This is a genomic window from Micromonospora sp. NPDC003197 (assembly GCF_053590565.1).
In genome coordinates this window covers 57672-114245 of the sequence record NZ_JBSFTE010000006.1, presented here as the reverse complement: position 1 = coordinate 114245, position 56574 = coordinate 57672, and the positions used below count along the sequence as shown (strand labels likewise).

Annotated in this window: 51 protein-coding genes and 1 pseudogene (2 of these 52 running past the window's edge); 12 read left to right on the top strand and 40 right to left on the bottom strand. The window is 71.0% G+C overall.

Going from position 1 to position 56574, the window contains the following annotated elements; translation table 11 throughout:
- On the top strand, nt 1–242 hold the 3' end of the coding sequence (locus tag ACWDV4_RS08900; RefSeq protein WP_449976026.1) for a cytochrome P450. It extends 964 nt beyond the left edge of the window; 242 of the gene's 1206 nt are visible here — the last part of the coding sequence; the start codon falls outside the window, past its left edge; the stop codon is at nt 240–242.
- Nucleotides 243–314: 72 nt separating this feature from the next.
- Here ACWDV4_RS08900 and ACWDV4_RS08895 read toward each other — a convergent pair whose 3' ends face one another.
- Nucleotides 315–1505 carry a MalY/PatB family protein gene (locus ACWDV4_RS08895; protein ID WP_449976025.1) on the bottom strand — a complete coding sequence of 397 codons (1191 nt, stop codon included), beginning with the start codon at nt 1503–1505 and terminating at the stop codon, nt 315–317.
- Between the two features lie 105 nt (nt 1506–1610).
- Between ACWDV4_RS08895 and ACWDV4_RS08890 the strand changes: the two genes are divergently transcribed.
- From ACWDV4_RS08890 to ACWDV4_RS08880, 3 genes are read left to right on the top strand one after another with little or no spacing between them, the layout of a single operon-like run.
- Nucleotides 1611–2543, top strand: a complete 933-nt coding sequence (locus ACWDV4_RS08890) for a class I SAM-dependent methyltransferase (RefSeq protein ID WP_449976024.1) — start codon at nt 1611–1613, stop codon at nt 2541–2543.
- A 15-nt stretch (nt 2544–2558) separates the two neighbouring features.
- A complete protein-coding gene (locus ACWDV4_RS08885) occupies nt 2559–3257 on the top strand; it encodes a TIGR03086 family metal-binding protein (protein ID WP_449976023.1) in 699 nt (232 codons plus the stop codon).
- Nucleotides 3254–4741 (top strand): M28 family peptidase, encoded by a 1488-nt coding sequence (locus tag ACWDV4_RS08880; RefSeq protein WP_449976022.1) that lies wholly within the window; start codon nt 3254–3256, stop codon nt 4739–4741. Before ACWDV4_RS08885 ends, ACWDV4_RS08880 begins: the two co-directional genes overlap by 4 nt.
- A gap of 81 nt (nt 4742–4822) precedes the next feature.
- On the opposite strand, the gene ACWDV4_RS08875 is transcribed toward ACWDV4_RS08880, so the two are convergent.
- The 3 genes from ACWDV4_RS08875 to ACWDV4_RS08865 are packed head-to-tail and all read right to left on the bottom strand — an operon-like array spanning nt 4823 to nt 8883.
- On the bottom strand, nt 4823–6178 hold the full coding sequence (locus ACWDV4_RS08875) for a TldD/PmbA family protein (protein ID WP_449976021.1): 1356 nt from the start codon (nt 6176–6178) through the stop codon (nt 4823–4825).
- Nucleotides 6175–7629 (bottom strand): TldD/PmbA family protein, encoded by a 1455-nt coding sequence (locus tag ACWDV4_RS08870; protein ID WP_449976020.1) that lies wholly within the window; start codon nt 7627–7629, stop codon nt 6175–6177. The genes ACWDV4_RS08875 and ACWDV4_RS08870 overlap by 4 nt, the downstream gene beginning before the upstream one ends.
- A gap of 9 nt (nt 7630–7638) precedes the next feature.
- Nucleotides 7639–8883: an MFS transporter gene (locus tag ACWDV4_RS08865; RefSeq protein ID WP_449976019.1), complete on the bottom strand. Its 1245-nt coding sequence runs from the start codon at nt 8881–8883 to the stop codon at nt 7639–7641.
- 151 nt (nt 8884–9034) lie between these two features.
- Here ACWDV4_RS08865 and ACWDV4_RS08860 point away from each other — a divergent pair, with 151 nt between their 5' ends.
- A complete protein-coding gene (locus ACWDV4_RS08860; protein ID WP_449976018.1) occupies nt 9035–9490 on the top strand; it encodes a hypothetical protein in 456 nt (151 codons plus the stop codon).
- Nucleotides 9491–9543: 53 nt separating this feature from the next.
- On the opposite strand, the gene hisF is transcribed toward ACWDV4_RS08860, so the two are convergent.
- From hisF to hisD, 8 genes are all read right to left on the bottom strand, one after another.
- Nucleotides 9544–10329, bottom strand: a complete 786-nt coding sequence (hisF, locus tag ACWDV4_RS08855; RefSeq protein WP_449976016.1) for an imidazole glycerol phosphate synthase subunit HisF — start codon at nt 10327–10329, stop codon at nt 9544–9546.
- Between the two features lie 37 nt (nt 10330–10366).
- Nucleotides 10367–11092: a bifunctional 1-(5-phosphoribosyl)-5-((5-phosphoribosylamino)methylideneamino)imidazole-4-carboxamide isomerase/phosphoribosylanthranilate isomerase PriA gene (gene priA / locus ACWDV4_RS08850; protein ID WP_449976014.1), complete on the bottom strand. Its 726-nt coding sequence runs from the start codon at nt 11090–11092 to the stop codon at nt 10367–10369.
- Between the two features lie 92 nt (nt 11093–11184).
- The gene (locus ACWDV4_RS08845; protein WP_449976012.1) at nt 11185–11511 is read right to left on the bottom strand and encodes a hypothetical protein; all 327 of its coding nucleotides are present in this window, start codon (nt 11509–11511) and stop codon (nt 11185–11187) included.
- The gene (hisH, locus tag ACWDV4_RS08840) at nt 11508–12131 is read right to left on the bottom strand and encodes an imidazole glycerol phosphate synthase subunit HisH (protein WP_449976011.1); all 624 of its coding nucleotides are present in this window, start codon (nt 12129–12131) and stop codon (nt 11508–11510) included. The genes ACWDV4_RS08845 and hisH overlap by 4 nt, the downstream gene beginning before the upstream one ends.
- Nucleotides 12131–12304, bottom strand: a complete 174-nt coding sequence (locus tag ACWDV4_RS08835; protein WP_449976010.1) for a hypothetical protein — start codon at nt 12302–12304, stop codon at nt 12131–12133. The genes hisH and ACWDV4_RS08835 overlap by 1 nt, the downstream gene beginning before the upstream one ends.
- Before the next feature lie 55 nt (nt 12305–12359).
- Complete coding sequence (gene hisB / locus ACWDV4_RS08830) at nt 12360–12971, bottom strand: imidazoleglycerol-phosphate dehydratase HisB (protein WP_449976009.1); 612 nt, start codon at nt 12969–12971, stop codon at nt 12360–12362.
- The gene (locus ACWDV4_RS08825) at nt 12968–14053 is read right to left on the bottom strand and encodes a histidinol-phosphate transaminase (protein WP_449976007.1); all 1086 of its coding nucleotides are present in this window, start codon (nt 14051–14053) and stop codon (nt 12968–12970) included. Before ACWDV4_RS08825 ends, hisB begins: the two co-directional genes overlap by 4 nt.
- Nucleotides 14050–15384, bottom strand: a complete 1335-nt coding sequence (gene hisD / locus ACWDV4_RS08820) for a histidinol dehydrogenase (RefSeq protein ID WP_449976006.1) — start codon at nt 15382–15384, stop codon at nt 14050–14052. The genes ACWDV4_RS08825 and hisD overlap by 4 nt, the downstream gene beginning before the upstream one ends.
- 186 nt (nt 15385–15570) lie before the next feature.
- On the opposite strand from hisD, the gene ACWDV4_RS08815 reads away from it, so the two are divergent.
- Nucleotides 15571–16272, top strand: a complete 702-nt coding sequence (locus ACWDV4_RS08815; protein WP_449976004.1) for an LON peptidase substrate-binding domain-containing protein — start codon at nt 15571–15573, stop codon at nt 16270–16272.
- Here the strand turns inward: ACWDV4_RS08815 and ACWDV4_RS08810 are convergent.
- The 24 genes and pseudogenes from ACWDV4_RS08810 to mraZ all read right to left on the bottom strand — a co-directional run bounded on the left by ACWDV4_RS08810 (nt 16187) and on the right by mraZ (nt 42433).
- Nucleotides 16187–16981 (bottom strand): DUF2567 domain-containing protein, encoded by a 795-nt coding sequence (locus tag ACWDV4_RS08810; protein WP_449976274.1) that lies wholly within the window; start codon nt 16979–16981, stop codon nt 16187–16189. The two genes, ACWDV4_RS08815 and ACWDV4_RS08810, sit on opposite strands and share 86 nt — an antisense overlap.
- Before the next feature lie 208 nt (nt 16982–17189).
- The gene (locus tag ACWDV4_RS08805; RefSeq protein WP_449976003.1) at nt 17190–18857 is read right to left on the bottom strand and encodes an ATPase; all 1668 of its coding nucleotides are present in this window, start codon (nt 18855–18857) and stop codon (nt 17190–17192) included.
- Between the two features lie 107 nt (nt 18858–18964).
- Complete coding sequence (locus ACWDV4_RS08800; RefSeq protein ID WP_449976273.1) at nt 18965–19843, bottom strand: RluA family pseudouridine synthase; 879 nt, start codon at nt 19841–19843, stop codon at nt 18965–18967.
- Nucleotides 19844–19920: 77 nt separating this feature from the next.
- Entirely contained in the window at nt 19921–20547 is a 627-nt protein-coding gene (lspA, locus tag ACWDV4_RS08795) for a signal peptidase II (protein WP_449976002.1), read from the bottom strand.
- Between the two features lie 63 nt (nt 20548–20610).
- Nucleotides 20611–21030, bottom strand: coding sequence for a TraR/DksA family transcriptional regulator (locus ACWDV4_RS08790; RefSeq protein WP_449976000.1), 420 nt, complete (start codon nt 21028–21030; stop codon nt 20611–20613).
- Nucleotides 21031–21383: 353 nt separating this feature from the next.
- Nucleotides 21384–22869: pseudogene (locus ACWDV4_RS08785) on the bottom strand (potassium/proton antiporter).
- A 21-nt stretch (nt 22870–22890) separates the two neighbouring features.
- The gene (locus ACWDV4_RS08780; protein WP_449975998.1) at nt 22891–23217 is read right to left on the bottom strand and encodes a DUF167 domain-containing protein; all 327 of its coding nucleotides are present in this window, start codon (nt 23215–23217) and stop codon (nt 22891–22893) included.
- A 71-nt stretch (nt 23218–23288) separates the two neighbouring features.
- Nucleotides 23289–23894, bottom strand: coding sequence for a hypothetical protein (locus ACWDV4_RS08775; RefSeq protein ID WP_449975996.1), 606 nt, complete (start codon nt 23892–23894; stop codon nt 23289–23291).
- Nucleotides 23895–23938: 44 nt separating this feature from the next.
- On the bottom strand, nt 23939–24742 hold the full coding sequence (locus tag ACWDV4_RS08770; protein ID WP_184536915.1) for a DivIVA domain-containing protein: 804 nt from the start codon (nt 24740–24742) through the stop codon (nt 23939–23941).
- 42 nt (nt 24743–24784) lie between these two features.
- A complete protein-coding gene (locus ACWDV4_RS08765; protein ID WP_184536914.1) occupies nt 24785–25096 on the bottom strand; it encodes a YggT family protein in 312 nt (103 codons plus the stop codon).
- Nucleotides 25097–25125: 29 nt separating this feature from the next.
- On the bottom strand, nt 25126–25833 hold the full coding sequence (locus ACWDV4_RS08760) for a cell division protein SepF (protein ID WP_449975994.1): 708 nt from the start codon (nt 25831–25833) through the stop codon (nt 25126–25128).
- Between the two features lie 192 nt (nt 25834–26025).
- Nucleotides 26026–26772, bottom strand: a complete 747-nt coding sequence (locus tag ACWDV4_RS08755; protein ID WP_449975993.1) for a YggS family pyridoxal phosphate-dependent enzyme — start codon at nt 26770–26772, stop codon at nt 26026–26028.
- A gap of 9 nt (nt 26773–26781) precedes the next feature.
- Nucleotides 26782–27894, bottom strand: a complete 1113-nt coding sequence (ftsZ, locus tag ACWDV4_RS08750) for a cell division protein FtsZ (RefSeq protein ID WP_449975992.1) — start codon at nt 27892–27894, stop codon at nt 26782–26784.
- A 296-nt stretch (nt 27895–28190) separates the two neighbouring features.
- A complete protein-coding gene (locus tag ACWDV4_RS08745; RefSeq protein WP_449975991.1) occupies nt 28191–29048 on the bottom strand; it encodes a cell division protein FtsQ/DivIB in 858 nt (285 codons plus the stop codon).
- On the bottom strand, nt 29045–30475 hold the full coding sequence (gene murC, locus ACWDV4_RS08740) for a UDP-N-acetylmuramate--L-alanine ligase (RefSeq protein ID WP_449975990.1): 1431 nt from the start codon (nt 30473–30475) through the stop codon (nt 29045–29047). Before murC ends, ACWDV4_RS08745 begins: the two co-directional genes overlap by 4 nt.
- A 31-nt stretch (nt 30476–30506) precedes the next feature.
- A complete protein-coding gene (gene murG, locus ACWDV4_RS08735) occupies nt 30507–31613 on the bottom strand; it encodes an undecaprenyldiphospho-muramoylpentapeptide beta-N-acetylglucosaminyltransferase (RefSeq protein WP_449975989.1) in 1107 nt (368 codons plus the stop codon).
- A gap of 12 nt (nt 31614–31625) precedes the next feature.
- Nucleotides 31626–32918, bottom strand: coding sequence for an FtsW/RodA/SpoVE family cell cycle protein (locus ACWDV4_RS08730; RefSeq protein WP_449975987.1), 1293 nt, complete (start codon nt 32916–32918; stop codon nt 31626–31628).
- A 455-nt stretch (nt 32919–33373) separates the two neighbouring features.
- On the bottom strand, nt 33374–34498 hold the full coding sequence (gene mraY / locus ACWDV4_RS08725) for a phospho-N-acetylmuramoyl-pentapeptide-transferase (RefSeq protein WP_449975986.1): 1125 nt from the start codon (nt 34496–34498) through the stop codon (nt 33374–33376).
- A 108-nt stretch (nt 34499–34606) separates the two neighbouring features.
- The gene (locus ACWDV4_RS08720; RefSeq protein WP_449975985.1) at nt 34607–36013 is read right to left on the bottom strand and encodes a UDP-N-acetylmuramoyl-tripeptide--D-alanyl-D-alanine ligase; all 1407 of its coding nucleotides are present in this window, start codon (nt 36011–36013) and stop codon (nt 34607–34609) included.
- Nucleotides 36010–37536, bottom strand: coding sequence for a UDP-N-acetylmuramoyl-L-alanyl-D-glutamate--2,6-diaminopimelate ligase (locus tag ACWDV4_RS08715; protein ID WP_449975983.1), 1527 nt, complete (start codon nt 37534–37536; stop codon nt 36010–36012). Before ACWDV4_RS08715 ends, ACWDV4_RS08720 begins: the two co-directional genes overlap by 4 nt.
- Before the next feature lie 91 nt (nt 37537–37627).
- Entirely contained in the window at nt 37628–39898 is a 2271-nt protein-coding gene (locus ACWDV4_RS08710; protein ID WP_449975981.1) for a peptidoglycan D,D-transpeptidase FtsI family protein, read from the bottom strand.
- A 2-nt stretch (nt 39899–39900) separates the two neighbouring features.
- On the bottom strand, nt 39901–40593 hold the full coding sequence (locus ACWDV4_RS08705) for a hypothetical protein (protein WP_449975980.1): 693 nt from the start codon (nt 40591–40593) through the stop codon (nt 39901–39903).
- A complete protein-coding gene (gene rsmH / locus ACWDV4_RS08700; protein WP_449976271.1) occupies nt 40590–41783 on the bottom strand; it encodes a 16S rRNA (cytosine(1402)-N(4))-methyltransferase RsmH in 1194 nt (397 codons plus the stop codon). The genes ACWDV4_RS08705 and rsmH overlap by 4 nt, the downstream gene beginning before the upstream one ends.
- 218 nt (nt 41784–42001) lie before the next feature.
- The gene (gene mraZ, locus ACWDV4_RS08695; protein ID WP_449975979.1) at nt 42002–42433 is read right to left on the bottom strand and encodes a division/cell wall cluster transcriptional repressor MraZ; all 432 of its coding nucleotides are present in this window, start codon (nt 42431–42433) and stop codon (nt 42002–42004) included.
- Nucleotides 42434–42859: 426 nt separating this feature from the next.
- On the opposite strand from mraZ, the gene ACWDV4_RS08690 reads away from it, so the two are divergent.
- From ACWDV4_RS08690 to ACWDV4_RS08680, 3 genes are read left to right on the top strand one after another with little or no spacing between them, the layout of a single operon-like run.
- Entirely contained in the window at nt 42860–44107 is a 1248-nt protein-coding gene (locus ACWDV4_RS08690) for a MurT ligase domain-containing protein (protein WP_449976270.1), read from the top strand.
- Complete coding sequence (locus ACWDV4_RS08685) at nt 44097–44816, top strand: type 1 glutamine amidotransferase (RefSeq protein WP_449975977.1); 720 nt, start codon at nt 44097–44099, stop codon at nt 44814–44816. Before ACWDV4_RS08690 ends, ACWDV4_RS08685 begins: the two co-directional genes overlap by 11 nt.
- Nucleotides 44813–45517: a TVP38/TMEM64 family protein gene (locus ACWDV4_RS08680; protein WP_449975976.1), complete on the top strand. Its 705-nt coding sequence runs from the start codon at nt 44813–44815 to the stop codon at nt 45515–45517. The genes ACWDV4_RS08685 and ACWDV4_RS08680 overlap by 4 nt, the downstream gene beginning before the upstream one ends.
- A gap of 14 nt (nt 45518–45531) precedes the next feature.
- Here ACWDV4_RS08680 and ACWDV4_RS08675 read toward each other — a convergent pair whose 3' ends face one another.
- Together ACWDV4_RS08675 and asnB are read right to left on the bottom strand one after the other, a co-directional pair.
- Nucleotides 45532–46488 carry a diiron oxygenase gene (locus ACWDV4_RS08675; protein ID WP_449975975.1) on the bottom strand — a complete coding sequence of 319 codons (957 nt, stop codon included), beginning with the start codon at nt 46486–46488 and terminating at the stop codon, nt 45532–45534.
- A gap of 17 nt (nt 46489–46505) precedes the next feature.
- The gene (gene asnB, locus ACWDV4_RS08670; protein WP_449975973.1) at nt 46506–48368 is read right to left on the bottom strand and encodes an asparagine synthase (glutamine-hydrolyzing); all 1863 of its coding nucleotides are present in this window, start codon (nt 48366–48368) and stop codon (nt 46506–46508) included.
- A 588-nt stretch (nt 48369–48956) separates the two neighbouring features.
- Between asnB and ACWDV4_RS08665 the strand changes: the two genes are divergently transcribed.
- From ACWDV4_RS08665 to ACWDV4_RS08655, 3 genes are all read left to right on the top strand, one after another.
- Entirely contained in the window at nt 48957–49976 is a 1020-nt protein-coding gene (locus ACWDV4_RS08665) for a beta-ketoacyl-ACP synthase III (RefSeq protein WP_449975971.1), read from the top strand.
- A 62-nt stretch (nt 49977–50038) separates the two neighbouring features.
- A complete protein-coding gene (locus ACWDV4_RS08660) occupies nt 50039–50269 on the top strand; it encodes an acyl carrier protein (protein WP_449975970.1) in 231 nt (76 codons plus the stop codon).
- The gene (locus tag ACWDV4_RS08655; RefSeq protein WP_449975969.1) at nt 50266–51480 is read left to right on the top strand and encodes a beta-ketoacyl-[acyl-carrier-protein] synthase family protein; all 1215 of its coding nucleotides are present in this window, start codon (nt 50266–50268) and stop codon (nt 51478–51480) included. Before ACWDV4_RS08660 ends, ACWDV4_RS08655 begins: the two co-directional genes overlap by 4 nt.
- Nucleotides 51481–51508: 28 nt before the next feature.
- Here the strand turns inward: ACWDV4_RS08655 and ACWDV4_RS08650 are convergent, their stop codons facing one another.
- Together ACWDV4_RS08650 and ACWDV4_RS08645 are read right to left on the bottom strand one after the other, a co-directional pair.
- The gene (locus tag ACWDV4_RS08650; RefSeq protein WP_449975968.1) at nt 51509–54709 is read right to left on the bottom strand and encodes a non-ribosomal peptide synthetase; all 3201 of its coding nucleotides are present in this window, start codon (nt 54707–54709) and stop codon (nt 51509–51511) included.
- Nucleotides 54706–56574: the 3' end of an SDR family NAD(P)-dependent oxidoreductase gene (locus tag ACWDV4_RS08645; protein ID WP_449975967.1), read on the bottom strand. 5292 nt of this gene lie beyond the right edge of the window; 1869 of the gene's 7161 nt are visible here — the last part of the coding sequence; its start codon lies off the right edge, out of view; it ends in the stop codon at nt 54706–54708. Before ACWDV4_RS08645 ends, ACWDV4_RS08650 begins: the two co-directional genes overlap by 4 nt.

Sequence of the window (56574 nt, the reverse complement as noted above, 5' to 3'; positions counted from 1 at the left end):
CGACGGTCTTCCCGAACCCCGACGAACTCGTGCTGACACGGCACCCGAACCCGCACTTCGGATTCGGCCGAGGCAGCCACGCCTGCCTCGGTGCCGCGCTCGCCTTCGCCGAGGCCCGTGCGGTGTTCATCGCCCTGGCCGCTGCCGGCCCGACGGTCCGGATCGCCGGGAACGTCGTACGCGAGCCGAACCCCACGCTCCGAGGGCTGGCCAGCCTGCCGGTCGAGCTCGCCGTCGGCTGAGCCGATCTGGCTAGAAGTGACCGTCGGCTGAGCCGAACCGGCTGGGAATCGCCGTCGGCCCAGTCGGGACGGCTACCGGAACGCGGCTGTCAACCGACCCAGGGCCTCGCCCAACACCGGCCCGGGTAGGGCGAGGTTCAGCCGGGCGAAGCCGGCGGTACCGAACGGCGTCCCCTCGGAGAGGTGCACCCGGGCAGCGGCCAGCAGCTTCGCCGCCGGGTCGATGGCGAACGGCGTCGCACGCAGGTCCAGCCAGGCCAGGTAGGTCGCTTCCGGCAGCGTGCAGCGTGCCCCGGCCAGGTCGGGCAGCGCCGTCGCCAGATCCGCCCGACGGGCGTCGAGGTACGCCAGTGCCGCGTCCAGCCAACGATCCCCGTCCCGCCAGGCCGCCTCGGTCGCGATGGCACCGAGCGCGCTGGGGGTCGCGCCACGCACATGCCGGCGGTGCCGAATCGCCGAATGCAGTTCTGGATCGGGTGCTGCGGCCAACGCGTACCGCAAGCCGGCGATGCCGAAAGCCTTGCTCGCCGCAGCGAGTGTGACGGTCCGGGCAGCCACCTCACGCCCCAGGGACGCCATGGGGACGTGCCGCGCACCGGGCAGCGTCACGTCGGCGAATATCTCGTCGCTGACCAGCCAACCATCGTGGCGCAGCACCACTTCGGCCAACTGCTCCAGCTCTGCCACCGACCAGGACCGCCCGGTCGGGTTGTGCGGTGAGCAGAGCAGCACCAGCCGCGCCCCCGCACGCAGTGCGGCGGCGATGGCGTCGAGATCGAAGGTCGGCCGACCCGAACCGTCAGACACCAGGGGGACGGGGACCGTGGTGCGCCCCAGGTCCCCCGGGGCCAGCAGGAACGGCGGGTACGCCGGTACCGGCACCACCACCGGCTCGCCCGGCTCGGTGAGCAGGTCGATACAGGCCGCCAAGGCCGAGACGACGTTGCCGTGCTGGCTGACATGTTCCACGTCCGGCGTCCAGCCGTACCGGCGTTCACACCAGCTCGCCCAGGCCCGTACCGGCGCGCCGTCCTCGTAGGGATAGCCAAGGTCACCCCGGTCCACCGCCGCCCGGATGGCCTCGGTCACCACCGGGGCGAGCGGCAGATCCGAGTCGGCCACCCAGGCAGGTATCGCGTCCGGTGGCGACTCGGTCCACTTCGCACCCCGCTTACGGCGCAGTGCGTCAAGGGTGATCGCATCCGCCGTCGCCGCGAACGACGACGATTCGGCCGGCTCGGCCACCAACTCGGACATCGACATCAGACACGGCCCTCCAGATGGGTAGGCGGGTGAGCCGACACGTCGGCTTTCGACCATGTACGTTCTATCCGAACAGACATCGACATTGCTAGTTCCATCGGTAGGTTGAGGGAGCGGCGAGTGGGCGCGTACCAGGAGAAGCACCAGGTCGACTGGTCCGCACTGGCCGCGGAACTCGAACAGCTCGCCCAGATCCGCAGTCCGTGGCAGCGACAGGCAGCAGGCTGGTTGCACGAACTCGCGACGGCCTGGCTACCCACACTGGTGGCGAGCGCCGGCCCGACCGGACTGATCCTGGACGTCGGCAGCGGCCCCGGTGTGACGGCCTGCCTGCTGGCCGAGGCGTTTCCCACAAGCCGGATCCTCGCCGTCGACATCCAGCCCGAGCTGCTGGACCGAGCCGCCGATCGGGCGCGCGGCCTCGGGCTCGCCGACCGGGTCGGCACCCTCCGCGCCGATCTGGGCGACTCCGGCGACCACCTACCGGCAGCCGACCTGATCTGGGCGAGCAGCGTGGTGCACCACTTCGGCGACCAGCGGGCCGCCCTCTCCCGGCTCACCACCGCCCTACAGCCGGGCGGTCTGCTGGCGGTGGCAGAAGGGGGACTGCCCACCCGGTTCCTGCCTCGCGACACCGGCACCGGCCGACCTGGTCTCCAGGCCCGGCTCGACGCGTTGATGGAGGACTGGTTCGCGGCCCGTAGGGACGCGCTACCCGGCAGCGTCGCGGTCGCCGAGGACTGGCCGGGGCTACTCTCGGTCGCTGGGCTCACCCCGGTCGCCAGCCGGACGTTCCTGGTGGATCTGCCGGCCCCGCTGGACACGGCGACCCGGGACCACGTACACGCCATGCTCACCCGCCAACGCGACCTGCTCGACGACCGGCTCGATTCCGACGACCGTCGGCAGCTCGACCGGCTACTCGACCCGGACAGCGCGCACGGGGTGCTGCGTCGGCCGGACACGTTCCTCCTCGCCGCGTCGACCGTGCACGTCGCCGCCCGTGCCCCCGTCAACGGGAACCGCCGTACGTCATAGGAAGGGAGCGGACCCATGTCCCACGCCTCCGCACAGCCGGACGCCGACCCGGAGCAGGACCCCCGACGGCTGCACCACCGGGCCGGTGCCCTGGCCGACCGGCTCATCTCCGCCATCAGCCCCGACCAGTTCACCCACCCCACACCATGCCCGGACTGGGACGTCGGTGGTCTGCTCAACCACGTCGTCAACGGCAACCACCGGTTCATCGCGATCGTGACCAGCCAACCGGTCCCGGACCGGGACACGGTTCTGCTCGGCACCGACCACGTCGCTGCCTTCCGGTCCTCGCTGGCCCGGCTGACCGAGATCTTCGCCGACGACGACACCCTGGCTGCGGAGCACGCCACCCCGATCGGCACCGAACCCGGCACCCACCTGCTCCAGACCCGGGTGATCGAACTCCTGGTACACGGCTGGGACCTGGCCCGAGCGACCAAGCAGGCCACCGACTTCGACGCCGACCTGTGCCGATCCTGCCTGGACATCCTGCGCGGACGGTCACTCCCCCGGGGCACCGATGCCCCGTTCGCGCTGATCCACCCCGTTCCGGCGGACGTCAGTGCCGCCGACCAGCTCGCCGCGTTCGCCGGCCGCGACCCCGGCTGGGCTCCCGGCCCGGCGACCGGCGACCCCGCAGCGGCACAGTCAGGACAGACCGCAGCAGCACAGTACGGCCGGACCGCGACCCGGCCGGAGGAGGATGCGCAGTGAAGCTGACCGTCCTGACCGCCGCCGCACTCACCCTCACCCTGGCACTTCCGTCCGGCACCGGGTCGAACCCACCCGGAAACCCGTACCGGTTGGCCGACCGGCTCGAACAGACGGTGACCGGGGAGCAGGCGTTCCGCCACCTGACCGCCTGGCAACGGGCGGCCGACGCGCACGGCGGCAACCGCGCCTCGGGCACGCCCGGCTTCGCCCAGTCCGCCGACTACCTGGTCCGTACCCTGCGCCAGGCCGGCTATCGGGTGACCCGGCAGGCCGTGCCGTACCAGGAGCACCGGGTGGACACCGAGCGGGCGGTACGCCTGGACCGGGACACCCCCGGCCCCCGGGTGCTGCTGATGCGCTGGTCGCCCACCACCCCGGCCGAGGGCATCGAGGCCCCGGTCGTACTGACCCCCACCGTCCAGAACGGTCTACCGGACCCGACCCCCGGCTGCGAGGCCGCCGACTACGCCGGGCTGCCGGTAAGCGGCGCGATCGTCGTCGCGCCGCAGACCTCCTGCGGATTCGTCGCCCAGCAGCGGGTGGCGGTGGCCCTCGGTGCACGGGCGATGCTCTTCTACGTCCGGACCGTACGACCGGACAACATCTACCGGGCGTACCTGTTCGACCCGGCCGCGATCAGCATTCCGCTGGCCAACGTCTCCCAGCGGGACGCCGAGCGGCTGGCGACCGACAGCGCCGAACAGCCCGTACGGCTGCGGTTGGAGCTGCGCGCGCACCCGGCCGAGGTGGTGACCGAGAACATCCTCGCCGAGACCACGAGCGGCCGATCCGACCGGGTGGTGATGGCTGGCGCACACCTGGACAGCACCACCGAGACCCCCGGGATCAACGACAACGCCGCAGCGGCCGGGGCCCTGCTGGAGACCGCTCTCCAGCTCGCACCTCGGCAACGACAGCTGCGCAACAAGGTCCGGTTCGCCTGGTGGGGTGCGGAGGAACTGATCGAGGTCGGATCGATCCACTACCTCCAGCAACTCACCCCCGAACAGCGGACGGCCATCACTCTCTATCTGAACTACGAACTGATCGCCTCGCCGAACTTCGGCCGGTTCATCGTCGACGGGGACGACAGCGACCATCCCGGCACCGGCAGCGGTCCGGGGCCACTCGGCTCCGGGGTGGTGGAGGCCGTGCTGACCGGCTACTACGCCAGCCGGGGCCTGGGCTACGAGACGGCCGACATCAACAGCATCGGCTCGGACCACTGGCCGTTCCGCGACGCCGGTATCCCGATCGGCGGCCTGGACGGCGGCACCTACCAGGCCAAGTCCCCGGAGCAGGCGGCCCGGTACGGCGGGCAGGCCGGCGAGATGTTCGACCCCTGCTACCACCAGCCCTGTGACACCGTGGCCAGCGTCAACCGGGCCGAGTTCGACCGCAACTGCCGGGCGGTGGCCTGGGTGGTCGGCCGGTTCGCGATGGACGTCGACGACGTGATCGCCCAACGGAACCCGACCGGTTGACCGAGCACCGCCGGGCGGCTGGATGATTGGGCACCGTCGGACGGGCCGGTCGACGGCCCGCCCGGCGGCGCCGGCCCGGGGTCAGTGCGTCGAGGTCGACGTGAACTGGAACGACGACAGCCGCAACGACGGGGCGTACGCGTCCCCGAAGAAGCGTTCGTAGGCCACCTCGCCATCCCGGCCGACCGCCTCGACGGCGTCGAGTGCGGCCAGCACCGACTGGGTGAATCGCAGGTTCCGGACCCCGCCGACGATCCGACCGTCCTCGATCAGGAACGTGCCGTCCCGGGTGGTGCCGGTCACCGTCGAACGCATCGGGTGCACGAGGTTCGTGTAGTGGAACCGGGTGATGTAGAGGCCGCGTTCCACGCCGCTGACCAACTCCGCCGGTTCGGCGTCGCCGCTGTCCATGACCAGGTGCGTGGGCTGGCCGGAGAGCGGGTTCGGCGGCAGTAGGGCGTGCCCGGTGGGTGTGGTGCCGGCCGCCCGGGCGGTCGCGGCGTCGTAGGTCAGCTCCCCGGCCACCCCGCGCTCGATCAGGGTGGTCCGCCGCCTCGGTACTCCCTCCGCGTCGAATGGTAACCCGGGCAGCAGCGGGGAGAGTGGATCGTCCACCAGGGTCACCGACGGTGCGCAGACGCGCTGGCCCGCCCGCCCGGCCAGCGGTGAGCTGCCGTCGCGTACCGTTCGCCCGGCGAACGCCTGCGCCAGCCGGTGTAGCAGCACTACCGTGGCCCCCGGTTCGAGCACGACCGGATAGCTCCCCGGCGGCACCTCGCGGGGCCGGGCACCGAGCCGTACCTTGTCGTCCGCCCGACGGGCCAGCACGACCGGGTCCAGGTCGTCCAACGCGCTGGCGACCCCCTCGGCGTAACCGGCCGAGTCCGCCCCGGTGGCCAGCATGTTGATCATCGCCCGGGTGCCGACGTGGTACGCCCGCACGCCGTGGCTGTTCACCACGGCCACCTCGCTACCGGTGGTCTCCACCACGCCCGCCCCGGCGACGCCGACGGAGAGTCCACTGAGGAGGCTACGAACGATGTCCGCCCGGCGCTGCGGTGGACAGTCGGCCGTCCCGTCGTGGTCCCGGCCCGCCTTCGGATACGCCAGACCGCCCGCCGCCAGCCCCCCGAAGTACGGGTCCGGGCGGGTGGCCTCGGCTATCGCCGTTGCCTGCCGGGCCGCCTCGCGTAGCCCGTCCGGGGTCAGCAGGTTGGTCGACGCGACCCCCACCCGTATCCCACCTGGGCCGTCGCGCACCACCCGTACCCGCGCCTGGCCGTCCGAGCGGTCGGTGTTCTGGTGGATCCGGCTGTCCGCGAACCGGGTCAACGCGGTGCGGTCCCGGGTGAGGACCACCTCGATCCCGTCTGCTCCGTCGACCCTCAGGACGGGTGCGGCCAGGTCGAAGAGGCGCTCGGCGCCGTAGCGGCTCATCGCACCCCCACCGTGGCGCGGAACCGGCCGGTCGGCGCCCCGTGGGCCACCCGGGCGACCTGGGACGGCTGCCCCTTGCCGCAGATCGGTACGCTCCAGATCCGCCAGTCCCGGGCCCCACCGAGGGCGTCACAGGAGCGCCAGAAGTCGATGGTCCGGCCGGCATAGGTGGGGTTGCGATACAGCCGGCCGAGTTGGCCGTGGGAGATCTCGTACGCCGCCTCGCACCCGAACTGGAAGTTGGTCCGCTGGTCGTCTATCGACCAGGAACGGTTGGTGCTCAACAGGAAACCGGCCCGGGTGTCCGCCACGATGGCGGCCCGGTCCACGCCCTCGTCCGGCCCGGGGTGCAGGGAGACGTTGTTCATCCGGATGAGCGGGATACTGCCCCACGAGTCAGCCCGGGCCGTACCGTTCGAGGTGCCGCCCAGCAACGCGGCGGTCTCCCGGTTGGTGAGGAACCCGACGAGCAGACCGTCGGCGATGATCGGGGCGGAACCGGCCGGCACCCCCTCGTCGTCGTACCCGAAGGTGCCCAGCCCGGTGCGAGTGGTGGCGTCCGCGGTGACCGAGACCAGTGGTGCGGCGTACCGAAGTTGACCAAGGTCGTCGGGGCGGACGAACGACCCGCCGGCGTACGCGCGCTCCATGCCGAGAATCCGGTCGAGTTCCAGCGGATGCCCGATCGACTCGTGGATCTGCATCGCGAGCTGCGACGAGTCGAGCACGATGGTCGTGTCCGCACCGGCCGGCAGGTCGGGGGCGGCCAGCAGGGCGACCGCCTCCCGGGCGGTCGACTCGGCGTTCCCGGGCAGGTCGAGCGCCAGCACCTCCTCCCAGCCGCCGGTGACGAACTGCCCTCGGAACGACGTCGGGTACGACCGACGCTGGACCTCACCACCACCGACGGCGAACGCCGTTAGGCCGCCGCCGACCTGTAGCACGGTCTGCGCCACGGCGGCGCCCTCGGTCGAGCGGTAGACGGTGTGCCGTCGCCAGGCGTCGGTGGTGGCCTCCACGAAGGACACTCCGGCCACCGCTCGGGCCGCCTCGGTGGCCCGCAACAGGTATTCCGCCTTCTCCGCGACCGGCACCGTCAGCGGGTCCACGGCGTGCGGCGTGGTGTACGTCCCGCGCGCAGGCGGGGTGTCGTCCAACCGGACCGGCACGCCCGACACCCGACCACTCGCCCGGGCGATCTCCACGGCGAGCCGGGCGGTACGTCGTACCGCCGCGCCATCCTCGTCGGCCGTCGCCGCGAACCCCCAGGCACCATCGACGAGTACCCGTACGCCCACTCCCCGGCTCGCGGTCCGGGTGGCCCGTTCGACCCGGTCGTCGCGTACGTCGATCGACTCCGAATCCTCGGCTACGGCTCGGACGTCGGCGAACGCTGGTCCGAGTGCGGTGACCTCGGCGAGGGCCAACTCCGCGAGTTCAGTGCGGTCCATCATCGCACTCTATCCATAGCGATCACTATTTGTCGTGCCCGTGGCAAGCGCCACCAGCGCTGCCACGAGGGCAAGCCCGGCCGGCGCGACCAGGGTCGCGATGAGATGTCCCTGACCGAGCAGGCTGGTGGTGAGCAGCGCGGCGGCGGCCGACCCGAGGGTGTTCGCCGAGACCAGCCAGGACTGTGCCTCGATCGCGGTACCGGCCGGCGCACGTTGCCCGGCGGCCATCGCCAGCGTCGCCAGCACCACCGCGACCGGCAGGCCGGCCAGTGGTGCGAGCGCCAGCAACACCAACGGTCGTCCCCCGGCCAGCGGAAGGACCGCCAGAGCGACGACCAGCGCGCCGAGCACCACCGGCAGGCGGGTCGGTGTGGGTCCCCCCTCGGCCGGCCGCCCGGACCGCCGACCCCGGCGCCCCCAGAGCAAGCCGCCGACGATGCTGCCAACGGAGAAGGCAGCCACCAACGGACCACCGGCCCAGCGGGCGTTGGCGACCCCGGCAAACGCAGGTAGCCCCACGGCCACGGCCGCGATCGCGCAACTCGCGAAGACCATCACCACCAGCAGCCGCCGGTAGGCCACCGAGCGCAGCGGCCCCCACCAGCCCGGGCCCGGCTGGCCGGTCGGCTCGTCGGCCCGCGCCGGGAGGGCGCGAAGGACCGAGAGCAGCAGGTACGCGCCCAACCCGGTGATCACCACAATGGCCAGCACCCCGAGGTACGGCCGGACGGCGACCAGCGCCGACGCGACGACCGGCCCCACGATGAGGCAGACGTCGAGCAGTACGGCGTCCAGGGCGACCCCGGCGCGCCGATACGTCTCCGGCAGGCCAAGCCAGTGGGCTCGTACAGCGGGACCGAGCGGGGGCATACTGGCCCCGGTGACCGCCGCACAGGCCACGGTGAGCGGCACGGGTGCACTGCGCGTCGCGGCCAGCACCAGCAGCCCGGCAGCGACCAGGAACAGGGCCATGCCGACCCGGATCACGCGACGCGCTCCCAACCGGTCGACCAGTCGTCCGCTCAAGGGTGCGACCATGCCGAACCCCAGGGTGTACGCCGCCACCAGCGCCCCGGCGACGCGGACATCCTCCTGGTTGGCCAGTAGGAAGAGGATCGAGATGCCGATCATGCTCTGCGGCAGCCGGGCCCCCACCGCGGCCAATGCCAGGCGACGCCCTTCCGGCCGGGCGAGCAGTGCGGCGTAGCCACCGGCGGCGACGGTGGCTGGCCCGTCCGGTTTCCCGGTCACGGACAGAGATGGTGGTGGGCAGGACGAACCGTCACGACCATCTGTCCACCGTGTACTGACAGACCCGGGTTGTCAATGTCGGTACGAGCCGACCGAGAGATCCGCCCGACACCCGTTCCCTCGAAGCCGATCACGCGGCATCATGTTCAGCATGGGGGACGAGGGATGGCGGTTGTCGGACGCTTGGATCTTCGTATCGCTGGTCATCGCAGGCGGAGCGGGTCGCCACCGCCGGTCGGCGTCGACCCGACGACCGGAGGGCGTACGACTAGCCGACGTCCTCTCCACGGCTGACCATCTCCGACGGACCATACCGGCCCGGCAGGAGGTCGAGATCGCCGTTCAGCGGCTCGCCGGAGCCGGCCTGATCAGTGTGACGGACGGCTGGTTCCAGCTCACCCCGGCCGGCGAGCAGCTGTGGCGTACCCGGCCACAGGGCGGCCTCGCGGCTGCTGTGGAGACCATGCGTGGAGTGCTAAGCCGCCGACACACCCCCGGGGCCGCCGCCTGGGTCCTCGACGAGGACGACCACGCTCGGGCGGTACAGGAATACACGGCTCGGCTCATCCCGAGCCCGCGCCGCTCCCCGGAGGACGGCCCCCGCTGACTTGAGTCGGACCCGTGCCGCGCTCCCGCTGGGTCCGTCCCCGCTAGCCGGGCTCAGCCAGCGGTGACGACGTCTCGAATCGGGTGCCCGGCAGATCGGAGCGCGTCCTTCACCTCACCGATGCTCAGCTCGCCGAAGTGGAAGACGCTGGCCGCGAGCACCGCATCCGCCCCCGCCGCGACGGCCGGCGGGAAGTCGCCCACCGCGCCGGCCCCGCCGCTGGCGATCACCGGCACCTCCACCACCTGACGTACCGTCCGGATCAGCTCCAGATCGAAGCCGGCCTTGGTGCCGTCGGCGTCCATCGAGTTGAGCAGGATCTCCCCCGCGCCCAGTTCAGCCGCGCGGTGCGCCCAGTCCACCGCGTCGAGACCGGTGCCCCGACGCCCACCGTGGGTGGTCACCTCGAACCCGCTACCGGTGGTGCCCCGCGGGGCCCGCCGGACATCGAGCGAGAGGACCAGCACCTGCCGGCCGAACCGTTCGGCGATCTCCGTGATGAGTTCCGGGCGGGCGATCGCGGCCGTGTTGACGCCGACCTTGTCCGCGCCGGCCCGCAACAGCGTGTCCACGTCGGCGACTTGGCGTACACCCCCGCCGACGGTCAGCGGGATGAACACCGACTCGGCGGTACGACGTACCACGTCGAGCATCGTGCCCCGGCCAGCCGAGGAGGCGGTCACGTCGAGGAAGGTCAACTCGTCGGCACCGGCCCGGTCGTAGGCGGCGGCCAGCTCGACCGGATCGCCCGCGTCACGCAGGTCGACGAAGTTGACCCCCTTGACCACCCGGCCGTCGTCCACATCCAGGCAGGGAATGACCCGCACCGCCACCGTCATGCGACGAGCCTATCCGGGCCACCCGACCACCGGCCGGTCACGGCTGAGCCAGCACGGCGAGTGCCTCGGCCACGGTGAACGCCTCGGCGTAGAGGGCCTTGCCCGCGATCACGCCCTCCACCCCGATCGGCTCCAGCGTCGCCAACGCGCGCAGATCGTCAAGGGTGGAGACGCCACCGGAGGCGATCACCGGCGCGTCGGTGCGGGCACACACCTCGCGCAACAGCTCGAGGTTGGGGCCGCGCATCGTGCCGTCCTTGGTGATGTCGGTCACGACGTAGCGGGCCGCCCCCGCCTTGTCCAGCCGCTCCAGCACCTCGAAGAGGTCACCGCCGTCGCGGGTCCAGCCCCGGGCGGAGAGCGTACGACCGCGTACGTCCAGCCCAATGGCCACCCGGTCGCCGTACTCGCCGACCACCCGGTCGCACCAGACCGGGTCCTCCAGGGCGGCCGTACCGATGTTGACCCGGGCCGCGCCGGTGGCCAGCGCCGCCTGCAACGACTCGTCGTCACGGATACCGCCGGAAAGCTCCACCGCCACGTCGAGCTGCCGCACCACCTCCGCGAGCAGGTGCGCGTTCGACCCCCGGCCGAAGGCGGCGTCCAGGTCGACCAGGTGGATCCAGGTAGCTCCGTCCCGCTGCCAGGCCAGCGCCGCCTCCAGCGGGTCGCCGTAGCTCGTCTCGCTGCCGGCAGCGCCCTGGACGAGACGTACGGCCTGACCGTCGGCCACGTCGACGGCGGGAAGCAGGGTGAGGCTCAACTTGGTCTCCTGTCTAGGTACGACGGCTCTAGGTGAGCCGACGCTAGATACAACGGGGCGCTAGGTACGACGGCGCTAGGCACCTGGGCTTCTCAGGTACGACGGCCCAGGGCGATCACCACGACGGCCGGCAGCACGAGCAGCATCAACACGATCGCCATCAGGCGCAGCGCCAGGGAATCGATCAGCAGCCAGATGGCGAGCAGTGCCGCCAGCGACAGCACCACCACCCCGGCCCGCTCCCCTCGGCTGCGGCGGGCGAAGAGCCGTCCGGTACGCCGGTTCGGCAGTCGCGGGGTGAGCCGGTGCACCAGGGCTCGCCGCCGCTGCCGCCGGGCCACCTTCCGCGCCCGGCGGGCCCGGTCCCGTTCCGCCTCAGCCTGTCGGGCCGCCCGCAGCCGGGCCCGCTCCTTGCTCACAGGGTCGACACCCAGTTGCCCAGCAGGGTGGCCCCGGCGTCGGCGGACTTCTCCGGGTGGAACTGCGCCGCCGACAGTGCTCCCCGCTCGACCCCGGCCACGAAGCCGGTCTCGTGCGTGGCCGTCGTGACCCGGGCCCCCGCCTCCGTCAACACGTCGGTGTCGGCGGCCGCGTACGAGTGCACGAAGTAGAACCGGCTACCGGTTGGCAGCCCGGCGAAGAGCATCGAACCAGGTGCCGGCTCGACGGTGTTCCAGCCCATGTGCGGCAGCCGCTGGGCGGCGAGCCGGGTCACCCCGCCCGGCAGCAGGCCCAGCCCCTTGGTGACCACGCCGTGCTCCTCGCCGTACTCGAAGAGCACCTGCATGCCGACGCAGATGCCCAGCACCGGTCGGCCCGCGGCGACCCGCTCGGCGATGACCGGGCCGGCACCCAGCGCCTCGATCCCGGCCATACAGGCGGCGAACGCCCCGACCCCGGGCACGACGAGGCCGTCAGCGGCCACGGCAGCGGCCAGGTCGTCGGTGACCACGACCTCCGCACCGACCCGGGCCACCGCCCGCTGGGCGGAACGCAGATTGCCCGAGCCGTAGTCGAGCACGACCACTCGGGCGGCCATCAGATGCTGCCTTCAGGCAGCATCCAGAACACCCCAGCGGTCGCGGACACCACGGCGAGCAGGACGATGACGACGATCGCCTTCGGCGACGCACCCTGCCGGTACGACGACCAGGCCCCACCGGCCAGGATCCCGGCCAGTGCGAGCAGCAGGATCGGCAGTACGGCATCCATCAGAGCCCACCCTCATTCGCGACTGCGGGACTCGCAAGCTCGTTCCTCGCGCTCATCAGAGCGCCCCCTTGGTGCTGGGGATCACGCCGGCCGCACGCGGGTCGATCGAGGTGGCCTCGCGCAGCGCCCGGGACACCGCCTTGAACTGGGCCTCCACCACGTGGTGCGCGTCGGGGTGGCCGCCTGGTCGGGCGGCCCGCAGCACGGTCACGTGCAGGGTCAGCCGGGCGGTCTGTCCGAAGGACTCCCAGATGTGCCGGGTCATGCTGGTCGGATAGACCGGCCCGATGTACGGGGCCAGCGCCGGCTCGTCATGCACCACGTACGGCCGGCCGGAGAGGTCGACCGCCGCCTGCACCAGCACCTCGTCCATCGGCAGCGTGGCCGAGCCGTACCGCCGGATCCCGGCCCGGTCGCCGAGTGCCTGGTCGAAGGCGGTGCCCACGGCGAGCGCCGTGTCCTCGATGGTGTGATGTGCGTCGATCTCCAGGTCGCCGACGGTCTGCACGGTGAGGTCGAAACCGCCGTGCCGGGCGATCTGGTGCAGCATGTGGTCGTAGAAGCCGACCCCGGTGCTGATCTCGGCCTTGCCGGTGCCGTCGAGGTCCAACTCGACGAGGACCTTGGTCTCCGCAGTGGTCCGCTCGACCCGGGCGGTTCTGCTCACTGTTCCACCTTTCCGGACTGATCGATCGCGGCGAGGAACGCGTCGGTCTCCTGCGGTGTGCCGGCGGTCACCCGCAGCCAGCCGGGCAGACCGACGTCCCGGACCAGCACACCGTGCTCAAGCAACGCCCGCCACACCGTGCTCTGATCCCCGCCGACCTCGAAGAGTACGAAGTTGGCGTCGCTGTCGGCCACCGTGAACCGCCGCCGACGCAGCTCGGCGACGATCCGGTCCCGCTGTTCCTTGATCACCTCAACGGTACCGAGCAGCGCATCCCGGTGCGCCAGCGCCGCCCGCGCGGCAGCCTGGGTGAGCGCGGAGAGGTGGTACGGCAGCCGCACCAGTTGCACCGCGTCCACCACCGCCGGGTCGGCCGCCAGGTAGCCGAGGCGGCCACCGGCGAACCCGAACGCCTTGCTCATGGTCCGGGTCACCACCAGCCGGGGATGCCCCGGCAGCAGGGCCAACGCGGTGGGGGTCCCCGGGCGGGCAAACTCGGCGTACGCCTCGTCCACCACCACCATCCCCGGTGCGGCGGCCAGCACGGCGTCGACCACCGCCGGATCCAGGGCGGTGCCGGTCGGATTGTTGGGCGAGCAGAGGAAGACCACGTCCGGCCGGTGCTCGCGTACCTGATCCACTGCGTGAGCGGGGCTCAGGCCGAAGTCGGCAGCGCGCCGACCATCCACCCACCGGGTGCCGGTCCCCAGCGCCAGCAGCGGATGCATCGAGTACGCCGGGGTGAAGCCCAGGGCGGTACGCCCCGGCCCGGCGAACGCCTGGAGCAGTTGCTGCTGGATCTCGTTGGAGCCGTTGGCCGCCCACAGGTTGTCGGCGTCCAGTCCGTGGCCCAGATAGTCGGCCAGGTCGGTACGGAGCGCGACCGCGTCCCGGTCCGGGTAGCGGTTCAGGTCCCGCAGCTCGGCGGCGAGCGCCTTGCTGATCGCCGCCACCACCGGCTCCGGCACCGGGTAGGAGTTCTCGTTGGTGTTGAGCCGTACCGACACGTCCAGCTGAGGTGCCCCGTACGGCCGGCGCCCCCGCAGGTCGTCGCGGATCGGCAGGTCGTCGAGGGTGGTCATGGCCTCGCCGTCCGCTGCCTGGTCGGGAAGCGGGCCTGGACCGCCTGGCCGTGCGCCGGCAGGTCCTCCACCCCGGCGAGGGTCACCACGTGTGGCGCGACGTCGCGCAGCGCCGCCTCGTCGTACTCGATGATGTGGATGCCGCGCAGGAACGACTGCACGGAGAGTCCTGAGGAGTGCCGGGCGCAGCCCCCGGTGGGCAGCACGTGGTTGGAACCGGCGCAGTAGTCACCCAGCGACACCGGCGAGTACGCCCCAACGAAGATCGCGCCGGCGTTGCGTACCCGTAGTGCCCACTGGCGGGCGTCCCGGGTCTGGATCTCCAGGTGCTCGGCGGCGTACGCGTCGACCACCCGCAGCCCCGCCTCAAGGTCGTCGACCAGTACCACCCCGGACTGTTCACCGCCCAACGCCGTGGTGATCCGCTCGACGTGCTTGGCGGCGGCGACCTGCCGGGTGAGTTCCTGCTCGACCGCCTCGACCAGCGCGGCCGACGGGGTGACCAGAACGCTGGCGGCGAGCGGGTCGTGCTCGGCCTGGCTGATCAGGTCGGCGGCGACGTGCGCCGGATCGGCGGTGTCGTCGGCCAGGATGGCGATCTCGGTCGGTCCGGCCTCGGCGTCGATGCCGACGACGCCGCGCAGCAGCCGCTTGGCGGCGGTGACCCAGATGTTGCCCGGCCCGGTGATCATGTCGACCGGTGCGCAGCGCTGGCTGCCCTCGGCGTCGGTGGCCGCGCCGTAGGCGAGCATCGCGATCGCCTGCGCGCCGCCGACGGCGTACACCTCGTCCACGCCGAGCAGGGCGCAGGCGGCGAGCACCCGGGGGTCGGGCAGTCCGCCGTTGTCGGCCTGCGGCGGGCTGGTGACCACCAGCGAACGGACCCCGGCCACCTGCGCCGGCACCACGTTCATGACCACCGTCGAGGGGTACATGGCCAGGCCACCGGGGACGTAGAGGCCGACCCGGTCGACCGGCACCCACCGTTCGGTGACGGTGCCGCCGGGCACCACCTCGGTGGTGTGGTCACCGCGTCGCTGGTCGGTGTGCACCCGGCGGGCCCGTTCGATGCACTCGGTCAACGCGGCCCGGACCTCGGGGTCCAGGGTCCGCTCCGCGGCGACGAGCGCCTCGGCCGGCACCCGCAGTTGGTCGAGGGTGACGCCGTCGAGTCGATGGGTGGCCTCGCGGATGCCGGCGAAGCCATGCTCACGCACGGCCTGCACGACGGGGCGGATCTCCTCGACCGCCACGGAAACGTCGATCTGGGCACGGGGCAGTAGCTCCCGTGGGTTATGCGCGTCGCCGCGCAGGTCGATCCGCTTCAGCACGCCTGCGAGTCTAGGCCGCTCTCACCTGCCGAACCGCGACTGCCCAGGTAGCGGGATGGTGAGCCGGGCCACCCCAAACGGTCAGCCGGGCCAGCCGAGACGGTGAGCGGGGCCACCCGAGACGGTGATCCGGGCCACCCGGACACCGTGACGCGCCGCGGCTACCGGAGAGGTTAGGCTCGACCGATGGGTGCGCGGCTGCCGATCTTTCCGCTCGGAACGGTGCTCTTCCCAGGACTGGTGCTACCGCTACACATCTTCGAGGAACGCTATCGGGCCCTCGTTCGGCACCTGGTCGGGCTGCCCGACGGCACGCCCCGCGAGTTCGGGGTGGTGGCCATCCGTAGCGGCTGGGAGGTGCTGCCCCCACCGGGCGCGACGGTCGATCCGGCCGACACGGTGGTCAGCTTCTACGACGTCGGCTGCACCGCCGAGGTGCGGCAGGTCACCGAGCTGACCGACGGCGACTTCGACCTGGTGACGGTGGGTCGCCGCCGATTCCGGATCACGGATGTGGACGACCGGAGTGCGCCCTATCTGATCGCCGAGGTGGAGTGGCTCACCGAGCCGGCGGAGCCGGACGACACCGCCGACCTGCTCGCGCCCCGGGTGCTCGCGGTGTTCCGGCAGTACCTCGGGCTGATCCGGGCCGACTCGCAGGAGATCTCCGAACAGTTGCCGGAAGATCCGACGGTGCTCTCCCATCTCGTGGCGGCCACGGCCGCGCTGACCGTGGTCGACCGGCAACGGCTACTCGCCATCCCGGACACCGCCGGGCGGCTCCGGGCCGAACTGCGGTTACTCAACCGCGAGGCGGCTCTGCTGCGCCAGGTTCGGGCGGTGCCGGTGCCTCTGCCGGAGCTGGCGGTACGGACGAGCCCCAACTGAGCGGCTGCGGCTGCCCCTGCGGCCCGAATCCCGGGTACGGCCCCGATCCCGGCTGCGGTCCCGGGTAAGGCCCCGGCAGCGGTTCCGGTTCCGGCCGCAGGTCGGGCCAGCGGGACCACCCCGCCAGCAGGGTGTACGTCACCACCGCCCCGAACGCAGGCAGCAGCAGGTCACCCTGCAGGGTCGGCACCCATCCGTAGAGCCACTCAAAGGTGCCGGCGCGCAGATCCGGCGGCTTGTTGAACTGCTCACCGATCTGGGCGGTCGCCAGCAACCGCTGGTATTCGTCCAGCCCGATCCGGCGTCCCACCTGCCAGGCGACCACCGCCGCGCCGATTCCGCCGACGACGAGCAGCAGCAGGTTCAGCGGACCCCGGTAGCGTCGCAGGACCAGCCAGAACGCGATCGCCGCCAGCACTCCGAAGCCGAGTCCGAGCAGGCTGAACCAACCGTCAGCCGCGATGAACTCCTCCGGCTGGGGCTGGGTCAGCACCGTACCGGCCTCGGTCCGAACCACCGGGACCTGCGGCGAGACCATCGCCCAGAGCAGGCCCAGCGGTACGCCGAGCAGGATCAACGCCAACACGCCGCCCGCGCCGACCGCGAGCCGCCGTCCCCGGGGCTGCGGTTGCGGTTGCGGCACAGCCGAAATTTCGTACGGCCAACCCGGTGCCGACGGCGGCGACATTGCCGGCCCCGGGGGCGGCATCCCCTCGGGGGGATGCTCGGCCGGGCGCGTGCTGTCGTCGGACCGATGGTGGTCGGAAAATTCCGGGCTCACCGAATGATCCTCTCAGGCCGCGTCCATTCGGTGGGTGCCGGACCCGGATCCATCAAACTACCGGGCCTGACATCGCTCCGGCGTCCGAAGCGAACGGCTTCCGGCCCGGCCCGTGCGTCGGTCGAGCGTTGGGCGCTCAGCGGACGAACGGCTCCAGCATCACCGACGCCGCCCGCAACCACGCCTCCCGGGTGCCCGGTTGCAGCTGTCCATATTCGATTGAGGAGCCGACCTCCAGCGCCGGGTCGTACGGCACCACCGCGACCGCCCGGGTCCGGGTGGCGAAGTGCCGCTCCAGGTCGTCGAGCAGCGGCGAGCGACCGGGCGTGGGGCAGGACAGCAGGGTCACCGCGTTGTTTGCCAGCTCCCCCATGCCCACCTCGTGCAGCAGGTCCAGCATCCAGTCGGCGGTGAACGCCGCATCCTCCCGGGGCACGGTGGTCAGCACCAGTTGATCGGCCGCCCGCAGCACCGTCTGCCAGTTGACGCTCTCCACGTTGTTGCCGGTGTCCACACAAATGACCTCGTGGGTTCGGCGCAGCAGGTCGAGTACCCGCCCCACGGTGTGCTGGTCGAGCTGCTGGGCGAACCGGGGGCTCTCCTCCCCGGCCAGTACGTCGTACGAGTTGTCGGAGGCGTGCCGCAGGTAGTCGTCGAGCCGCTCGATCAAGTCGGTGCCGTGCCGTGCCTCGATGTCGATGAGGTCCGAGATGAGGTGCCGGATCGTCCGGGCGTGCCGAGCGCTGCCCGCACGCAGTCCCAACGTGCCGCGCAGCTCGTTGTCGTCCCAGGCGAGTACGCCCCGACCGCGCACGCTGCCGACGGTGGCCGCCGCCAGCACGGTGGCGGTGGTCTTGTGCACGCCGCCCTTGGGGTTGGCGAAGGCCAACACCCGGGGCGATCCGAGGTCACGTCGGAGGACGTTGACCGCCCGGTCGACCTCCGAGTCGCGGTGATTCTCCCGCCATTCCATCAGCCGGCGCGGGACGAGCGGCTCCCGGGCGAGCGGCTCCCGGGCGAGCGGCTCCTGGGCAATCGGCTCCCGGGCGACGGTGCGGGCAGGCTCGGGGTAGCTCGGCTCAGCGCGGTAGCCGCCGCTCTCCAGCGCCGCGTACCGGGACACGCCCGGTGCGGCCTGCCCTGGCGCCATCGGCCCCGGCCCGATCTGCCCCGGTGCGGGGATCGCCGGATCGGCCGGTCCTGGGTCACTGGCGGGGGCGTATCGGGGTGGAATGGGAGTGGCCCGCCCGCGCTCCACCGACGTGCCGAAGCTCCGGTCCATCGGCCGGGGAAACCCACGCTCGGCCGGTGCGGGGTACGACCGCTGGGGCGGCGTGGCCGGGCTCGGCTCGACCGGCGCAGGGTGGTACGACGGCTCCGCCGGTGTGGGGTGGTACGACGGCTCGACCGGAGTCGGGTACGACGGCTCGGCCGGCGGGAGGTAGCGGGGCGGATCGGCGCGGTAGCCGTTCTCTAGTAGGGCGAACCGGGACTCGCCCGGTCGAGGTGGCTCCGCCAGGAAGCCTGCCCCGAGGTCGCTCGAATAGTCGAGATCGGCCGGACCGCTGGACCGACCTGGACGCCCGTATTCCGAACCACTGCTCTGGCCCGGTCCACCCGCTGCGGTGCCCGTGTGTTCGTCGCCGCCCCAGCGACCGCCCGTCTCACGGGTGCCGCTGTCGTCATGTTCACCGGTGCGGCCGAGCCGAGCCCGGTCGAGCAACGCGCGCCAGCGCGGTGCTGGTTCCCCAGGTCGGCCCCAGCCGGTCTCGGTGCCGTCCACGGCTCGCCCTCCCAGCGCCATCGGTGCCCCGCCTGACAGGCTACGAAGCAAAGCCTATTCAGGCCACACCCCGGCACGCACCTTGCCGTCGAAATGATCCGTCCCCGGAATGATCCCTGACACGTCGGTCAGTCCCGAAGGATGGTGAGCGTTCGTTGCAAGTCGTCCGGATAGTCGCTGACGAACCGGACCGGTTCCGCCGTACGCGGGTGTTGGAAGCTCAGCTCCCGAGCGTGCAGCCACTGGCGGGTGAGGCCGAGCCGGGCGGCGAGGGTGGGATCCGCACCATAGGTAAGGTCGCCTACACACGGGTGCCGCAGGGTGGAGAAGTGCACCCGGATCTGGTGCGTACGACCGGTCTCCAGGTGGACGTCGACCAGACTGGCGGCGGGGAACGCCTCAATCGTGTCGTAGTGCGTGATGCTCGGCTTGCCGCCCGTGACCACCGCCCACCGGTAGTCGTGGCTGGGGTGCCGGTCGATCGGGGCGTCGATGGTGCCCCGTAGCGGGTCGAGGTGCCCCTGCACGATCGCGTGGTAGCGCTTCTCCACCTCGCGGAACTTGAAGGCCCGCTTCAGCAGGCTGTAGGCCTGCTCGCTCTTGGCCACCACCATGATGCCGGTGGTGCCCACGTCCAGCCGGTGCACCACGCCCTGCCGCTCGGCGGCACCGCTGGTGGCGATCCGGTGGCCGATGGCGGCCAGGCCGCCGATGACCGTCGGTCCGGTCCAGCCGGGACTCGGGTGGGCCGCCACCCCGACCGGCTTGTCGACCACCACGATGTCGTCGTCGGCGTACACCACCCGTAGCCCCGGCACCGCCTGCGGAACGACCTGGGGTGCCGCCGCCGGGGCGGGCAGGGTGACCTCCAGCCAGGAACCCGCGTCGACCTTCTCCGACTTCGGGCGGGCCACTCCGTCGACGAGGGCGTCACCCGCCTCCACCAGCGCGGCCGCAACCGTGCGGGAGAGGCCGAAGAGCCGCGACACCGCCTGGTCCAGCCGCATACCGTCCAGGCCGTCCGGGACCGGTAGGGAGCGGCGGTCGCCGCTGGGGCGTACCTGGTCAGGTCCGTAGGTCGAGGTCACGCACGCTCCCGCTGGTCGTCGCTCACGCTGTTGTCGGGCGTCGGTTTGCCGTCGCCCGATTGGATCCGGGTGCCGTCGCGCTGCCGGCCGGTGAACTCCAGCAGGACGGCCAGGATGACACCGCAGACCAGCGCGCTGTCCGCCAGGTTGAAGATCGGAAAGACCTGCCCGTACGGATCGAACACGCTGATCATGTCGACGACGTGCCCGAGTAGCACGCCCGGTGCCCGGAAGATCCGGTCGGTGAGGTTGCCGAGCGCGCCGCCCAGCACCAGCCCCAGGGCGATGGCCCAGGGTACGGACCGCAACCGGACGGCCATCCAGCTGATCCAGCCGACCACCACCGCCGTGATCAACGGAAACACGAAGGTGTAGTCGGACCCGAGGCTGAACGCCGCCCCGCTGTTGCGGGTGAGGCTCAGATAGACCGCGCCGCCGAGCAACCGCACCGGTTCGCGATCCTCCAGCATCGCCAGCGCGAGGTGTTTGGTGCCGAGGTCGGCCAGCCAGGCCAGCAGCGCGACGACCGCGAGGATCGTGACCGCTCGCCGTCGGGGCGGGCGGCCCGCCGGCTCGGCGGGTTCGGGAGGGATGTCGGGGCCGGCGCGCCGTGCTGCGGTCATCTGCTCCTCATCGGTGTTCAGCGGTCGTACCTTCCGTCCGCGCCGGAAGGCTCGCTTCCGCGCCTACCGTCGCTCCTCCAACTGCTTGCACGTAACGCAGAGGGTCGCGGACGGGAAGGCGGCGAGCCGCTCCACCGGGATCGGATTACCGCACTTCTCGCACCAGCCGTAGCCACCCTCGTCGAGCCGCTCCAGCGCCCGCTCCACCTGCGTGATGCGTTCCAGGATGCTGTTGGCGAGAGAGATCTCCTGCTCCCGCTCGAACGTCTTGGTCCCGGTGTCGGCCTGGTCGTCCCCGGCCGAGTCGGTCAGCCGGTCGCGCTGCAGCTCGGCGATCTCGCTCAGCGTCTGATCGTACTCGGCGCGCAACTCGTCACGCCGCGCCGCCAGGGCTGCCCGGATCTTCTCTGTCTCCGCGGCGCTGCGGGTGGCCTTGCCCGTCCCCTTACGGCTGGCGGTGTTGATGTCGGCTGGCTTCGCCATCGTCGCTCCCTTGGCCGCGGACTCCGCGGCGATCGGCGGTGCCTGGACAGGGCTCCCGGCGCCTCACGCAATCGGCCGGCGAACCCTATTGGACATGGCCACACCCGAAGGCATGGCCGTAGTGGTGGTGTCGGCGGTGGTACGGGTCTGTCGTGTCCCGCCCTCCGGCCGTACGTGCCCTGGTCCGCTCGGTCACGGCGTCCCCCACTTGCAAAACGGCGCGCGGCGGGACGCCACGCACTCCGAATTGGCAAGAATACGGAACGTACATGCGTCCGACAACATGCCGCACCGATGCGACGCCTAACAGCCCGAATCAACCCATAAACCAGGGCAAAGCGAACGCTAGCAGATCATTCGCTGCGATCGTCGCCATACTCGCCAAACCACCGGGCCAGTCGTCCTCGCCGGCTGACCGCTCGTAACCTGCGCTCGGCGGCGTCGCGTACCTCGAAGGTCGCCACGATCAACAAGCTGTCCCCGGTCCGAAGCCGGGTGTCCGGCACGGGCACGAACCCCGACCCGTCCCGCAGTACCAGGGTCACCGCAGCCCCGACCGGCAACCGCAGTTCGTCGATGTGCACCCCGGCCAGCCGGGAGCCCGGCGGCACCGACAGTTGGAGCAGGTCCGCCCGCATCCGCTCCAGGGGTGCCGTCTCGACCCGGAGTTCGGCCGCCTCGGCGGGGGCGGTGACCCGGAGCCAGCGGGCCACCGGGGCCAACGTCCCGGCCTGCACCAGTGTGAAGATCACCACCAGTACGAAGACCACGTCGAAGAGCCGGGCCGCCCCCGGTACCCGCAACGAGAGCGGAATCGTGGCCAACACGATCGGTACCGCTCCACGCAGCCCCGCCCAGGACAGGAAGACCTGGTCGCGCAGGCCCACCCGGAACGGGGTGGCGCAGACCGCCACGGAGACCGGCCGGGCCACCAGCACCAGCGCCAGGCCGGCCACGATCGCCGGCAGCACCGCCTCGTCCAGCCGGGTCGGGGTGACCAGCAGGCCGAGCAGCACGAACAGGCCGATCTGAGCCAGCCAGGCCAGGCCGTCGGCGAACCCGAGGATGGCCTGACGATGTGGCAGCCGGGCATTGCCCAACAGCACCCCGGCCACGTAGACGGCGAGGAAACCCGAAGCGTGCACCACCGCGCCGGCGGCGTAGGCCAGCACGGTAAGTCCCACCGCCGCGATCGGATACAGCCCGGCGCAGCGTCCACCGGCCGCCCAGCCCGACCGCGAGGCCGACCAGTGCGCCGACGAGCAACTCGTAGCCGACCAGCAGCACGTCCTGCCACCACGGGTGGGTGGCCTCCGGCGTGACACTGGACAGCAGGATGACCAGCAGCACTACCGGCGCGTCGTTCATGCCCGACTCGGCTTCGAGGGTGGCGACCAGCCGGGGCGGGAGCCGTAACCGGCGCAGGGTGGCGAAGACCGCTGCCGCGTCGGTGGAGGAGAGCACCGCACCGTAGAGCAGCGCCAGTCGCCAGTCCAGCCCCAGCAGGAGGTGGACGGCCACCCCCACCACCACGATGCTGACCGCCACCCCCATCGTGGCGAGTCCGGCGGCGATACCCAGCACCGGCCGCAACGTGCTCCATCGGGCGGTCAGGCCCCCCTCGGCGATGATCACTACCAACGCGCAGAAGCCGAGGGTACGAGTCAGCTCGACGTCGTCGAAGCGGATGCCGAGAACGGAGCGGCCGAGCACCATGCCGAGGGCCAGGTAGACTAGGAGGCTGGGCAGACCGACCCGGGTGGAGAGACGTACCGCGCCCACGGCGACCAGCAGCACCGCCGCGCCGAGCAACAGGGCAAGGTTGAGACTGTCACTCATGGTCGCCCCGGTCGGGCCGGCTCAGTCCACGGATCCGTCCCGCAGCCGGCGCAGCCGTACGTCGATCGCCGGTGCCGGGCCGTCCACATGGAAGAGTTTGTCACGGCTGGCCGCCCCGGCGCGGAGTTCCACCGCCCGTGGGCGTACGTCCAGCGCCTCGGCCAACGCGCGACGGGCGGCCTCGGTGGCCCGACCGTCGACGGCGGGCGCGTTGACGGAGATGATCAGGGCGGGTCCGTACGGCCCGTCGAACCGGCCGCCCACCCGGGCCCGGGTGGCACCCGGTTTCACCCGGACCGCGACCGTGACCGGTCCGGACTCCGGTAGCTGTCCCGATGCCGACCGCACAGTGGGATCGACGAAGTCATCGGCACCCCGCCGACCGGGTCTACGAGCTGCGCCCGGCACGGTACCGGCGCTCAGCCGTGCCGAGTGTCGGCCAGCAGGCTGCTGTCCGGTTCGCAACGGCCACACGGGGTGAAGCCCAGCTCCACCGCCTCCTTCACCGGCAGCACCTCCGGGTCGCGACCGGAGAGCTGCGGGCAACTGGGCAGGTGGTAGCGGGGCCGCCCGTCAACGACCAGCACCTCGGCGGACATTCGGGCAATCCGGGCGGCGTCCGCCGCCAGTACCGCCTGGGCTGGCGGCTCGTCGGCCGGGACCTCGTCGTCGGCTGCTGTTGCGTGGCCATCCGACTCGTCCCCGGCTGGCGCGGAACGTGGGTCGGTCGGTCGGCCGGCCGCGGTGGAAGTTGGCGTGTGCTGGGTCGGGACGCTCGCCCCGACCGGGTCGACCAGGCCGCCAACGGGTTCCCGACGACGCGACGACCAGTCGTCGTCTGCTCGCCTGGTGTCGTCGTCAGCAGCCCGGGCGGCGGCCGCCTGGCGGGCTCCCACCACCAGGGCGACGGCCGCCAACAGGCTTGCCGCGATGGAACCGATCAGTAACCCGCTCGACCCGTTGGCCAGACCGAGCACGAGCAGGATGACGGCGACGAGGATGAGCAGCAGACTTGCGAGAATCATGGCTCACCCCCGCCGCGTCATTCCGGCTTCCGTGGTGGTCGGCGTCAGCGTCCCGCTTCGAGGGCACCGGAGCGGCTGCCGCTGTACGAGTTGGCCAGACCGGCTGCGGCCAGGCTCGTGGAGCTGCCTCCGGACCGATTGCCGTCGGTCCTGGTCATCTCCACCTCGAGGCCCTGTCCGCGCCCGTCGAGGTCACGCAGCTGGCTCTCCAGGTACGCCTTGAGCCGGGTGCGGTACTCCCGCTCGAACTGCTTGAGTTCCTCGATGTGCTTCTGCAGTGCGGTGCGCTTGGCGTCCAGGCCGCCCATCGCCTCCTGGTGCCGCTGACGCGCGTCCCGCTCCAGGGCGTCGGCCTTGGCCCGCGCCTCGCGGGTGACCTCGTCGGCCTTGGTCCGCGCCTCGGAAAGCAGCTGGTCGGCCTCGCGGCGGGCATCCGTCACGTGGTCATCGGCCGTGCGCTGGGCCATCATCAGCACCCGCAGGGCCTGCTGCTCGCCGTCGCCGCCGGGAACCTGGCCGGTCTGCCCGCGCATCTGCTCCAACTCGGCCTGCATCGCGCGGGCTGCCTGCTCGGCGGCTGCCTTGTCGCGCTGCACCCGGTCGAGTTGGGTCTTGACGTCGTTGAGCTCAGCGGCCAACCTGGGGTCGGCGCCCGGGCCGGCTGGTGCGCCGCCACGTCCGCCGCGCTCCACCTGGGCACGAAGCTCGTTGTTTTCCTCAATCAGCCGAGCGAGTTCACGCTCGACCTCGTCCAGAAAGGCGTCGACCTCCTCCTCGTCGTACCCCCGCTTGCCGATCGGCGGCTTCTTGAAGGCGACGTTGTGGACGTCAGCCGGGGTAAGCGGCATCGAAACTCCTCGGGTCAGTTGCGGCCGCGTAGCGCGCTGGTGTCACCAGCTGTTCGACTGGTGGATCAACGGCCTTAACACGAACTCCATCAGCACGAACAGGATAACCAGGAGCACAAGGGAGGCCAGGTCGATGCTCACGGTACCAATTCGCAATGGTGGGATCACACGCCTCAACGCCTTGAGAGGCGGATCAGTGACGCTCCACACGGATTCCAGTCCCACCGCCGCTCCGCGGCCGGGCTGCCAGCGCCGACCGTACTGCAGGACGGCACCTAGGACGAACCTGGCCAAAAGAACCAGCAAAAACACGTAAAGGACTAGATACAGGACTTGGAACAGGATCGAAAACACGGCAGACAAGATCCCTCGGTCGGACTAACTCAGGCGGTGAAGAAGCCACCCTCAGCGATCTTGGCCTTGTCCTCCGCGGTGACCTGGACGTTGGCCGGCGAGAGCAGAAACACCCGGTTGGTCACGCGCTCGATCGTACCGCGCAGCCCAAAGGCCAACCCGGCAGCGAAATCCACCAGGCGGCGGGCATCGGCCTCATCCATTTCGGTGAGGTTGATGATCACGGGCACCCCGTCCCGGAAGTGCTCGCCGATGGTACGGGCCTCCCGGTACGTGGTCGGGTGCAGCGTGGTGATCTGGTAGCGCTGCTCCTCCTCGACCACCACCGGCCGCTCCCGCTCCCGGATTGGCGGCTGGGGGGCCAGGGCCAGGTTGTCCCGGGTGTGGTAGCTCAGGCTGGGTGGGGCCTCCGACGCGCCCGGCCGGGTGATCGAACGCACACTGGACCGCTCCGGTCGCTCGGGCTCGGCCCGGTCCAGTTCCGCAGCGCGGACGCTGGCCCGCTCCGACAGCCGGCCACGGTCACGGTCACGGTCACGGTCACCGATCCGAGCCCGGGGCACGGCGGGCGGGTCGTCCTGGTCGTCGTCATCGTCGGCGAAGTCCTCGGTGTACCGGCTCTGCCGGTAACGCGACTCACGGTAGCCACCCTTTTCGTAGCCACCCTCGTCGTAGGCCCGCTCATCGTCCTCCTCGACGAGGCCGAGCCAGACCCCCGCCTTGCGCAGTGCACCCATCCGCGCCCCTCCGTCCGCCGTGCGGCACGCCCCCCGTGCCTGTCGCTGTCACGCACGTGAACACTGCGTGCCCACAGGCTTGAGACTTCTCCCCGGCGCGGCGAGTCAAAACCGCCAAACGCCCGCTGACCCCCGTCGCTGAGGGATATGTCTCAAACAACACTGATGTAGTTTGGCCTTTCGCCGGTCAGGCTACCGCAGCGTGGGACGCATTCCGAGTAACGCGCTGCCAATACGTACATGTGTCGCGCCGTACTCGATGGCGGCCTCCAGGTCGCCGCTCATCCCGGCGGAGATCGCCGTGGCGCCGGGATGGGCCGCGCGTAGTCCCGCAGCGATCCCGGCAAGCCGGGCGAAGGCCCGTTCCGGCTCCCAGCCCAGGGGTGCCACGGCCATCACGCCGGCCAACCGCAGCGCACTGCTCGCGGCCACCTCGGCCGCGACCCGGTCCAGGCTCCGGTCGGGGTCGGTACTGCCGGCGACGGCACCGCCCCGGGCCGGGTCACCATCGACGCTGACCTGCACCAGTACGTCCAGCACCCGGTCCCGGCCGCGCTCGGCGGCGGCAGCCAGTGCAGTGGCCAGCCGGACGCTGTCCACGGAGTGCACCACGTCGGCGTAACCGACCACCGAACGGCACTTGTTGCGTTGCAGCTGGCCAACGAAATGCCACCGTACGTCGACCCCGGCCGCTGCCACCTCGGCGGCCTTCCCGGCCGCCTCCTGGTCCCGGTTCTCGCCCAGATCGGTAACACCCAGCCCGGCCAGCAACACGGCGTCACTGGCCGGGTACGTCTTGGTGACCGCGATCATGGTGACCTCGGTCCGGTCCCGGTTGGCGGCGGCACAGGCCGCCGCGATCCGGCTCCGGACCCGGGCCAGGCTGCCAGCAAGCTGCGCGCGGCGCTCGGTCGACGCCGCGACGGATGAATCGGTCATGGGTACGGCTCAGGAGCCGTTCTTGAGGAAGTCGGGGACGTCCACATCGTCGAAGAGCACCCGACGGGGCTGCTGGGCGGGCGGAGGCGGCGGCGGGGCCACCGGCCCACCCCCGTGCGACACCGGGGAGGAGCTCTGGTTGGGCTTGCGCGTATCCGCTGCCTTGTAGGCCGGAGCGCCCCCGTCGAAGCCAGCGGCAATCACGGTCACCCGTACCTCGTCACCCAGTGCGTCGTCGATCACCGCACCGAAGATGATGTTCGCGTCCGGGTGGGCCGCGTCCGTGACCAGCTGGGCAGCGTCGTTGATCTCGAAGAGCCCCAGGTCGGAGCCGCCGGCGATGGAGAGCAGTACGCCCCGCGCGCCGTCCATGCTCTGCTCCAGCAGCGGGCTGGAGATGGCCGCCTCGGCCGCCTCCACCGAGCGGTTCTCGCCCCGGGCGCTGCCGATACCCATCAGCGCGCTGCCGGCCCCGCTCATCACGCTCTTGACGTCGGCGAAGTCCAGGTTGATCAGACCCGGGGTGGTGATCAGGTCGGTGATGCCCTGCACACCGGAGAGCAGCACCTGGTCGGCCTGGCGGAAGGCGTCCATCATGCTGATGCCCCGGTCGCCGAGGGCGAGCAGTCGGTCGTTGGGGATCACGATCAGCGTGTCGCACTGGTTGCGCAGCTCGTCGATGCCGGACTCGGCCTGGACCTGCCGCCGCTTGCCCTCGAACGAGAACGGCCGGGTGACCACGCCGATGGTCAGGGCACCGAGCTTGCGGGCGATGTTCGCCACCACCGGGGCACCACCGGTGCCCGTACCGCCGCCCTCACCACAGGTGACGAAGACCATGTCGGCACCCTTGAGCACCTCTTCGATCTCGTCCCGGTGATCTTCGGCGGCGTTCTTCCCGACGTCCGGGTTCGCGCCCGCGCCGAGCCCTCGGGTCAGCTCCCGGCCCACATCGAGCTTGACGTCGGCATCGCTCATCAGCAACGCCTGCGCATCGGTGTTGATCGCGATGAACTCGACGCCCTTGAGTCCAACCTCGATCATCCGGTTGACGGCGTTGACACCGCCACCACCGATGCCAACGACCTTGATGACCGCCAGGTAGTTGTGCGGAGGTGTCATCGGGGTCCCTTTCCTTCGAGATTGGCGGGTGTCGATCGGCGCGGCCCGCCCAGACCGCGATCGACATCCCCTCGGTGCAACGAGAGCGAAGGGTAACCCTCACCCTCTACTAGAGGGTTACAGTTATGTCAACCACTGAATCCTCTCGGGGCAACGTATGCGCACGTACCGCGGGAACCAAGGATCTGACCGGCGTGTCGCCACGCCTCGATCACATTCCTACTTGTCGGGTCTGTGACAACGCGGTCGAGTACATCGACACCCCCGAACGCACTTCCCGCTCGACCAGGCTCCGATCAGCGGATCGTGACCACGTCGGGAGCGCTCACGTCGATCACGTCACCCTCCCGGGACAGCAGCGCACTCACCACCCGGGCCTTGGTGTCGCCGTTGGACGCGTCACCCCAGATGACCGTACGGCCACCCCGCAGCAGCACCTTGATCCGCGCCGGCCCCTCCACCACCACCTCGGTGAGCCGCTCCCGCAGCTCCGGCGTGAGGGCGGCAAGCACCTGCAACGCGTTACGGGTGGCCAGATCGGCCGGTCCCGGCTCGGGAACCCGGGCCAGCGGCAGGTGCTCCGGCCGGCTGGTCACCGTCTGGAACACCACCCCCGCGCTGTCGATCACCGCGAACTGCTGGCCCTGCGGCACCACCGCGACCGGAGTCCGTTCCACCACCTCGATCAGGAGGGCGTCCGGCCAATCACGGGACACCGTCACCCGGCCCACCGGAGCCAGCCGGCCGACCCGCCACTGGACTGCGGCCAGGTCGACCTGGGCCAGGGGTACGCCATGCGGCACCTCGGCCGCCGCCCGTACCTGCTCCGGGGTCACCAGCTGGGCACCGACCACCCGCAGCTCTCGGACACCGAACACCCCGGTACCGAGAACGACCCAGGTCAGCACGGCCGCCACGGCCAGGACCCCACCGGTCACCAGCCACGGCATCGCCGCCCGGAGCCGCCGCTGCCGGGCCCGACGCATGAACCGCCGCACCGACGGGGGGACGGCGTCGTTGCTGGCCCGGACCAACCGCCAGCGACGCGTACCACCGGCCCGGGCACCCGGACCGGACCCCGGCCCACCCGGGGTCGCACCGGCGGAGGCGTCCGGCGGGCCGGTGGTCCGACCCCGGCCCCAACCCGGGGTCATCCCACGTCGCTCCGTTCGGCGAGCGCGGCCAACAACTCGTCGCCCATCAGGGAGATCGGCGGGGCACCCATGGTCACCACCAGATCGCCCTTGCCGGCCCGGCGGACCACCTCCGCCGGTACGTCCGCCCAGGACTCGACGAAGACCTTCCGCTCGGCCGGCAGGTCGATCGCGGCGGTCAACGACGCCCCACCCTCACCGGGTTCGCGCACCTCCCCCGGCCCGAAGACCTCCAACACCACCACCTCGTCGGCGATGGCCAGCGCGGTGGCGAGTTCGGCCTGCAGGTCGCGCGTGCGGTAGACCCGGTAGGGCTGGAAGACGACGATCACCCGGCCGTCGCCCGCCACGTCACGCAGGGTCTGCAACGCGGCGGTCATCGACACCGGGTGGTAGGCGTACTCGTCGTAGACCAGCACCCCGGCGGCGACCCCCTTGCGTTCGAACCGACGACGCACTCCCGGGAAGGCGGCGAGTGCGGCCACCGCGTCGGAGAGCCCGAGGCCGAGCTTGCAGGCCGTGAGTACCGCTGCGGCGCTGTTGAGGCTCATGTGCCGGCCGGGTATCGGCATCCGGATCTCGCCCAGCGGCGTGCCCTGGAGGGTCGCCAGATAACGCCCGCCCTGCGCGGACGAGACGATGTCCGACAGCCGCAGGTCGGCGTCGGGGGCCTCGCCGTACGTGTAGACGGTGCGCCCCTCGGCGCGCAGCGTCTCGGTCATCCGCCGGCAGCCCGGATCGTCGGCGCAGGTGACCACGAAGCCGTCCGGGTCGGTGAGCCGGGCGAAGTCGGCGAAGGCAGCCTCAAGTCCGGCGAAGTCGCCGTAGGTGTTCAGGTGGTCCCGGTCGATGTTGGTGATGATCGAGACGAACGGCCGGTAGCGCAGAAACGAGCGGTCGCTCTCGTCAGCCTCGGCAACGAAGTACTCCCCGCTGCCGTGATGGCCGTTGGAGCCGACCTCGGAGATCTCCCCGCCGATGACGAACGATGGGTCCTGACCGGCCTGTTGCAGGATCAGCGTGGCCATCGACGTCGTGGTGGTCTTGCCGTGGGTGCCGGCCACCGCGATGGTCCGCCGGCCGGTCATCGCCGCGGCCAGTGCCTCCGAGCGGTGCAGGATCCGCAGCCCACGTCGGCGGGCCTCGGCCAGTTCCACGTGGTCCTGCGGAATCGCGGTCGAGTAGACGACCGTGTCCACCCCGTCGAGGTTGGCCGCCTCGTGGCTGCGGTGAATGGTGCCGCCGAGGGCGCGCAGACCGGCCAGCGTCGGCCAATCCCGCAACTCGCTGCCGGAGACCGGGATACCCCGGGTCAGCAACAGCCGGGCCAGGCCGCTCATGCCGACCCCGCCGACGCCGATCAGGTGGACCGTGCCCAACTCCTCGGCGGTCACCGTTGCGGCGGGGCTGAACTGCGCGGTGTTCATAGAGCAAACCTTCCGGTCGCGGTACGCCCGGTCACCGGGCCACCGCCTCATAGACGAAATCAAGCAACGCCTCGTCACCGTCCCGCCGGCCGTAGCCGGCCGCGGCGGCGCTCATCGCCGCCAACCGTTGTGGATCACGGATCAGGGGCAGCACCGTCTGCTCGACCCAACCGGGACTCATCTCGGTGTCGTCGACCAGGAGTCCGCCACCCGCCTCGACCACGGGCAACGCGTTGCGGCGCTGCTCCTGGTTGCTGTGCGGGTAGGGAACGTAGATGGTGGGCAGCCCGACCGCCGCCACCTCGGCGCAGGTCATCGCCCCGCCCCGGCCCAACATCAAGTCGGCGGCGGCGTAGCCGAGCTCCATCTCCGACAGGTAGGGCAGCGTGACGTAGGGCACCGGCAGGTCGTCCGGGACCGTCACCGGCTCGTTGCGGGCCCCGATGACATGCAACACCTGGACACCAGCGGCAGTGAGTTGTCTGGCCGCCCCGGAGACCGCGAGGTTGATCGTCCTGGCCCCCTGCGAGCCGCCTGCCACGAAAAGCGTCGGCAGGTCCGGCCGCAGCCCGAAGTGGGCCCGGGCGGAGTCCCGCCGGGCAGCCCGGTCGAGCCCGGCGATGGCCCGGCGCAGTGGTACGCCGACCACCCGAGCGTCGCGCAGCGACTCGGCCTGCGCCGGCTGGTGCGGGAAGCCGACCGCCACATGTGGGGTGAACTTCATGCCAAGCCGGTTGGCCACGCCCGGGGGCACGTTGACCTCGTGGATCACGATCGGCAGTTCCCGACGCCAGGCGGCCAGGTAGCCCGGCACCGAGACGTATCCCCCGAACCCGACGACCACGTCGGCGCGTACCTCGTCGATCACCTTGCCGGCGGCGCGGGCCGCCCGCCACATTCGGTCCGGGGTACGCATGAGGTTCATGTTCACCGACCGGGGCAGCTGGTAGGCGGGAATCAGCCGCAAGTCGTAGCCCTGGGGCGGAATCAGCTGGTTCTCCAGCCCGCTGGGAGTACCGAGGCAGGTGATCCGTACGGACGGATCATGGACTCGCAGGCAGTCCGCGAAGGCCAGCAGCGGATAGATGTGTCCCCCGGTACCTCCTCCGGCGAGCACCACTGACCGCAGCGGCCCCATTACCCTCTCCTCTCACCGGTCGACCCGACGCGTCCGCGGGTCGTCCCGGCGCGGGTCGTCCTCGCTCCGCCGACGCCGCGCGGGTAGCGGCGGCAACGGGGCCCAGACTAGTCGGACCCATCGGGCGGGTGGACGGGCATGCAGGGCTCTCGCCGCATCGGGCTCGGCGCGGGCGAACGAAGCCAGCACGCCGACTGCGGCAAGCGTCACCACCAGGGCGCTTCCGCCGTCGGAGATGAAGGGCAACGGCAGGCCGGTGATCGGCAGCAGCCCGACCACCCCGCCGACGTTGATCACCGCCTGGCTGACCAACCAGGTGGTGATGGCGGCGGCCACCAGCCGGCGGAACGGGTCCCCGATCCGCCGGGCGATACGGAACCCGGTGTAGGCCAGTACGGCAAAAAGGGCGAGCACCACGATGCAGCCCACCACCCCCAGCTCCTCGGCGAGGACGGCGAAGATGAAATCGTTGTCGGCGGCGGGCAGCCAGTTCCACTTGAGTGCGCTCTTGCCCAGCCCCACCCCGAACCAGCCGCCGTTGTCAATCGCGTACCGGCCCTGCAATGCCTGATAGCAGGGGTCGCCGCAGTCCGCCGGGGTACGGAAGAACGAGGTCAGCCGCAACAGTCGGTAGTTCTCAGCGTCTTTCTCGCCCGATCCCGCGCCCAGCGAGGCGACCGCGATCAGCAGCCCGACGCCGGCCAGACCGAGCATCGCCAGGGTGGCGAAGATGCGTTTACGAACGCCGGCCGCCCAGAGCAGGCCGACCACGATGGCGAGCAGGCACAGCATGGTGCCCAGGTCGTTGTAGCCGACCAGGACGAAGAGCAGGCCGACCACCGGGAACAGCGGGTTGAGCAGTTCCCGCCACCAGCCCAGGGCAGCGCCCTTGTTGGCGATGATGTTGGCTCCCCAGAGCACCAGGCCGAGCTTGGCCAACTCCGACGGCTGCACCTGGATCGGGCCGAGGTGCAGCCAGAGCAGGTTGGCCTCCACCGGGCCGATCTTGGCGACCTCCAGGTTGCGAAGCTTCGCCCAGGCCAACAACGCGTCGAGGATCACCAGCAGGACCAGGGCCGTACCGAGCACCGGTACGCCAAGATCGCGAAACGTACGGGCGGGTAGGCGCTGGAACGCCCAGAAGGCGACCAACCCGATGAGGGCGAAGGCCACCTGCTTGCTGATCGCCGCGAAGGTGTTGCCGTCGGTGGCGTATGCCTTGACGCTGGTCGCCGAGAAGACCATCGTCAACCCGATCAACAGCAATAGGCCGGCGCTGAAGATGAGCAGATAGTAGGAGGCCATCGGGCGGGCCAGTAGGCCCTGTAGCAGGGCCAGACCGCTGCTGCTGCCCGACCGGCCGGTCTCCGCCGGGCCGGCTCCGGACCCAGTTGCCGATCGGCCGCCTGGCGGGGTCCCCGATCCGCCGCTGCCCGATCCGCTAGCCGATCCGGTTCTCGGTCCGCCGCTGCCCGATCCGGTTCTCGATCCGCTGCCGCCCGGCCCGGTCCGCTTCCCAGGCGCGGACGTGGACGTGCTGGTACGGCCATCGCTGGCCGCCCGCCGTGGTCGCTCACCCGTCATGCTGTCCGCCCCTGGTCCTCCCCATCAGGCCATCATCACCTCGGACACACCCGGCCCGGCGCAGGTGACCCGGCCGGCGTGTCGGGAGGAGACGGTGGCCCGAACAGGTGTGCCCCGGCCGGGGCCGGGGCACACCTGTTCTCAGTGCGGTCAGCGCGACGCTGTTCTCAGTGCGGTCAGCTCATCGCGGCCAGGTACTCGCTGTAGAACAGGCCCAGGGCGATGGCCACCCCGATCCCGGCGATGATCCAGAACCGGACGACGATGTTGACCTCGCTCCACCCGGCCAACTCGAAGTGGTGCTGCAGCGGGGACATCCGGAAGACCCGCTTACCGGTGGTCTTGAACGAGATGATCTGGATGACCACCGACATGGTGATGATCACAAAGAGGCCACCGATGATCGGCAGGAGCAGCAGCGTCCGGGTGGACATCGCCATACCGGCGATCAGGCCACCGAGACCCAGCGCCCCGGTGTCGCCCATGAAGATCCGCGCTGGCGAGGTGTTCCACCAGAGGAATCCGACACAGGCCCCGGCCGCCGCACCGGCGATCAGTGCGATCTCCAGCGGGTCTCGCACCGTGTAGCAGTAGTCGCGGGTGTAGTCCGGGTCGGCACACCAGTGCCGGTACTGCCAGAAGGCGATCAAGGCGTACGCCGCCAGCACCATCACCGAGGCGCCGGTGGCCAACCCGTCCAGTCCGTCGGTGAGGTTGACGCCGTTGGTCGCCGCCATCACCACGAAGATGAAGATGATCACAGAGGCGACCTTGCCCACATCCAGGAAGTCGATGTCCCGGATGAAGGAAAGCGTCGTACTGCCCACCGTCTCGACGTTGGTCGACCCGCCCTCCGCGTCGACCATGCTGCTCGGGAAGTAGAGCGCGATCACCCCGAAGACCGCGCCGACCAGGATCTGCCCGAACAGCTTGCTCCGCGCGCTGAGGCCGGCACTGTTGCGCCTACGGACCTTCAGGAAGTCGTCGACGAAGCCGACCGCGCCGGAGAAGACCATCAGGCCGAGCAGCACCAGCGCGGTGATCGTCGGTTCCACCTGGGCGATCTGCTGGTCCGGCAGGGTGGTCAGGGCGAGGTGCCCGGCGACGTACGCGATGACCGTGGCGACGATGAACACCACCCCGCCCATGGTGGGCGTGCCCTTCTTGCCCTGGTGCATCGCCGGTCCCTCGGACCGGATCGGCTGACCAGCCTTCAGCCGGGTGAAGACCTTGATCGCCAGGGGCGTGCCGAAGAGCGAGACAAGGAAAGCCACCCCGATGGCGATGATGACTGCCCTCACGCTGTGGTTCCTCCGTTCGCGACTGCGGGGCTCGCAAGCTCACTCCTCGCGCTCACGCTGTGGTTCCTCCGTTCGCGACTGCGGGGCTCGCAAGCTCACTCCTCGCGCTCACGCGGCATCCCCCTGGCCGTCAGCGTCGGCGTCGGCACGCAACGCGTCGGCCACCTCCCAGGTTCGGTACCTCGAGCCCTTGACCAGGACGACGTCCCCCGGTCGTAACTCGCCCCGCAACGCATCAACCGCCGCTGCCTGATCGGGTACCAGCACCGACAATCCTCCCCAACTCTCAGCTTCGGACGCGCCTTCGTGGATCGGCGCGGCCAATTCACCGACCACGAACAGCCGGTCGACGCCCAATTCGGCGGCGAGCCGGCCAACCCCCGCGTGTCCTTCCCACTCGTACTCGCCCAACTCGGCCATGTAACCAAGCACGGCCAGCTTCCGACGGTCGCGGCCAAGGCTGGCCAGGGCGCGCAGCGCCGCCGACATGGAAGCGGGATTGGCGTTGTATGAGTCGTCGATGACCGTCACCCCGTCGGGGCGGTCAAAGACGTCCATCCGCCGGGTCGAGACCAGTCCCAGCTCGCCCAGCGCGGTGGCCAACTCGGCCAGCGGCATGCCTAGTTCCCGGGCCACGGCTGCCGCCGCCAGGGTGTTGCCGACCTGGTGCCGGCCGGTCAGGCCGAGCCGCACCGACTCGCGCCCCTCCGGTGTGACCAGGGTGTACGACGGCCGCCCGCGCTCGTCGACGGTGACGTCCTCGGCGCGTACCTCGGCGTCGGGGGCCTCGCCGACCAGCACCACCCGGGCCTGGGTGCGGCTGGCCATCGCCCGTACCCGGGGGTCGTCGGCGTTGAGCACCGCCAGCCCGTCGGCCGGCAGCGCCTCGACCAGCTCTCCCTTGGCTTCGGCGATCGCCTCCACCGAGCCGAACTCACCGATGTGCGAGCTGCCGACGTTGAGTACGACCGAAATCTGCGGCGGTACCACCTCGCACAGGTAGCGCACGTGCCCGATCCCCCGGGACCCCTTCTCCAACACCAGGAACCGGGTCTGCGGGTCGGCCTGCAACGCCGTGTACGGGTGCCCCAGCTCGTTGTTGAACGACCCGGGCGGGGCCACGGTCGGCCCGAGCCGGACGGTGAGCTGCGCGATCAGGTCCTTGGTGCTGGTCTTCCCGGAGGAGCCGGTCAGACCCACCACGGTCAGCTCGGGCAGCCGGTCCACCGCCGCCCGGGCCAGCTTGCCCATCGCGGTGAGCGCGTCGTCGACCAGGACCATCGGCACCCCGGCGACCTCCCGGGTGCCGAGCACCGCCACCGCACCAGCGGCGACCGCACCGGCCGCGTAGTCGTGGCCGTCGACCTTCTCCCCCGGGAACGCCACGAACAACGCGCCGGAGGTCACCTTGCGGGAGTCGAACTCGACCGGGCCGGTGACCTGCGTGGTCGGGTCGGCGGCGACGAGTCGGCCGTTGACCGCCTGAGCGACCTCGGCCAGGGTCATCACGATCATGGTTGCCTCACCGGAGTGCTGAACCGGGCAGCCAGCGCTGCGGCCAACTCGACCCGGTCATCGAAAGGATGGACCTGCCCGTCGATCTCCTGCCCCCGCTCGTGCCCCTTGCCGAGCACCGCGATGACGTCCCCGGGGGTGGCGAGCCGTACCGCCTCGTCGATGGCGGCCCGGCGACCCGGCACCTCCCGCAGTTGCGCGCCCCCGTCGGCCTGCTCGGCACCGCGCCGCACCTCGGCCCGGATCGTGGCCGGGTCCTCGGTACGGGGGTTGTCGTCGGTGATCAGCACCAGGTCGGCCCCGCGGGCGGCGGCGGCTCCCATCACCGGCCGCTTCCCCCGGTCGCGGTCCCCACCGGCCCCGATCAGGCAGATCAGCCGACCGGTGCCGGTGGTCAACTCGCGCAGGGCGGCGAGCGCGGCAACGATCGCGTCGGGTTTGTGCGCGTAGTCGACCACCCCGTGGACCGGGCCCGGGGCCTCGACCAGTTCCAGCCGGCCGGGCACGCCCGGGCAGGCGGCGACGCCGGCTGCGGCGGTCGCCGGGTCGACCCCGACGGCGACCAGGGCAGCGATCGCCAGCAGGGCGTTGGCGACGTTGTGCCGGCCGGGCAGGGCAACTCCGGCCGGGACGGTGATCCCGTCCGGGCCGTGGGCGGCGAACTGCTGCGTGTAGCCGGAACCGCTGACATCGGTAGCCCGCCAGGTGGCATCCGGGTCACCGGCCGCCGAATAGCTCACTGTGGCCGGTTTGAACAGCGGACGCAGCGCCGGATCGTCGAGGTTGAGCACCTCGACCCCGCAGCGCCCGTCGAAGAGTTGCGCCTTGGCGGCAAAGTACTCGGCCGAGTCGGCGTGGAAGTCCAGGTGGTCCTGGCCGAAGTTGGTGTAGCCGCCGACGGCGAACCGGACCCCGCCGACCCGCCCCATGCTCAGCGCATGGCTGGACACCTCCATCACCACGGCGGTGACGCCCCGCTCGCGGGCGGCGGCGAGCATGGCGTGCAGATCGGTCGCCTCCGGCGTGGTGCGCACGCTGTCCAGGGCGAGGTCACCGAGCCGGGTCTCCACCGTGCCGATCAGCCCGGTGACGTGGCCGGCGGCCCGAAGCCCGGACTCGATCAGGTAGGCGGTGGAGGTCTTGCCGGCGGTGCCGGTCACCCCGATCACGGTCAGCCCGCTGGTCGGGTCGCCGTAGACGGCGGCGGCCAACTCGCCGAGCGCGGCCCGGGGGTCGGCCACCACCAGGGCGGGCAGGCCGGCCTCAGCCGCCGCCGGGGCCCCGGCCGGGTCGACCAGTACCGCCACTGCGCCGGCCGCCGCGACCGCCGGGATGAAGTCCGCGCCGTGCCGCTGCGCGCCGGGCAGGGCGGCGTAGAGGTCGCCGGCCCGGACCGCCCGGCTGTCGTGGGTCACCCCCGTCACCGTCACGGAACCGGCGGGTGGCGGTTCGATCGCGAGTCGCGCGGCGAGGTCGCCGAGCCGGATCGGAACAACGGTACGGGGACGAGGATTGCCGGGCACGGCGTCAGACCCTACCCGGTCGGGGATGCCGTAACGCACAGCCGCCCCGGTAGTTCGCCCGCACTAACCGATGATGTCGCGTTTCAGCCGGTCACCGGGGATAGACGACAAAGTTGGGGGGGTTCGTACCGGTCGGTGGTACCCGATAGTGCCGCAAAGTGAAACCCATCATCTCTTTGAAGGCCGGGCTGGCGATGTCCCCGCCACCGCCCTTCGGGGTGTGCGCGAAGACCGCGATCACGTACCTCGGGTTGTCCGCCGGGGCCATTCCGATGAAGGAGGCCACCTCGCCGGGGACGTACTTGCCGTCGACCAGCCGGGAACCGGTGCCGGTCTTGCCGGCCACCCGGTAGCCGGGGATGGCGGCCTTACGACCGGTGGCGTCCGGGACCGTGGTCACCGCCTCCAGCATGGTCCGCACCGCTGCGGCGTTCTCCGGGCTGACCACCTGCTGGGTACGGGGTGCCGGGGCGGCGGTCCGGGTGCCGTCCGGGGCGATGGTCTCCTTAACCAGGTGCGGCTGCACCCAGGTGCCGTTGTTGGCGATGGCGGCGTAGACGGCGGCCATCTGTAGGGGCGTGGCGTCCACGCTGTGCCCGATCGGCACCGACCCGTACGACGAGCCACTCCACTTGTCGGGTGTCAGCAGCCGCCCGGCCGCCTCGCCGGGCAGGCCGACCCCGGTCGCCTGACCCAGGCAGAACTTCTGCTGGTATTCGTACAGCTTCTCCTTGCCCAGCGCGTCGGCGACCTTGATCGTGCCGACGTTGGACGAGTAGGCCATGATGCCGGGCAGGCTCATCAGGGTGCCGGCGGGTGCCGGGTGGGTGTCTCGGAACGTCTGGTCGCCCCGCTTTATGGCCGGTGCGACCGGCACCTTCGTGTCGGGGCGGATGACGCCTTCTTCGAGAGCGGCGGCGAACACGATCGCCTTGTGCACCGAACCGGGGTCGACCACGAAGCTGGTGGCCGCGTCCTCCCGATCGGTGGGCTTGGTGTTCGGGTCGAGCGGGTTGGCCGCGTCGTAGGTCGGATGGCTGGCCTGGGCCAGCACCTCGCCGGTACGGGCGTCGAGCACGACAGCCGCCCCGGTGCTGCCGGCGACCCGCTCCATCGTCTGGCTGAGCACCCGCTGTACCTCGTACTGGAGGTCTCGGTCGATGGTGAGCTGGATCGAGCTGCCGGGCTGTGCCTCGGTGATGACCTCGTCGTGGCCGCCCGGAATCGGCGCGGCCAGGTCACCGAGCCCCACCTCGAACTCCCGTCGGCCGTTGACTCCGCGCAGCACCTCGTCGTAGCGGGCCTCGAGCCCCTCCAGCCCGATCATCTCCTCGCCGACGAAGCCGAGCAGGTTTGCCGCCAGGTCCCCGCCGGGCACCTCCCGCCGCTCATCGCGGTCGATGTTGATGCCGGGGAGTTCGAGCGCCATGATCTTCTTCGCTGTGTCGATCTCCACCCCTCGGGCGAGGTACTCGAACTCCGACTGCCGCCCGTCGGCCAGCTTCCTCGGTGCCATCCGCTTCAGTAGCTCCGAGCGAGGGATGCCGAGCAGCGGGGAGAGCGCCTCGGCGGCGGCGGCGGGATCCTTGAGCCGGGTGGGATCGGCGTAGACGTAGCGCGCCTCGACACTGAGCGCCAGGGCCGCACCGGACCGGTCGTAGATCGCCCCTCGGGGGGCCGGTACGTCCACCGTGACGATCCGGTCCCGGACCCCGCCGTTGGCGTACACCTGGGCCGGTAGCACCTGGAGCACGATGAGCCGGATCCCGACGACGGCGAAGAGAACCACGACGAGCAGGGTGCCCACCCGCAGCCGGCGGTGCGGGTCGGCCAGCCGGGGCGGACGGGGTGGTTTGCGGGACGGCCGACGCCGCGCTGCCGGCGGAGCGGGCCGCCGCGCCGGGCCGGCCCCGCCTCCGGACCTGGGTCGCCGACGGGGTGGCGGCGGTGGGTCCGTGACGTTGTTGTCGCTGCGGACTGGTCGTACCGTGCGTCCGGTGCCCGCCGCGCCGGTGGTGGTGCCGACCGCCGGTGCCCGCCGCGCGGTACGACCACCGCCGGTCCGGCCGCCGTCGAGCACCTGGAGCGCGGGCCGGAACGGGTCCGTCGACCGGGTGGCCCGAGGGGTACGCCGAAGGTCCGCTGTCTCGCGTACGGTCCGACCCCGTGGCGTGTACGCCCGGGCACCGGAGATGCCGCCCACGCCCGATTCGCCCGGCGGCTGGTCACCTGGGCTCCCGGTTCGGCCGGTGGCTTCCCGGCCCGTGCTTCGGCCGGTGGCTTCGCGATCCGCGCCCCCCCGCGACGACTCGCGCCGGGACTGTGGTGTGTCCCGGCGCGAGTCGCCCGATCGCGGCGCCACGGTCAGCCTCCCGTGCCCTGCTGGCTGGTGATGGCCGGCTGTCCGCCGGCCGGCTGCGGAATACCGATCACCCGACCGTCGGGCAGCCGGATGAAGGCCGGCGGACCGGACTCGACCAGGCCCAGCTTGCGGGCCCGGGCAGCGAGGTTGCCCGGCGCCTCGGCCTGGGCGATCTCCTTCTGTAGCTGCTGCTCCTGGATGTCGAGGCTGGCCTGCTGCTTCTGCAGCTTGTCCAGCCGGAAGGCATTCTCGTTGATCTTGGTGTTGACCACCAGGATGCCGAGGACCCCACCGACCACGACGGCCAGGATCAGCGCCACGAATGGCGCCTGCGGCACCCGTACCGGCGGTGGCGGGGCCACCTTGAGCCGGGGCGGTGCCACCCGGGCCGGCCCGCCGCCGGCCGGGTGCGCCGCGCGCGCCCGGGCCCGGTTGGTCCGGTCGCTGACCGCCGTCCGGTCGCCGGTGGCCGGTTCCCATTCCTGCGGCTGGAGTGCGGCACTACCCTGCGTCGGAAACTCGCGGACCCCCCGTGCGCGAGCGTCCCGACCCCGGGTGTTGCGCGTCGGCGAGGTGCCGACGCTCGAACGCGTGGTCCGCTCCGCCACGATCCGGCCCCCCGACCGTGGTACGCGCTGCCCAACGCCGCGATCCGCGCCAAGGTGCTCCCGGCGGTCGCGCTTGCTTTCGTTCATGTTCCCTCCCCCTCTACTTCCGTCCCCGTTTCGTCCTGGAGCAAGCCCTTTCGCTCCACTGTGGAGGCGCCGCGCAACGCGCTGGGCGTACGCAGTGCCTTCCCGCCTCGGCGGGACCGTTCGCGGTCGGCCCGCCTGGTTCGTTCCGTGCCGGTGACGCTCTCCGGGTCGATCCGCTCCGCCGCGCGCAGCCGTACCGAAGCGGCACGCGGGTTGGCGGCGACCTCCGCCTCGCCGGGTAGCTCGGCGCCGCGGCTGAGTAACCGCAGCGTCGGGCCGGTGCCCGGCAATTCGACCGGTAGGTCGACCGGGCCGGTGCTCCGGGCCCGAGCAGCCAGTGCCTGCTTGGTGATCCGGTCCTCCAACGAGTGGTAGGACAGCACCACCATGCGACCGCTCAGCGCGAGTGCGTCCAGAGCGGCTGGCAGCGCCGCCTCCAGCGCCGCCAGCTCCCTATTTACCTCGATCCGTAAAGCCTGAAACGTTCTCTTTGCCGGGTGTCCGCCCGTACGTCGGGCTGGCGCGGGAATCGACTCCCGCACCAGCTCAGCCAGCCGGGCCGACGAGGTGAGTCGGGCCTTCTGCCGCTCCCGGATGATCGCCGCCGCGATCCGGCTGGCGAACTTCTCCTCGCCGTAGACCCGTAGTACCCGGGCCAGGTCGGCATGGGAGTAGCTGTTGACAACCTCCTCGGCTGTCGCCCCCCGGGTCTGGTCCATCCGCATGTCCAGCGGCGCGTCCTGGGCGTAGGCGAAGCCCCGGTCCGGCTCATCCAGTTGCAGCGACGAGACCCCGAGGTCGAACAGCACCCCATCGACCTGGGCGTACCCGAGTTCGTCGAGCACCTCTGGCAGTTCGTCGTAGACCGCGTGCACCAGGTGGATCCGGTCGGCGTACGGCGTCAGCCGGGCCCGCGCGTGGGCCAGGGCCTCCGGATCCCGGTCCAGTCCGATCAGGACGGTGTTGGGGAACCTGGCGAGGACTGCTTCAGCATGCCCGCCCAGCCCGAGCGTCGCATCGACGTGCACGGTACGATCGCCGCGACTACCATCACCACGGTTACCATCGTCATGACGACGATCACCACGGTTACCATCGTCATGACGATCACCACGGTTCAGCGCGGGGGCGAGCAACTCCATGCACCGCTCAAGCAGCACCGGCACGTGCGTGCCACGAAGCTCCCCCATGTCGACCCCCACCGACCCCACCGTCTCTTCGTTATCCGTCTCGCTCCACCACGTTCCGCAGTGCCGCGCTGTCTCCGTCATACCGCCAGATCCCCATCCGCTCTGCTCCACCGGTCAGCCATATTGGCATCGACCTTGGATCGTGGCGCCTGGCATCGGGGAAGGGATGCCAGGAGCAGGAGCGGCTGGAGATCTCGCAGTACGTCGGGCGCATCGCCCTACAGTCCGCCCGGCAGCACCCCCTCCTCGATATCAGCGAATTCGTCTTCGCTCTCCGTGAGGTAGGTCTCCCAGGCCTGCTTGTCCCAGATCTCCACCCGGGTGCTCGCGCCGATCACCACCAGTTCCCGATCCAACGCCGCATAGGTCCGTAAGTGGGCCGGGATGGTGACCCGGCCCTGTTTATCGGGGACCTCGTCGTGCGCGCCGGCGAAGAAGACCCGGCTGTAAGCTCGGGCCGCCTTGTGAGTCACCGGCTGCTGGCGTAACTGGTCGGCAATGCGTTGGAACTCGGGCATCGGAAAGACGTAGAGACAGCGCTCCTGGCCTTTCGTGATCACGACACCCCCCGCCAACTCATCCCGGAACCTTGCCGGAAGAATCAGCCGACCCTTGTCGTCGAGACGCGGAGTGTGGGTGCCGAGAAACACCGGCCCAACCCCCCTTGCCCCTGAGCGGCGTTTCGCGTCGCCGCTGACCCCCCGGGCCGGCGGGCCCCTCCGGCCCCACCAATGCGCCCCACTCTACTCCACTTCCCTCCACCCGCAACCAGAATCGCCCGGGAAACACGCCCATGTCATGAGCAAAACCGCACGTCAGAGGGGGTGGTGCGGAGTGGAGGGGGTGAGCGCCCGAGGCACCGTCCGCTTTCCGACATAGATCGACTCGGCCGTACCGCCAACCGGTCCCGACCACACCGCGATTGCGCCGACACGAAAAAGCTGCTAGGGCATTCGCCATCGACCGACGTTGACCTCTGCCATGACGTCACCCGGCCCCGGCGCGGCGTCCCCCGGTCCGCCCCGGCCCCCGGCCGCTCCCGGTCCGGTAACCTCGCTCGCGTGACGGACGCGAGAATGCCTTTGCGGGCAAAGGTCGCCAGTTCGGTGTCGCGCACCGCAGCGGCGCTGTCCCGGGCCGCCGGCCGAGGCGATGGATCGGTGATCGGCGGTTGGATCGGGCTCAAGATCGATCCAGACCTGCTGGCCCACCTGGCAGCCGGACGGGCCATCGCCCTGATCTCCGGCACCAACGGCAAGACCACTACGACCCGGCTGGCCGCCGCCGCCGTGGGCGTACTCGGACCGGTGGCGACCAACTCGTTCGGCGCCAACATGCCGACCGGACACACCTCGGCGCTGGCCAAGGCGGGCAGCACCCCGTACGCCGTACTGGAGGTCGACGAGCACTACCTGGCCCAGGTCCTCGAAGCCACCGAACCCAGGGTGGTCGCCCTGCTGAACCTCTCCCGGGACCAGCTCGACCGGGCCAAGGAAGTGTCGATGATGGCCCAGCTCTGGCGGGCCGCACTGGTTCGGCACCCCGACATCCGGGTGGTGGCCAACGCCGACGACCCGATGGTGGTCTGGGCCGCGACGCCCCCCCAGCAACGCAGCAACCATCTCCCCCCGCCGTCGATCACCTGGTTCAGCGCCGGGCAACGCTGGCACGACGACTCCTGGGTCTGCCCGGAGTGCGGCTCACCGATCGAGCGCTCCGGTGAACAGTGGTGGTGCACCGGCTGCCCGCTGCGCCGCCCCACCCCACACTGGGTCGTCGAGGACGACGGTGTGGTCGACCCGCACGGCGCGTGGCACAAGATCGTTCTCCAGCTCCCCGGCCGGGTCAACCTCGGCAACGCCGCCACCGCACTGGCCGTCGCGGCCCAGTTCGGCGTACGCCCCACCGACGCGGTGGGCCGGCTGTCCAGCGTCACCTCGATCGCCGGGCGGTACGCGCAGGTGACCCGCGACGGGCGCAACATCCGGCTGCTGCTGGCCAAGAACCCGGCCAGCTGGCTGGAGGCGTTCGACATGGCCGAGTACGCCCCGACCCTGCTGTCCATCAACGCCCGGGACCCCGACGGGCTGGACACCTCCTGGCTCTACGACGTCGACTTCTCGCCGTTGCGGGGCCGGCAGGTGCTGATCACCGGGGACCGGGCGTACGACCTCGCCGTCCGGCTGGACGTCAACGACGTGCCGTTCCAGCACGTACGGTCCTTCGGCGACGCGGTCGCATCGGTGCCACCCGGACGACTCGAAGTGATCGCGAACTACACCGCGTTCCAGGACATCCGAGCGGAGTTGGACCGTGTCAACTGAGAGCCTGCGCATCGTCTGGATCTACCCGGACCTGCTGTCCACCTACGGCGACCGGGGCAACCTGCTGATCCTCGCCCGGCGGGCGATGCAGCGCGGCGTGCCGGTGGAGGTCGCCGAGATCCGGTCCGACCATCCGCTGCCGCACAGCGCCGACATCTACCTGCTCGGTGGTGGCGAGGACGGTCCGCAGGCGCTCGGCGCGCAGCGCCTGCTCGCCGACGGCGGACTACATCGGGCCGTCGCGCGCGGCTCGGTGGTCTTCGGGGTCTGCGCCGGCTACCAGTTGCTCGGCACCTCGTTCTTTGCCAAGGGCGCCAAGTGCGCCGGCCTGGAACTGCTCGATCTGCACTCCGACCGAGGGCCAAGCCGGGCCGTCGGCGAGCTGGCCGGCGACATCGACCCCCGGCTCGGGGTGCCACAGCTGAGCGGCTTCGAGAATCACGGCGGCCGTACCCACCTCGGCCCCGGGGTCTCCCCGCTGGCCCGGGTCACCGCCGGGATCGGCAATGACGGCACCTACGAGGGGGCCTGGCGCGGCAAGCTGCTCGGCACCTACGCCCACGGGCCGGCGCTGGCCCGCAACCCGGCCCTGGCCGATCTGCTGCTGTGCTGGGCGCTCGGGGTCAACAACCTTCCGCCCCTGAACGACACCTGGACAGAGCGGCTGCGCTCCGAACGCCAGGCTGCCATCGCCGCTGGGCGCCCATGATCGCCGCCGCCCGACGGCTGGTCCGCCAGCGGTCGGGCCGGCGATTCACCCTGCTGCTGGTCATCCTCGCGCTGTTCGGCCTGGCCATGCTCCTGGTGCCGCTGCCATCCATGGACGAGGTGCCCGGGCTGGCTGACCCGCTCGGCCCCTTCGCCCCAGTGGTCGCCGTGCTCGGCGGCGCACTGCTGCTGGTAGCGCTGATCCCACGTACCTTCATCTCGATGGCCTGGGGGGCGATCTTCGGATCGCTGACCGGAGCCGGGTACGCGCTGGCCGCCGCGATGCTGGCCGCCGCACTGGGGTTCACGGTCGGACGGCTGCTCGGGCGGGAGTTCGTGGCGGAGCGGGTACGGGGCCGGCTGGCCCGGCTCGACGGCTGGTTCGCCCGGCAGAGCATCCTCGGGGTGATCAGCGTACGGCTGATCCCGATCGGCGGCTTCGGCCTGATCAGCTACGGCTACGGCACCACCGGCGCCCGGGCGGTGCCGTACCTGATCGGTAGTCTGCTGGCCTCCATCCCGTCGGCGTTCGGCTATGCCGCGGTGGGGGCGGCGGTCGTCTCCCCCACGGAGGTCAACTGGCTGGCGGTGGCCCCGGCGATCATCGGGCTCTTCACCACCAGCTGGCTGGTGAGCCGCTGGTGGCGGGCGGAGCGGAGCAACCGTACGACCGTGGTTCCCATCGGCGACGTCAACGGCTGACCTCCTGACGACGGTTATCCGGTCAACAGGCCCCGCTGATGGAAGTACTCCTCGGTCCGGCCGTCAGCGAGGGCACCGATGTCCCGCAGCAGCCGGATCGTGCTGCGGGCCTCGTGCCGAACCTGCCGCAGTACCACCTCCTCCGGGTGGGACGACGCGACGATCAGCCGGGCCTGGCCGGTGGAGAACCGCATCTCGCGCAGGATCCGACGGTGCTCGGCGTCGTCTGGGCTGAGGAAGGCCAGGATGAGGTCGGCCAGGCCGGGGCCGAGCAGGGCGCGCACCTGCGGATCCAGCACCGGCCACACGGTCTGCCCCACCCGCGCGAAGTACGCGTGATGGGTCCGCTCGTCCGCCGCGTGGTCGGCGAACATGCTGCGGACGAAGGGCACCACCGACCGGTCTGCCGGAATGTCGGTCAGGGTGGCCGAGATCAGGGTCTCGGACACCATGGCGGCTGACAGGTCCACCAGGTCACGCAGTCGGGACGGGACCTGCCGGCGTAGTCGACCGACCGCCCGGGCGAACTGGGGTCGACCCGGTCGCGGCGCCCGGATCCCGGTGGCCGCCTCGACCTGACGCCGGACGTCCTCCGAGAAGAGCGCGTGGTACGCCTCGTCGCAGTAGATCCGGTACGCGTCGAACCGCATCGCGTCCGGCAGCGGCACGCCGACGTCGCCACGGGACAGCCGCAGCACGACCGGATTGACGATCTCCTGTTCCAGGATGGTGGTGAAGTCCAGGTAGGAGTAGAGCCGTCGGGTGAGCAGCTCCGCGACACCGGCCTCCCCCCGGTCGGCCAGCAGCGGATGGCCGGCCGCCGGGGTGAGCGCCGCCGAGTAGTGCAGCCCGACGGCCCCGTCGCTGGCGGCGGTCCGGCGCGGCTTGCTGCGTACCGCGCTCCGGGCGTCCCAGTCGCCCAGCACCGACCGGTAGTCCGGGGCCTGGGACCGGGGTGGAGAGCCACTCATCACATGACCCCGGCGGCTCAGAGCACCAGCCGGACCTGGTATCCGGCCAGCCAGTCGTTGAGGCTCAGCATGATCTCCTTGGTGAACCGGTTGACCAGCCGTCCCGCCGCGCCGGACGGGTCCGCCAGATAGGAGCGCGCCGTGGCGACATCCATGATCGGCCGGATCGGAGCGCTCTCGTCGCGGATCAACTCACCGAGCCGGACGTCCAGCCACGCGTCGTAGCGCGGATCGTCGGTCGGCGGGTAGCCCGCCTTGCGCCGGTACAGCACCGACGGCGGCAGCAGGTCCCGCACCGCAGCACGGAGCAGGCTCTTCTCCCGCCCGTCGAAGCTCTTCATGGCCCAGGGGGTGTTGTAGACGTACTCGACCAGGCGGTGGTCGAGGAACGGCACCCGTCCTTCGAGGGAGGCGGCCATCCCGATCCGGTCCTTACGGTCCAACACCACGGTACGGAGATATCCGGTGATGTCGAGGTAGCTCATCTCCCGCATCCGGCGATCGATCTCGGGCTCACCGTCGAGGACCGGCATCTTGGCCAGCGCAGCGCGATACAGCTCCCGCTCGTACTCCTCGGCCTCCAGCGACCGGGACAGCTCCGGCGCGAGCAGCCCGGTCGTACGGGCCTGTAGCTTCGCCGAGATCTGCCGCGCGAACTCCAGGAAGGGCAGGGTGCCGGGGCGGGCGAAGCGCGGATCGTGGTACCAGGGGTAGCCGCCGAAGATCTCGTCGGCGGCGTCTCCCATCAGCGAAACGGTGCACTCCTGCCGGGCTGCCCGACAGAGCAGATAGAGCGAGGTGTCCAGGTCGCCCATCAGGGTGGGTATGTCCCGGGCACGCAGTACCGCCGCCCGCACCGCCGGATCGGTGAGCTGTTGCGTACTGAGTTCGACCCGGGTGTGCATCGTCCCGAGGTGCCGTGCCATCACCTCGACAAACGGGTAGTCCGGCGTGGTGCGGGCCTCGTCGGGATCGAAGGCGTCGGCATGTCCCACGTAGTCGACCGAGAACGTCCGCAGCTTCTCGTCGCCCCGTTCGCGTAGGACGACGGTGGCCAGGGCGGCCAGGGCACTGGAGTCCAGTCCACCGGAGAGGAACATCCCGATGGGTACGTCCGACACGACCTGCCGCCGAACGCTGTCGGTGAGCAGTTCACGGACGGTGGCGACGGTCGTGTCCAGATCGTCGACATGTTCCCGGGCGGGCAGCACCCAGTAGCGGCGCACGCTGTGCCCGGACCGTCTGAACTGGACGATCGTGCCCGGCTCCACCTCCTTGACACCGCGAAAGATTCCATGATCCGGCGCCTTGGCCATCGTCACGATCGCCCGGAGGCCATCCAGGTCGACCTCGGGGGTCATCCCCGGGTGCCGCAGCAGTGCCTTGATCTCCGAACCGAAGACCGCCCCGTCCTCGGTATGGGCCCAGCACAGCGGGTAGATCCCGAACCGGTCCCGAATGAGGGTCAGCGTCTCCGTCCGGCCGTCCCACACGGCAAAGGCGAACATCCCGAGCAGCCGCTCGGCGCACTCCACGCCCCACTCCAGGTAGGCCCGCAGTACCACCTCGGTGTCGCTGGCCGTATCGAACTGGTGGCCCCGGCCCGCGAGTTCGGCCCGCAGTTCCTGGTAGTTGAAGATCTCACCGGTGTAGGCCAGGGCGACCGGCTCCTCGCCGGACCGCTGATGCACCATCGGCTGGGTCCCGCCCGCCAGGTCGATGACCGACAGCCGGCGCACACCCAGCGCGGCGTGCGGGCTGAACCAGACGCCCCGGTCGTCGGGCCCCCGTAACCGGTGCTCGTCGGTCATCTCCGCCACGATGACCCGCGCCGCATCGTCCAACCCGCGATAACTGAGAAGCCCGGCGATCCCGCACATCGTCGCCCCTTTCCTATTGGCACATCCATGATCGACACGGGCACCGACGATTCTTCGGCCCTTCGTCGTCCCGCGAGCAGGGGTGACCGACGTTTCGTCGGCCGCCAATGTCCGACCACCGGTAACGTCACGTCGATTGCTGACTGAATTGCCCCACATACTCCCGCCGAGTCGGCGGCAGCAGAGCATTATCGTCGCTGGTCGGGCCGCTCACACCGACGCGCCCCCTGGCGCGGATGTGACGTTTTGGCCACCCCTGGAACACCTTGACCATCCCGTTGTCCCCCGTGGACCTCCTCGTCATCAGACGTGTTGGCACCCGCAACCCGACCGTGACGGGCCACGGCAGGTGCACCGGAGTCTATGCGCTCCGAACCGTCCGACGCGAGTCCGAAGGCATATCAAATGCGGGGGAACCCGTTCCGTGGACAACCCGATCCCAGTCACCATCACCAATACCAACCCTCGACACCGGCGTGAATCTGCGACTAGTCTGCCTACGCATGCGGAATCACGCCGAAGGCCACCGGTCGACATCAGCGGATTCGGCAAGCCAGGGGTGTCGGCCGACACGGGGGAAAGACGGTCATGCCTACTAGTGGGCGCGCTGCGGTCATTTCTGCCGTTGCCGGCTGGATCCCGCCCGAGAAAAGGACCAACGCCGATCTGGCACCCCGGCTCGGCGTATCCGTCGACTGGATCCGGTCCCGTACCGGCATCACCACCCGACGGGTCGTCACACCCGGCACCGCCACATCAGACCTGGCGGTGGAGGCGGGCCGCCGGGCGGTCGAAGCGGCCGGCGGGTCCGAAGTACAGGCCGTCGTGCTCGCCACCACGACACCGGACCACCCGTGCCCAGCCACCGCACCCGACGTCGCCGCCCGGATCGGTCTCTCCGGAGTGGCCGCGTTCGACGTCTCCGCCGTCTGCACCGGATTCCTGTACGCCCTCGCCACCGCGCAGGGCCTGATCGCCGCGGGCACGGTCGACGCGGTCCTCGTCATCGGGGCCGACGCGTTCACCACGATCGTCGACCCCACCGACCGGTCGACCGCCATCCTGTTCGGCGACGGTGCCGGTGCCGTCGTCCTGCGGGCTGGGGAGAGCACCGCACCGGGTGCCCTCGGCCCCATCCTGCTCGGCAGCGACGGCAGCGACCATCCGCTGATCCAGGTGCCGGGTGGCGGATCTCGACAACGATCGACGGGTCAGCCGGCGACGCCCGGCGACAACTACTTCCAGATGGATGGGCGGCGGACCTTCCGGCGCGCCGTCGAACAGATGACCGAGGTCTCCCAGAAGGCGTTGGCCGCCGTCCGGTGGCGGCCCGACGACGTCGACCGGCTCGCCACCCACCAGGCCAACGCGCGGATCATCGCAATGGTGGGAGACGCGCTGGAGGTGCCGGCCGAGCGCCGGTTGAGCAACATAGACCGGGTCGGCAACACCGGCGCCGCCTCCATCCCCCTGCTGCTCGCGCAGGCCGCCGCCGACGGGCGGCTCCGGGCCGGGCATCGGACCCTGCTGACCGCGTTCGGCGGGGGACTCACCTGGGGGGCGACCACAGTCGTCTGGCCCGACCTACCCACACCGGTGACGGTCTGACGCTGCGCCGGCCGCCACCACGATCGGACCTGTCCACGCCACACCGACCCCCAGGAGCCCCCGTGTACGGCCTACTACAGGAGATCCTCGTCAACCGGCTCAAGCTGTCGCCGATGACCATCACCCCGGAGGCGACCAGGGACGACATCGATCTGGACTCGCTCGCCGTGGTCGAGCTGGCCATCGTGCTCGAGAAGGAACACGGCATCCGGATCAGCGACGACGACCTCCGCGACGCGGAGACCGTGGCGGAGATCGTCCGACTCATGGAGCAGAGCGTGGCGGCCGCATGACGGGATTCGCCGCGGCCGTGACCGGAATCGGCCTCGCCGACCCGGCCGGGATCGGGGTGGAGCGGAGCTGGGCGACCCTCCGCACCGGCCGGTCCGCTGCGGCCGTGGACCCGGACCTGGCCGGCAACCCGGTCGGAATCTCCTGCCGGGTGCCCGGATTCGACGCCGCCGAGTTGCTCGGTGCCCGGCGGGCCCGGCTCCTCGACCGTTCCGCGCAACTCGCCCTGGTCGCTGCCCGGCAGGCGGTCACCGCGGCCGGGCTAGACCCGGACGGTTGGGACGGTGCCCGGGTCGCGGTCGTCCTCGGCACCGCGGGCGGCGGTATCGGCACGGTCGAGGAACAACACCCCCAGCTACGACAGAATCCCGAGTGGGTTTCCCCGATGCTGCTGCCGATGTACCTGCCGAACATGCTGGCCGGCCAGATGTCGATGGAGTTCGGGGCCACCGGACTGAGCACGGTAGTTGCCACGGCCTGCGCTTCAGGAGCCACCGCCATCGGCATGGCCCGGTCTCTACTGGCCGCCGACGTCTGCGACGTGGTGCTCACTGGCGGCAGCGACGCGTTGGTCACGCCGCTGATGATGGCCGGGTTCGCCCGGATGGGTGCATTGTCCCGCCGCACCGACCCGTGTACCGCCTCCCGCCCCTTCGACGCGGAGCGGGACGGTTTCGTGGCCGCTGAAGGGGCGGGCATCCTCGTCCTGGAACGAGCCGCCGACGCGCGGGCCCGTGGCGTGACACCCATCGGCTTCGTGGTCGGCTACGGCGCCACCACCGACGCGCACCACGTCACCCGGCCCCACCCGCAGGGGCGGGGCATCGAGGCGGCCGTACGGCAGGCACTGGCGGACGCCGAGGTCTCCCCGGACGCCGTCGAGCACGTCAACGCACACGGGACCTCCACCCCGCTCAACGACCTGGTCGAGGCCCAGATGCTGGCACGGGTGTTCCCGCACGGTCCGCTGGTCACCTCCACCAAGGGCGTGACGGGTCATCTCCTCGGCGCGGCCGGCGCGGTGGAGGCGATCTACACCCTGCTCACCCTCCGGGACGGCGTCGTACCGCCGACCGCGAACCTGGACCGGCCGGGTGAGGAGATCGAACTCGACATCGCCCGGGAGGCGACCCGACGGTCGGTCCAGCTGGCCCTGAGCAACTCCTTCGGCTTCGGCGGCCACAATGCCGTCCTGGCCCTGGCCGCCGCCTGAGTCGCCACACCATCGGTCAGGATCGGCCTCACTCCCCGGTCTCGTCGAGCCGGGCGGCCAGCTCGCGTTCAAGCAGCTCGGCGAAGGCTCCCACGGTGCGGGCCTGGAAAACCCCACGCAGCGGCAGTTCCAGCTGCCAGGTACGCCGTACCCGGGAAACCACCTGGGTGGCCTTGATGGAGTTTCCGCCCAGCTCGAAGAAGTCGTCATCCAACTCCAGATCGGACACCCCCAGGACCTCGCCCCAGAGGGCCGCCGCGACCCGCTGCGCCGCGGTCGTGGGTGGCCGCCGGCTGCCCTTCGTGGTACGACTCGTCGGGGCCGGCAACGCGCGTTCGTCGAGCTTGCCGGTGCTGGTGAGCGGCAGCCGTTCCAGGGTGACGAGCGCGGCCGGCACCAGGTGGTCGGGGAGGAACTCGGCGAGCCTCTGCCGCAACAGTTCCGGCTGCACGACTCCGGTGCCGTCCGGCACGACGTAACCGACCAGTGTGTCGGCCGGACCATCATCGGCCATCGACCGGACCGTCACGACACACGCACCGATGCCCGGCTGGGCGGCCAACGCGGCCTCCACCTCGCCGATCTCGATCCGGAACCCCCGCAGCTTGACCTGACGGTCCCGCCGCCCGACGAACTCCAGCTGGCCGTCGGGCCGCCACCGGACCAGGTCGCCAGTACGGTACAGCCGAGCACCGGGTACGCCGGTGATCGCGGCCGGCACGAAGCGCTCCGCCGTCTGCGCCGGTTGGCCGAGATACCCCCGGGCCAGCCCCACTCCGCCAACGTGCAGCTCGCCCGGCACCCCGACTGGCACCGGTCGGCCGGCCGGATCGAGCACGTACACCTGGTGGTTGCCGATCGGCGTCCCGATCGGCGGGGGTCCCGTCTCCGGCCGGCAGTCCGCTGCGGTGGCCCACACGGTGGTCTCGGTCGGACCGTACGCGTCGACCACCCGGCGTCCCTGCGCCCACCGGGCCAGCAGCTCGGCCGGCAACGCCTCACCAGCGAGGATCAGCAGCCGCAGATCGGGCAGCCGACCGGCATCGGTCACCGCCAACGCCGACGGCGTAATGGTCAACGTGGTGATGCGTTCCCGGCGCAACAGCTCCGCCAACTCCTCCCCCGGCGTCACCTGGTTCCGGTCCGCGACGTGCAGCGCGGCCCCCGCACCCAATGCGAGCATCACCTCGAAGATCGAGGCGTCGAAGCCGGCGGAGGCCCATTGCAGCACCCGATCGTCGGGGCCCAACCCGAACCGCCGGACCTGCTCCCGAATCAGGTTGGTCAGCCCTCGGTGCGCCACCATGACCCCCTTGGGCCGCCCAGTGGAGCCCGAGGTGTAGATGACGTATGCGAGGTTGTCGGCGGCGGCCACCACCGGAAGTCGGTCCGTCGACAACGCTTCGATCCGACGCCGATGCGTGTCGACCAGGACCGTCCAACCCACCGTCCCGCCTGTCGTCCGGGGCAGTCGGCCGCGTCGTTCCCGATCGGTGACCAGCACGCGTACCCCGGCCTCGGTCAGCAACCCGGCGAGTCGGGCCGGTGGATGGGTCGGATCCAGCGGTAGGAAGCATCCGCCGGCCTTGAGTACCGCAAGCATCGTGACGATCTGCTCGGTACCGCGCGGCAGACAGAGGCCCACCGGGATCTCCGGCCCCACGCCCAGCGAGTGGAGGTGCCGGGCGAGTTGGTTGGCCCGGGCGTCCAGCTCGGCGTACGTCGTCTCCAGGGCGCCATGCCGCACCGCCACCCGGTCCGGGGCCTGCACCACCACCCGTTCGACGAGTTCGTGCGCGAGGGTGTCGTCGGGTTCCGGGGCGACCGCACCACCGAAGGTGGCCAGGAGGAGTTCCCGCTCGGCACCGACCACCATCGGCACGTCGGCGGTGTACTGGTCCGGATCGTCGGCGACCGCCGCCACGATCGTTCCCAGGTGGCCGAGCAGTCGTCGGACGTCGGCGGACCGGACCAGCCCCGGGTCGTACGCCACCCGCAGGCTCAGCGTGTCGTGCTCCGGGATCACCAGCAGGGACAGCGGATAGTTGGTCCGGTATCGATAGTTGCCGTCACTCAACCGCACCGCGCCGTCGCGACGACGCAACGCACCGATCCCCGGCACGTTGAGCACGGTCATGATGGTGTCGAACAGCGCGGTCCCCGGGGGAAGTGGGCTCCACTGCTGCACCTGGGCGAGCGGACTGAAGTCGAAACGCCGCAGCTCGGCCTGGTCGCGCTGGAGCCGATGGGCCGCCTCGGTCACCGTCTCCCGCCCCCGCAGTCGGACCCGTACGGGCATGGTGCTGATGAACAGCCCGGCGGTCTCGGTGACCCCGGCCAGCTCCGCGGGCCGGCTGGACATGGTGCTGCCGAAGACGAGGTCGTCGCTGCCGGTGTAGCGATTGATCAGCAGCGCCCAACAGGTCTGCAACAGGGCCCCGAGGGTCAGTTGGCGGTCCCGCGCCACGTCCCGTAGCCGGATGAGGACCGGCTCCGGGATCAGGGCCGTCTCCTCTGGATTGTCCCGGTGCTCGACCGTCGAGTGTTCCTCGTCCCCGCCGGGACCACGGTTCCTGGCCAGACCCACGATCGGCAACCGGGTGGGTTCGGCGAGCCCCGCCAGGGCGTCCCGCCAGTACGCCTGCGCCGCGGCCAGGTCCTGCCCGCGTACCCAGGAAACGTACTCGTGGAACGGGCGTACCGGCCGCAGCTGGGGCCGGCGTCCGGCACACAGCTCGTCGTAGTAGCCGAACGCCTCGTCCAGCACCATCAGCCCGGACCAGGCGTCGATCAGGATGTGGTGGTAGCGGAAGACGAACCGGTACTCCCGGTCGCCCAGCCGGATCAGGGTGAGCCGGATGAGCGGTGGCCGGTCCAGGTCGACACCGGCCAACCGTTCCGCCCGGAGGAACCCCTCCAGGTCGTCGGCCTGGGTGGCGGGCTCCCGGTCTCGCCAGTCCAGCTCCGTGATCGGCACTGTGGCCTGCTCGTGTACCACCTGGACCAGTTCCGAGATGCCCTTCCAGTGGAAGGACGTCCGCAGTACCGGATGCCGCCGGCCGACCAACTGCCACGCCTCGGCCAGGATGTCGACGTCCACGGCACCGTCCAGCCGGTAGACCACCTGGTCCAGATAGAACGCCGCCGACGAGTCCTCCTCGCTGTGGAAGAGCAGTCCCTCCTGGAGGAAGGTCAGTCGATGGATGTTCTGCATCTGTGTGGTCGTCATGGTGCGCCTCTCCTGATCGTCGGGGTGGCATCCACCGCCGGGCTGTCGATGCCCAACTGCGTGGCGAGCAGCACCAGGTCCGTCTCGTCGAGTTCGGGGCGGTCAGCTGGCTGGCCGCTGGGTGCTCCGGCACCGTCGGACCTGCCGGCACCGTCGGTGGCGGGTGGTTCCCCGAGTGGGCCGGGACCGGCCGGGCCGACCATCGACGCCAACTGCGCCACGGTGGGATGGGTGAACACCTCCGCGTCCGACAGCCGCAGACCGGCGGCCCGCGCGGCGGCCAGCAACCGGAGAGCCAGGATCGAGTCGCCACCAAGCTGGAAGAAGTTGTCGGTGACGCCGAGCGGTCGGATCCGGAAGACGTCCTCCCAGATCCCGAGCAACGTGCGTTCCCGGTCGGTGCGGGCCGCGGCGGGAGCACCGAGACCCGGCGGTCGAGGGTGGTGTCGGTCCGTACCGGGGGCGGCCGGCACGACAGCGCCGTCGGCCAGTTCGGCCAGCAGGCCGTTACCCGCGGTGCTCGTTCGCCCGGCCAGCCGACGCCAGTCCGCCCGGGCGACCGCCGTCACCGCCGGTCCGGGCAGCGCCTCGGTCAGGGCGGCCAGCGCCTCGTCCGGCGACAGCGAGGCCAGCCCGGAGGTGAGCAACCGGTCACGGTCCCCGGTGGCCAGGCGGACGGCCATGCCGTCGCCGGCCCATGGTCCCCAGGCAACGCTGACCCCGGGCCGGCCAAGGCTTCGCCGGTACGCCGCGAGGGCGTCGAGGAACGTGTTGCCCGCCGCGTAACCACCCTGTCCGGCGTTGCCCACCAGCCCGGCCAGGGAGGAGAAGAGCAGGAAGAAATCCAGATCCGTGTCGAGGGTCGCCAGGTGCAGATTCCAGGCCCCGGCCAGCTTCGGTAGCAGCGGCCGGCTCAGCAGTTGGTCGGTGCTCCGAGCGAGCACACCATCGACGAGCACCCCGGCCGCGTGCACCACGCCCCGCAGCGGCGGGCCATCGGCAGTCAGCCCCGCCACCACCCGGTCGACCGCACCGGCGTCGGTGACATCGCAGGTCAACCAGCGGATCTCGGTACGCCCACACTGGTCGGCCAGGGCAGCCAGCACGGCCGGCTCGGGTTGGTGCCGGCCGAGCAGGTAGATCCGGCCCGCACCGCGCCGGGCCAACCAGCCGGCCACCTGTCGGCCGAGTCCACCGGCACCCCCGCTGACCAGGTACGCCCCGTCGGGCCGAACCACTGGCTCGGGCTGCTCCCCCGGGCTGGCGGCCCCGGTCCCGGCCTGCCCTGCGGCTGGCACCAGTCGGGGCGCGTACCACCTCCGGTTGCGGACCGCCAGTTCCGGCTCCCCGGCCGGACCGAGCAGCACCCGCAGAATCGCCCCGGCCCGCTCGTCGGGGTCGGTGTCCCCCACCGGCAGGTCGAGCACGGCACAGCCGGGGTCCGGGTGTTCCAACCTGGCCACTCGGGCCAGGCCGTGCACTGGGGCGTCGACAGGGCAGGGGCGGTCGGTGCCCGGTGCCGCCGACACGCCCCGGGTGACCAGCAACAGGGTTCGTACCGACAGTGCCCCGGCGAGGCGTACCAGAGCCGCCGCCGGAAACAGGCCGTGCTGCTGGGCGGCCACCAGATCCGCCGTCGTCGGCTCGTCGTCTCGAGAGGAGCCGCCCCCCGCGCAGAGCAGCACCATGCCGCGTACCTGGTCGGTGGCCCCCGCCTCGGCCCGGAGCCGGTCGGACAGTGGGGCCTCGCTCGTCTCGACCGGCAGCAGCCGACAGTCCCCGCCGGCCCGCCGAAGCAGCGCGGCGAGCCGTTCGGCGACTGGATCGGTGGGCGCACCGACGCACACCAGCCAGGTACCGGTCGC

What these genes read in the sequence shown, in the direction of transcription:
- hisF (WP_449976016.1), bottom strand. Translation starts at nt 10,329, where the DNA reads ATGACGGTGGCGGTGCGGGTCATTCCCTGCCTGGATGTGGACGACGGC.
- ACWDV4_RS08655 (WP_449975969.1), top strand. Translation starts at nt 50,266, where the DNA reads ATGACGGGATTCGCCGCGGCCGTGACCGGAATCGGCCTCGCCGACCCG.
- ACWDV4_RS08770 (WP_184536915.1), bottom strand. Translation starts at nt 24,742, where the DNA reads ATGCCGCTTACCCCGGCTGACGTCCACAACGTCGCCTTCAAGAAGCCG.
- ACWDV4_RS08760 (WP_449975994.1), bottom strand. Translation starts at nt 25,833, where the DNA reads ATGGGTGCACTGCGCAAGGCGGGGGTCTGGCTCGGCCTCGTCGAGGAG.
- asnB (WP_449975973.1), bottom strand. Translation starts at nt 48,368, where the DNA reads ATGTGCGGGATCGCCGGGCTTCTCAGTTATCGCGGGTTGGACGATGCG.
- ACWDV4_RS08745 (WP_449975991.1), bottom strand. Translation starts at nt 29,048, where the DNA reads ATGACCCCGGGTTGGGGCCGGGGTCGGACCACCGGCCCGCCGGACGCC.
- ACWDV4_RS08650 (WP_449975968.1), bottom strand. Translation starts at nt 54,709, where the DNA reads ATGACGACCACACAGATGCAGAACATCCATCGACTGACCTTCCTCCAG.
- lspA (WP_449976002.1), bottom strand. Translation starts at nt 20,547, where the DNA reads ATGACCGCAGCACGGCGCGCCGGCCCCGACATCCCTCCCGAACCCGCC.
- ACWDV4_RS08775 (WP_449975996.1), bottom strand. Translation starts at nt 23,894, where the DNA reads ATGATTCTCGCAAGTCTGCTGCTCATCCTCGTCGCCGTCATCCTGCTC.
- murG (WP_449975989.1), bottom strand. Translation starts at nt 31,613, where the DNA reads ATGGGGCCGCTGCGGTCAGTGGTGCTCGCCGGAGGAGGTACCGGGGGA.
- ACWDV4_RS08730 (WP_449975987.1), bottom strand. Translation starts at nt 32,918, where the DNA reads ATGGCCTCCTACTATCTGCTCATCTTCAGCGCCGGCCTATTGCTGTTG.
- ACWDV4_RS08675 (WP_449975975.1), bottom strand. Translation starts at nt 46,488, where the DNA reads ATGAGTGGCTCTCCACCCCGGTCCCAGGCCCCGGACTACCGGTCGGTG.
- ACWDV4_RS08835 (WP_449976010.1), bottom strand. Translation starts at nt 12,304, where the DNA reads ATGGATGCCGTACTGCCGATCCTGCTGCTCGCACTGGCCGGGATCCTG.
- rsmH (WP_449976271.1), bottom strand. Translation starts at nt 41,783, where the DNA reads ATGGGGGAGCTTCGTGGCACGCACGTGCCGGTGCTGCTTGAGCGGTGC.
- ACWDV4_RS08800 (WP_449976273.1), bottom strand. Translation starts at nt 19,843, where the DNA reads ATGCGGCTGGACCAGGCGGTGTCGCGGCTCTTCGGCCTCTCCCGCACG.
- ACWDV4_RS08815 (WP_449976004.1), top strand. Translation starts at nt 15,571, where the DNA reads ATGGGTGCGCGGCTGCCGATCTTTCCGCTCGGAACGGTGCTCTTCCCA.
- ACWDV4_RS08895 (WP_449976025.1), bottom strand. Translation starts at nt 1,505, where the DNA reads ATGTCGATGTCCGAGTTGGTGGCCGAGCCGGCCGAATCGTCGTCGTTC.
- ACWDV4_RS08705 (WP_449975980.1), bottom strand. Translation starts at nt 40,593, where the DNA reads ATGAACGAAAGCAAGCGCGACCGCCGGGAGCACCTTGGCGCGGATCGC.
- ACWDV4_RS08875 (WP_449976021.1), bottom strand. Translation starts at nt 6,178, where the DNA reads ATGAGCCGCTACGGCGCCGAGCGCCTCTTCGACCTGGCCGCACCCGTC.
- ftsZ (WP_449975992.1), bottom strand. Translation starts at nt 27,894, where the DNA reads ATGACACCTCCGCACAACTACCTGGCGGTCATCAAGGTCGTTGGCATC.
- ACWDV4_RS08885 (WP_449976023.1), top strand. Translation starts at nt 2,559, where the DNA reads ATGTCCCACGCCTCCGCACAGCCGGACGCCGACCCGGAGCAGGACCCC.
- murC (WP_449975990.1), bottom strand. Translation starts at nt 30,475, where the DNA reads ATGAACACCGCGCAGTTCAGCCCCGCCGCAACGGTGACCGCCGAGGAG.
- ACWDV4_RS08810 (WP_449976274.1), bottom strand. Translation starts at nt 16,981, where the DNA reads ATGCCGCCCCCGGGGCCGGCAATGTCGCCGCCGTCGGCACCGGGTTGG.
- ACWDV4_RS08870 (WP_449976020.1), bottom strand. Translation starts at nt 7,629, where the DNA reads ATGGACCGCACTGAACTCGCGGAGTTGGCCCTCGCCGAGGTCACCGCA.
- ACWDV4_RS08790 (WP_449976000.1), bottom strand. Translation starts at nt 21,030, where the DNA reads ATGGCGAAGCCAGCCGACATCAACACCGCCAGCCGTAAGGGGACGGGC.
- ACWDV4_RS08860 (WP_449976018.1), top strand. Translation starts at nt 9,035, where the DNA reads ATGGGGGACGAGGGATGGCGGTTGTCGGACGCTTGGATCTTCGTATCG.
- ACWDV4_RS08825 (WP_449976007.1), bottom strand. Translation starts at nt 14,053, where the DNA reads ATGACCACCCTCGACGACCTGCCGATCCGCGACGACCTGCGGGGGCGC.
- ACWDV4_RS08690 (WP_449976270.1), top strand. Translation starts at nt 42,860, where the DNA reads ATGCCTTTGCGGGCAAAGGTCGCCAGTTCGGTGTCGCGCACCGCAGCG.
- ACWDV4_RS08680 (WP_449975976.1), top strand. Translation starts at nt 44,813, where the DNA reads ATGATCGCCGCCGCCCGACGGCTGGTCCGCCAGCGGTCGGGCCGGCGA.
- hisH (WP_449976011.1), bottom strand. Translation starts at nt 12,131, where the DNA reads ATGGCCGCCCGAGTGGTCGTGCTCGACTACGGCTCGGGCAATCTGCGT.
- ACWDV4_RS08720 (WP_449975985.1), bottom strand. Translation starts at nt 36,013, where the DNA reads ATGATCGTGATGACCCTGGCCGAGGTCGCTCAGGCGGTCAACGGCCGA.
- ACWDV4_RS08755 (WP_449975993.1), bottom strand. Translation starts at nt 26,772, where the DNA reads ATGACCGATTCATCCGTCGCGGCGTCGACCGAGCGCCGCGCGCAGCTT.
- ACWDV4_RS08665 (WP_449975971.1), top strand. Translation starts at nt 48,957, where the DNA reads ATGCCTACTAGTGGGCGCGCTGCGGTCATTTCTGCCGTTGCCGGCTGG.
- ACWDV4_RS08805 (WP_449976003.1), bottom strand. Translation starts at nt 18,857, where the DNA reads ATGGCGCTGGGAGGGCGAGCCGTGGACGGCACCGAGACCGGCTGGGGC.